This is a genomic window from Phormidesmis sp. 146-20, assembly GCF_052939475.1.
The window spans coordinates 170967-228637 of the sequence record NZ_JBJPHT010000001.1; the positions used below are offsets into that span (position 1 = coordinate 170967).

Sequence of the window (57671 nt, forward strand, 5' to 3'; positions counted from 1 at the left end):
ATCATCCAGTTTCAAGAAGTGACGCAGCAAGCTGTTCAGCAAGCAGTGGGTTGAGGCGCGACCCCTTGCGGGTAACTCGAAGCGACCCCTTGCGGGTAACTCGAAGAGATCGGGGTTCAAGAAACGACCTGGCAAATCGGGTAGCTTTCAAAAGACCTTAAGCGTTAAACATCCCTGCAAAGGAAACTCCCCCGTTTCACCCTAAATTTAAAGTTTAGAGGCGACCACGAGGGAATTGTTCTATCGCATGTTGCACATTTGGTAGCGCTTGAAAAAACTACGATCGCGTCCCTCCAACCAGACCCGATAGGTTTTTCTTGTTGCTGACGACAAAAAACTCGACGTGGATGTGGCTCAGAGACACCAGATCGCCATCTTGAAGCGTGCGCCGCTCTAATGTAGGGAGGCGATGACGGTTAATAAACGTGCCATTGCTGCTGCCTACATCCATCACATAAAACCCTTCTAGAGGACTGTGACCAATGACGGCGTGACACCGAGAAATAGAGGGATTGGGAACAGCGATCGCACAGTTTCGACTGCGACCAATCAGCCAGGTTGAAGCAATTTCTGTCACCCGTGCTTCTTCGAGGTCAAACAGGTTGGTGGTTAAAAAGGCCGTTCTCCCAGTGGTCGCTGCTTGAATGTAGTAAGACGCAGGACAGCGTTTGGAAGCTTGAACGATCGGCCCCACAAAGGTCGAAACTTGATCAAAATCGTGGTCGCAATCTGCAAGGAGCGATCGAGAGATGTCCGGGTTTTCTTTGAGAAAGTCCAGAGCGTAGTGATCTACATTACCGGACTGTTGCAGGTTTACCATAGTATGCGCTTAAGAAGTAACTGCGATGCGACAACAAATCAAATTAGAGTCGCCAGACCCTCAAACCCTGACAAAACCTGACAAACGGCACATGCAAATGGGCTGGAATCTCAAATGTTGGCTGACTAAGGAGGGGATTGTCAATTCACCCATGTGGGTGATTTCGCTTCACTACTGTTGCATAAAACACTAGACGCAGGAGGCTTGACAACCGTAACAGAATGTTTCTTCGCGAAAGCTTCACATGGGACTCAAGAAGGGCAAAGTTTCTTAAATTCTTGAGAAATTTTCAGGGTGGTGGGGAACCGTCGATTTGAACAGAACTTCGCAGCTTTGAGGCGGGTTGATCTACGAATCGTCAGCGCTTTCTCTCAAATAAGTAGACGCGATCGCGCTGGTATTTCAGCCGAAATTGTGAATTACTTTGAGTCAACTGTAAGACTTGATTTGCCAGTTCTAAACTGCTCGCCCATCCGGGATGCTGCAAGTTGAGCAACACATAGTCAAAGGAATCTACCTGAGCAGGCGGAGCAATCAGTTTGGTGTACTCCAACAAAGGGCGATGGGTCAGGTGAGGAGCGATGTAGCTTGTGGTCAAAACAGCCCCTTTGGTCGTGACTTGCGCGATCGCGGCTCTAGTAGCCTGCCAGGTATCGAGCCGATCGAGGTACTTTCCGGCAAAAAACCCGTACTTCGCCAAGGCCAAAAAAGCGACCAGTGACCAGAGAACGATCGCCCGTAGAGGTTTGATCCAGAACTTGTTGGCGGCCATTGCCGAGATCACAGACAGCATCAAAACCGGCAGCACTGGCAGTGAGTATTGGTGCAGTAAATCGCGCTGAAGTTCTAACTCTGACAAAATGTTGATAACCAAGGTAGGCAAAGCTGCAACCAGAGGCGCAAGATGGCGAAGTGACAGCCCCCAGGCGATCGGGATCAGTAGCAAAAATAAATAGAACAGCGTGTCGATCGAGAAAATCTTGCCCAAAATCAACCAGGGCTTGAGAAACAAATTCTGGATCACTTCTGGTAGAGACGCTCCCAGGTAGCCATATCGCGCTACAGATTCAACGCCCCCTGGACGAAAGGAAGGAATCACCACCTGAGTCACCAAAACGAACCAAATGGAGCCTAGCAGCAGGGCGATCGCGCCACATTTGCGTTTCTTCTCAAAGACAAGTAGCCAAAAGCCCATCGCTGCAACGGTTAGTGACAAGGCATCTCGACAGCCGAGACTCAAAATGATGCAGACCGTAAACCAGCCTACTCGATCGCTCCTGGCTGCCCAAACCGAGGTTAATATCAACGGCAGCGCTATCACTTCGGGGTGAAAGTCAAACAGGTTAAGGTTAAACAGCAAGGGATAGAGCAGATAAGTCAGCGCGATCGTCTGTGCTTGAGAGCGAGTTAGCCCCGCTTGTCGCGCCAGATGCCACACGGGTAGCGCCCCCATGCTCAGAGAAATCGCCTGAATCGCAAACAGCCAGTACACACTGGGGTAAATTTTGTAGAATCCTGCGACTAGGTAGAGAATCCAATCGGCATGACCGCCCATAAAGTGATAGCCCCAAAAGGAGACGATCGGCGTGATCCCCTGGCTGATCAGATAAACAGCTTGATCAAAATAGCCCAAATCCAGCGCAGTTGATTGAAACAGCAGATGACGCACACTACTGCATCCAAAGAAAATCAGGCTATTGAGGACAATGATGGCGACGATCGGGCGGGGGACGATCGCGTCCAGATCCAGCCGATTTAGATACTTTTGCCAGCCTTGTTGAATCTGCATGGGGAAAGACGCTCAGTGACCTTCATCAATCTACCTGAAAGGCTATGACGGATTTTGGCGATCGTGGGTTCGTTGGCAAAACGTGCGATTCCTCCAAGTCTCGTGCTGTTCTCAATCCCTCGTTTTATCCTGGCTGCTATGGTCAAATTAAAGTCCGCAGGGTTTTTTGTCTCTGTGTCAGAATGGTCAATTAGTACGCCGAGAGTCCAAGCCTGTGATTGAGGTAGAAGTCCATCAGCAACTACGCGCTTTTTTGCGAGAGCAAGGCGAACCCTATTGGTCGCACCATTTGACGATGGCTCGATTAGTGGCGCGGGCCCTACGGATCGATCGCAGTGCGCTGATTCAAACCGGGGCACCTTCTGGGTATCATGGGCGCTATCGTTTGAGCTATCTGGTGCCGATTTTGATGTGGCCAGGGTCAGTTGTGGTTGTTGCTCCCGAAACGGTACAGCAGCGATTGCTGAGGGTCGAGATTCCGCGTTTGAAACAGTGGATCGATACGCCGAAACCAATCCAAACAGGCGATCGCTGGATTTCAGACTTTGCAGGCATTCTTTTGACCACTCCAGAAGCCTGGATTAGCGATCGCCTCAATCATGAGGGCAGATTTCCCCCTGGCATTCCGACCATTTTGGATGGGGTCGATGATTTAGAACTGTGGACGCGCCAGCAGCTCACGACTTGTCTCAATTCTGCTGATTGGGATGCTTTGATGCTGGCCTGCCCTGACCAGATCGAAGCCATCCGAGATGCACGGGTGCAGTTGACTAAAGCAATTTTTCACCACCCCGCTAATCCTTATGAATGCTATCTGATCGAGGAACCCGATCGCGAAATTCTGGATGTTCTGCACACAACGCTGCATCAGTCAGCCAGCGCCCCACCCGCCTGGAATCGGTTTTTTGAACAAACTCAAACCGACGATCAGCTAATCTGGGCAACGATCGTGCGGTCTCTAGGACAATTTTCTCTGCACTGCACGCCTACGGAGATTGCTTCAGCGCTCAAAGGAGTCTGGTCACAACAGCCAACCGTACTAATCGGAGGCGCTTTGGATTTGGATGCAGACGCGACCAGCTATCGTCAACGAATGGGCTTAGAGGACGACCTCACCTGTCTGAAGTTTGCCCTCGATCGCCAGGACGACCTGATTCAGCTTTACCAGCCCGAAGGCATTCCTATGCCCAACACGCCTCAGTTTCAGAGTGCTTTGTTGAGGGAGTTGCGATCGCTCCTCAGTGCCAGCACCGCCGCTCAGGGACTCACGGTTATTTTGGTCGGAGACACGCCGCTCAAAGCACAGGTTGGCTCAATTTTGGCCTCAGAATTTGGGTCTAGAGTCCAGGTTGAGCGCACCTGTCTAGATGAAAACGGCATTTTGGTCACAGGTTGGGAGTTTTGGCGACAGCATCAGAGCGTGTTTCCGGCTCCCTACTTATTGGCGATCGCCACGCTGCCCATCCCTTCTCTCGAACATCCCCTGGTAGCTGGGCGCGTTGCCTACTACAAACAACTGCGTCAAGATTGGTTTCGCCTCTATTTGCTACCCGAAGCCTTGAGTGAATTGCAGCGAGCGATCGCTCCAGTCCGAGATTGTCAAGGCGTTGTCGCTCTATTAGATAGTCGCGTGATTCATCGCAGCTATGGCAGTCAAGTCCTATCTGCCCTCAGCCCCCTCGCCCGGATCAATTATCTTGATCCCAGCTTGTTTGTCCAGTCGCCAGAGGATTGGCAAGAAGAATTTTAGGCAGTGCCTTCCACAAAACTTAGGAACTTTGAATTTTTTTCTAAAGAGAAGTTACAAAAAGGTTTCAGCATCGGAGCGGGTTGCCAACAACTTCCCAAGCCCGTCTCAACGCAAAACTCAACATTCCAGCATCAAAACTCCGCAAACAGGGCGCTATTATCAGTACAAACCCTATCTAATTTAAGAAAATGGGAGACGCAAAACGCCGTAAAGAAACGTTGGGAGAAAACTATGGCAAAGAGCCAAAAATTGCTCCCTGGGTGCCTTTCACCAAAACGCAAGCTCAACAGTTTGTAAACTGGAGTTCTACGGGCGCATGGGTTGGCATTGGGTTGCTTGTGGTCGCGTGGATTACGATTCGCTTTGTTGGGCCATTGTTTGGCTGGTGGCAGGTCAATTAGAGCGCCTATCCGGAATCTCGGTCAATCGATTGAAGCTTTGAGTGGGGATGCGGTTTAAGTCGTGTCCCTACGGCTTTTTTAACTTCTTTTATCAGCTTGAGGAACTTTGAAACCTTGATTGCGTCAATCAGTTTATTGACTTTCTTAAAAGAATTCTTATAAGAAAGTGAAGAATCTTCAGATTTGCCAAACTTGTTGTGGTCGATACTTTGTTTCAGTGATCCTTTGGCTAGGATAGTCAAGCTGGACTACAGTGTCCTTTTTAACATCCCTCGAATTTTATTTATAAAGAGGGCACCACGTTACCAGAGGACGGAACGTTAAAATCTTAAGAAAAGGTTTAGAATTGGTGTGGTGAATGGAGGGCGATCGTGTTTCTAAGACTTGCAGAGCAACATAGACAGTTTGTACAAGACCTCGTGATGAATCTTCAGGCATTGGCCACCGTCCTGGAAAACCGAGGGTATCTGGCTTCGTGCTACACCTGTGGCGGTCAGATGAATAGCGCTTCCTTTATGGTCAGCCTGGGCAACAATCACCTGATTCGGTTTTTGGTGTCTGATTATGGCATCACCTGGACTGAGATGCGCGACGATCGAGAACTCATGAAGCTCGAAGGGGCCGAAGCCATTAGTCAACTTCAAGAACTCGCTAACCTGGTCAAATACCAAGTCAAGCCTTCTGAGTATCGTCCAACGCTCCCTGCCGAAAGCTACCACTAGACGATCGCGTCAGCAAAGCTTTCGCTAGAGTGCTCTATTTATCACATCCCTGTTTTCCCCTCGTCCAGAATGCTAACTTCTGGTGATAATCTGGATAGCGGGGTTTACAGATTTAAGCAGCCCATACCCCTCAAGGCGCAACTGGCGTGACTGACGGCTGCTCTCTTAATACTTATGACCGTTCCCGATTCTGAGTGGCAACATCACTTCATTGAAGCCAATCGCATTCGTCTACACTATGTGACTCAGGGAGAAGGCGATCTCGTTCTGTTGCTGCATGGGTTTCCTGAGTTTTGGTATTCTTGGCGCTATCAGATCCCGGCGTTGGCTCGTCACTTTAAGGTTGTCGTGCCCGATTTGCGAGGCTACAACGATTCTGAAAAGCCCGCAGGCGGCTATGATCTCGATACGTTAAGCACCGACGTTCGCAGTCTGATTGAAAACTTAGGCTACGATCGCGCTCACATTGTGGGTCATGACTACGGCGGTGTCATCGCCTGGAATCTGGCTCAAAAATTTCCTCAGTCGCTCGATCGACTAGCCTTGCTTAGTGCGCCTCATCCTCAAAGGTTTGTGCGCGAGATGCTCAGTAATTTGGATCAATTTCGTCGCAGTTGGTATTTGCTGGCGTTTCAAGTGCCAGGGCTGCCAGAGTGGTTAATTCAACAAAACTTGAACAATTTCGTCAAAAATATGTTTCAGGAGCAGGCGATCCGTAAAGGAGCCTTCACTGAGGAAAATGCCCAGAAGTACAAGGCGGCGTTAAATAAGCCCGGTGCCCTTTCTGCGGCGATCAACTATTACCGTCACTTGTTTACTTCGCTGCATTGGGTGCAAGATTTTTGGCGATCGCCCACTCCGATCTCTGCCCCGACTCTCGTGTTGTGGGGTGAAGAAGATTCTCTTTTGAGCCACAAGTTAGCAGAAGGACTCGATCGCTTTGTGGCGGCTCCCTGCAAAATCAAACTGCTGCCTCACTGTGGCCATTGGATTCAACAAGAAGCGCCCGAAACGGTGAATCGAGAACTGCTGTCCTTTTTGCGAGAAGTGGCCATTGCCTGATGGCTCTTATGTCCTTCAAGCTCTGAACCTACGGTAGAAAGATATGCGATCGCCATGTTCACATAAGCCCTTGATTTGCCGAATACGATCGCGCCAAAAAAATAGGACGCAAGAAATTTATCACTTCCTACGCCCTTTGCCGATCCTCTAGAGAGGAGAACACTAAAGGAACTATAAGCTTGTTGAGAAATCTTGTCAACACTAATGAGAACTTTTAGCAACAAGTTTCTCAGATTTTTCTTTTCAAAAAGCGCAAAACTTGACAATACTGACTGGGTTTTCTACATAAATATTAGGAGAATTGCCTGAAACAACGGCACGAAGAGAGTATGATGTTTCAGACTTGTGAAGTACCCCCCGTTCCCTTATGACACTTCAACTGCGCGTCTACGTTCCTCCCCATCCCCTCATCAAGCACTGGTTGGGTGTAGCCCGCGACTCTGGAACGCCGTCTGCCCTGTTTCGCAGCGCCATGACCGAGTTGGGCAGATGGCTGACTTACGAAGCAATTCGAGAATGGATGCCGACGATCGAGACGACGATCGACACCCCGCTTTCTCCCTGTTCCGCTACTTTTATCAATCCCGAAGTTCCGATCGTCGTGGTGCCCATTCTCAGAGCAGGTCTGGCTCTGTTAGAAGGCGCACAGAAGCTCCTGCCGTTGGCATCGATCTATCATCTGGGACTGGTGCGAAATGAGGAGACTCTAGAAGCAAGCTGCTATCTCAACAAGCTCCCCGCCCAGTTTGATCCCCAAACCCACGTTTTGATTACCGATCCCATGCTGGCTACCGGGGGCACGACGATCGCCGCAATGGAAGAACTGATAAGTCGAGGCGTAAATCCTGCCCTGGTTCGCATTGTCGCAGTGGTGGCCGCTCCTCCTGCTTTGCAAAAACTCAGCGTGGCTTACCCCAGTCTCAATATCTACACTGCCGCGATCGATGAAGGGCTGAATGAACGCGGCTTTATCGTTCCAGGGTTGGGCGATGCGGGCGATCGCTCGTTTGGCACCTGATCGCAGAGAGTCAGAACTTGTACGAAGGTGATTTTTTGCGATTCCTTTTTCCTTGGCTCCTTTTTCCTTTAAGCTTAAGGGACTTGGACATCTCAAAAAAAGACCAATCCTGGTGAGTGATGAGTCAACAAGATAATTTTTCGGGTGGGTTTTTGTTGGGCGCGATCGTCGGTGGCGTTGTCGGTGGCGTTTTGGGCGCACTGCTAACTTCTCGGCGGCTAGAAGAAACCTTAGAAGAGACTCTTTTGAAGAAGGCAGATGCCCCAGAGATAAAGGCTAAAGGCAAAAAACGCCCTCTGCGCGGCTCGACTGAGCAGAATATCGAACTGGCACGGCGCAGTCTCGAAGATAAAATTGCTCAATTGAATGACGCGATCGACGATGTGCGGCAGCAGTTGAGTAATGTTAATGGGCAGGCGATCGAGGTCAATCGCGAAGGGTCGCTGACTGATGAGCCATAGCGCTAGAATGCTACGTGAGAGTAGTCACAAATTGCCTGCGATCGCTTAAACTATCAGCAAATCTGAAAACCCCTAGACCTCAAAAGGAAACTGTCAGTCTATGAACCCTCTAGAGCTACTGATCATTACGATTAGCCGATTTGTCAGCATTTATTTGGTGCTGTTGTTCATTCGGATTTTGTTGACGTGGTTTCCCCAGGTTGACTTTTACAATCCTCCGTTCTCGATTTTGGCGCAACTGACTGACCCTTATTTAAATATTTTTCGTCGAATTATTCCCCCGCTGGGTGGGCTAGATATTTCTGCAATTTTGGCGATCTTGGCGCTACAGGTCGTTCAATCTACGGTGTTGCCGCTAGTTGCTCAATCGGTTGCAGCCCTACAAACTTCGCTAATTGGCTAACTGCGTAAGACGTTGGTGGGGGTTAATTTTTATCGAAGTGGGGGGCGATCGTTGTGATCGTCCTCTATTTTTTTGGGAACATCTTCTTGAAGAAACGTTACGATCGGGAGGAAGCGAGCAAACGATAAGGTCAGTTTTACGGTGGAGAAAATTTTAGTTTGGTATCGCAATGATCTGCGACTGCACGATCACGAGCCTTTGTATAAAGCACTTCAAATCGGAGCGCAGGTGATTCCGCTTTATTGTTTTGATGAGCGACAGTTTGGCACTACGTCCTATGGATTTCCTAAAACGGGGGCATTTCGGACGCAGTTTTTGCTAGAAAGCGTCGCTGATTTACGACGGGGACTGAGGGCGATCGGCAGCGATTTGATTTTAAGAAAAGGCTTGCCCGAAGTCGTGATTCCTGAACTAGTTAGAGAACTGGGCGTGACGGCGATTTATTTCTATCGCGAAACGACTTCAGAAGAGGTGGCGGTTGAAAAAGCGTTGGAAACAGCGCTCAAGGCAGATAAAATTTCTACAACTTCTTTTTGGGGACATACGCTTTACCATCCAGATGACTTACCTTTTGAGCTGGCAAACCTACCGGAATTGTTTACCAGCTTTCGCAAACAGGTCGAGAAGTCTTCCACCATCTATTCAGCATTTCCGTCGCCGACGAGTTTGCCAGCATTGCCTGAGATCGCAGTGGGAGAAGTGCCGACGATCGCTGATTTTGGCTTGGAGGCTCCGGTTGCAGATCTGCGGGGCGTGATTCCTTTTAGGGGTGGCGAAACGGCGGGTCTGGCGCGATTAGATCACTATTTTTGGCAGCAGGATCACCTCAAGGTTTACAAAGAAACTCGCAACGGCATGTTGGGCGGAGACTATTCATCAAAGTTTTCGGCGTGGTTGGCGCATGGCTGCTTGTCGCCTCGTGAAATCTATTGGCAGGTGCAGGCGTATGAAAGCCAGCGAGTGAAGAACGATTCAACCTACTGGCTGATTTTTGAATTGCTGTGGAGAGACTACTTTCGCTTTATTTGTGCCAAACATGGGACGCGGATTTTTCGGCGATCGGGTCTGCGGGGCATTTCCATTCCCTGGAAGGAAGATTGGCCGCGATTTGATCTGTGGCGCGCAGGTAAAACGGGCTTTCCGCTGGTGGATGCCAACATGCGAGAGATTGCGGCGACGGGCTTTATGTCTAATCGAGGACGGCAAAATGTGGCAAGTTTCTTGACCAAAAATCTGGGAATCAACTGGCAAATGGGAGCCGAATGGTTTGAGTCGCTGCTGGTCGATTACGATGTGTCAAGCAATTGGGGTAATTGGAATTACACCGCAGGCGTGGGAAATGATGCCCGTGGATTTCGCTTTTTTAACATCACCAAGCAGGCAAAAGACTATGACCCGCAAGGTGATTATGTAAAACATTGGCTGCCAGAGTTGGCAAATGTTCCTGCTGCAAAAGTGCATGAACCCTGGAAGCTACTTCCTGTGGAGCAACAGCGATTTGGGATGAGGTTGGGTGTGGATTATCCTCATGCGATCGTTGATCTGTTTAAGTCAGCCGCCGCTAATGAGAAGATTTACAATGCGGCAGTTGTTTAGAAACAATAGTCAGTTCGACGAAGTTTTTTCGCTTCCTTCGTTGCCAAGCATCTGCCCCCCAAGCTGCCAATTCTGGAAGACTTTCAGACAAGAGTTTTGATGCGAAGTCCCAACTTCAGAGGGTTTAAGAAGCTTTCGCGATCTTCAACCGAAGCGAAAAAACTTCATCAAATTCCGGGCATTTTTAGGACTTGCCAGCCAGCAGCACAGTTTTAACTGGGACAGGTCGAACCTGTTGCTCTGTGGCCCGATAGCCCCACTGTCGCCGACCATTAGAGACTACAGTGAGCCAGGTTGGTGGAGCAGTCGGGGTTGCACTCCTTCGCACCACAATAAACCGCAGTGACTCTGGGACGATCGCCGGATTTTGCCGCACGATATCTTGAACAATTCCCTGCACCACGTCAGACGGTAAAGCAGCGCGACGATCTAAGATTACTGTTTTTGCATCGTCAGAAACGCGATATGTCCAACGAGCCGGACTGTTTTGTAGGGACACTTCCCAGCCGCTCACTGGCTGATAAATCGCCGGACAAATTTGCCCAAAACTAAATTCACAAGTGTTGCCCCAGGTTGTTTTGCGCGTATCGACTACCTGGAGGTTAGCAGCATCTGTCTGTGACCAAGTGGCAGCATCCTTCAAAACGGCATCGCGAATCGCCTCAGACAGGTCAGCCCTAACCGCAATTTTGGGGTCGAGAATGAGCAGAGATCCCGATCGACTCCCATGATAAGTCCAGTCCTGATCACGCACTTTCACCACCACTTTCCATCCTGGAACAGGGTCAAACTCTGTGGTGCAAATTTCACTAAAATTAAACTGACACCAATTGCCAAAAGTGAATCGAGTGGATCGCACCACTTCTAAACGTTGAATCGGCGTTTCTAACCGTTGAGAAACATCTTTTAGAATGGCAGCCCGAATCGCAGATGGTACGCTTCTCGGCTGTGATTGAGCCATCAAAACAGGGCGTTGTTGACGTGGAAGTACATGAGATATTGATGAAAGCGGCATCGATACCGAACTTGCCTGAGAATCCATTCCATCCGGCGAAAAACCTAGCGTTGTGAATGCTAACGTTGCAATTGCTCCAATGCAGACGCGAGCTTTTCGATTAAGACGAACGTGTATCTGTGTCATAAGTCAAATTCACCTCAATGAGATCATCACCAACAAACCTTTGATCAAAATGTAGATAAACCCAGGAATTCTAAAAGCGTTGCAGATCATAGAGAGTAAGATTCTTGACAAACGCCCATAAGTTTTAGAGAAACGTTGTCAAACAGTCTATGTAGCCTTTATCTGTGATGATTCCAGCCCATGCCCAGATCGTTTAGTCGCAGGTGAATGCCGCACACCCCCTCGATCGCGCTAGTGTTGACAATCAGGTTTTGCAGACGTTGCAGGTTACTTTCGGGCTGTCCAAATTCCATGCCGATGAAAGCATGATTTCGCCCAGATTGTAGAAATCTAAGTTGCTCTAGCGAGTTAAATGGCAGAATTGAGACGATGAAATGGGCGCGCTGGTGCAGTTGACGTGATCGTACGGCCGCCATCCATTGCTCCATTGCCTCTAGATTGAGCAGCGATCGTACCTGAATAAACTGCGCTCCGCTGTCAATTTTGGCCGTCAATCGCGCCATGCTTTCGGCTATATCTGGCATCAGACAAGGCACTTCTACCGCACCAACATAAAAGGTTGCCTCTGAGCGAAATCGGGCGATCGCCGCAATCGTCCTCACGGCTCGATCGCTCCCCTGATAATCAGGAAACCCATCCGACACCAAAACATTGCGAATCTGAGCGTTGGCAAGCCAGAATAGCTGATCGTATAAGTCAGATTTCTGAAGGCTCAGTTCGACGATCGAGTCTAGCCCCAACTGTTGAATATATTGAGTCGCCACCGAGCTAGATAGGCGGGGTTGAGGAAGCAAGCGATCGCTCATTTGGACAATGTTGACATGCTGTGCAGCGCGATTTGCCGCTTTCATTAATGAGGCCGCATGGGGGTGCAACAGCATTAATTCAGCAGAAAACACGAAACGATTGGTCGTCAGCAGCGTCTCTAAAGAGAAGTCATCAGAAACGTCTGAAGATGGGCAGGGGGAGAATGGAAACATGTGCATTCTATCTAGACTCTCAACGGTAGGTTAGAATCCCTTTGACCAATTATTTAACCCCAAATATATTTGGTTGTCAATCTGTTTGAGCAAAGAAGTTTTACCAAAAATATTTAGTATAGTAGGGTCATCGTGAGTGTCCATGATGGAAATGTTCATGTCAAAACAGACGGAGCGAACGAGAATCTCAGAGTTGCGCGATCGGGCCAACCTGACGCAGCGTGCCTTAGCCATTCATCTCGGCGTAACCGAAAACACCATTCAAAACTGGGAAAAAGGCAAAGCCGGGTTTGAGCAGATTGTCAGAGTGATCAAGCTGTGTCAAGCCCTTGACTGTGACTGGCGAAACTGGTCAGATGCTCCACTCGACATCGCCGGATTGCGCGATCGAGCCAACCTGACGCAGCGTGCCCTGGCCCTGCATTTGGGTGTGACCGAAAACACGATTCAAAATTGGGAAAAAGGCAAAGCTGGATCAGAACAAATTGTCAGGGTGATTAAACTGTGTCAAGCGCTCAATTGTGATCTCAAAGACCTGATTGATTGGAGTTCGCTTCAAGACGTACAGCAGCCCAAAGGCATGTCGCTCGACGAGATTCGAGAACGGCTGGGAACGGGCAAATCACGATCGACCGCCGCCAACGAAACGCAGAACAACGACTCGATCGAGTTCAACCCACAGAATTACTAGCAATGCTTCAGGTTTCTGTTCAAGCTGATTTTTTGCTGTTGGGGTTTCTCAAGACTGAGCAAAATCACACGCGGGATCAGATCAAAATTGCCAGCGCTTTATGGGAGCAAATTCGTTCGGCGCGAATTCAAGCTTTTGTTACGCCTCGCTGCTTCGATCGAGTGTGCAGTGCGCTGTCGGGCCACCCCAATGCCAAAGAGGTGATTGCTTCGATTCGATCTGTTTTAGAAGTGCTGCCCCATGACCCGATTATTGATGAGATTGCTGCCGCTTCTGAGTCGCCCTATGATTATGCGGTAGAAGTTGCTTATGCGAGAGAGTATGGGCTGGATGGAATTATTGCTGACAGTCGGCAGGGGTTTTGTGAGTCTGATGAGTTGACGGTCTTCTTGCCGGGGGCGCTGCTTCTTGAAGTTCAACAATTTGATGCGTTTAATCCGATCGCTTGGAAACAGATCAGCGATCGCTACCGAGAAGAGTTTTTGAATGCAGCCAATCATGCAGAAGAGTCAGATCAAAACAAGTTAGAAGAGGTTCCTCAAAATCGCAGTGATAACGCTGGAGAGACGGCTTATACAAAAGGAACCTATCAGCCAGGTTATAGCCCCGACGAAACAGAAACCACGCTAGAAGAAAAAGTTTTGAGCGCTGCCGCCTATACAACGTTTCGTTCTGCAAACAGTCATCAAGCTGCCGTCCGGGTTGAGATGGGTTTGGCCAATCAATCGCTGACCTTTGAGCAAGCCTTTTCAACCAACGCCGCCCTGGTTTGGATTCGCTATACCTCTGCGGCTGATAAGCCTATCCACGCTGCACAGAATTCTGAATCTTCCTGGCTTACCTCGCTGCTTCCTTTTAAGCAAGACTTGCTTGACCTGACTGAGCCGCCCTTGCCCGCAAACGCTCGATTCGATCGCAACCAACCCGATCGAGGCATGATAGTCACTGTTTTGAGCGCCAATGCTCAAGAGTTTACGAGACAAAATTTCTTTGAGTTCAGTCAGATTTTGGTCGATCGCTCTCCTCGCCCTGAGCCGACTTCTGTTGAGCCTCAGCCGATTCTCGTTCCTAGCAGTGAGTTGGTCAATTCTGTTAGAGCCGTTGTGCAGGCGAATCGTGCCCCTCAATCTGAGCCGCTGCCTGATTCTAAAAAGCCGATCGCTGAATGGCAAATTGCCCCCGTCGAGGAGCCAACCCTTCACCCGACGCACTCCCAAAATTTAGAACTCTCGATCGAGTACCTTCCCCTTCCCTCCGCTCCCACGATTCCGACCTCGACCTCCACTTTGCTTCTGACTCCTCCGCCAATTCAGGCTCCTATTACGCCTTCAACTATGGTTGGTACGCCGATGCCAAGAGAGGGTGAAATTTCTGTGCCGACTCCTGCGCTAGAGAATGCCCCACAGGGAGATGAAAAATTGGATGCATCGACAGTGCAGCTTGCGCTAAAAGATTCTGAAACTGGTCAGGAAGTGTCTTTACAAATAGAGATTCACCTCAGCAAAGATGACTCGGCCAGCGTCACAGTTGTCTTTCAGAAGAGTGAAAAATTTGGCTTGATTGGCGGAGTAAGCTATGACGACGCAACGACGGAAAAAACTGCTTCTGAATCTAAGCCAGACAGCCGATCGATTAAGCTTTCTCTACAACCCAACTTACTCAATCAAGCGACACTTCTGGAAGTCAGCCGTCAAACCCTGAGCCAAGAATTTGAGGTGAGGCGATCGCAGCTTCCTCAATCCCCCGACTATACCCAAACTCCTAACTACAACAGTTCTACAGCCTGGACTGTTGGTGAAGCGCATACAAGTCTGGGTGAAATTAAGCTTGAGGTTACCTTTTCTCGTTTAGCAGGGCAGCCTCTCACAATACATACGGGGTGATCTTAACCAGCTTTTGATGATAACTTCTACCTGCAAAAGTGCCTGAATCCCGGAAATTGCAGCCTGTGGAGCAACCTGTCAAAAGCTAAATCGATTCTGCGATCGCGAAAAGAACAAAGAGTTTTCGTGACAAAATCTACTAGCCCAAAGGGACAAGATTCATAGCTACATCCATAACTACAGTATGTAGAAATTAATACATAGGAGCAACACATAAAAGTTAGTCAATGACAACTAAACTCTGAACGTAAAAATACTCTACCAGTGAGGGTTTGCGCTCTTAAATATTTAATTAGACAAGAAATTAATCAGGTCTATCTTTAGAGGCGTTAAGTCCTAAAGTAAACTCGCTACCTTTGCAATAGATGGTTTTGGAGCCAGTCATCCACTAGCGTTTACTACAGGAAAACCAACATGAACAGCGAGAATCAATCTTTTGTCAATCAAGGTGTAGATCAAGGTCAAAATCAACCCCATTCCATGTCTACAACCCGAACAGAAAGATATCCTGCATCAGGCAGTGTAGAAGCGAAAATGCCGACTTCTAGTGAATATCGCCCAGAAGTAAAATCAGACAAATCTAGCTCTAATCCAGCACTATCGAGAGCGTTGGTTGGTGGATTGATTGGAGCGACAGTAGGACTCTTGGCAGGTCGGAAAGTGTCTGAAGGCTTTAGTCGGGCATCTAAGGGTGTTGGCAGAGCTTTTGGAACCATTGGACAAGGGTTAGGCATGACTGCAAAAGGAGTCGGTGAGGCCGCAAAGAGTATTGGCGATGGTGTGGGCTATGCGGTTGTCGGAGCAACCTCAGAAGCTGCTCAAAACCTTGCGGGTGGAGTTCAACAAGTTGCATCTGGAACTAGCAAAGCAATTCAACAAACCGGGGAAACCGTCAGTCAAGGGATTCAACAAACGGCATCCACGGCAAGCAATGCAATTCAGCAAACAGGGGATACCATCGGTCAGACGATCGACCATGCTGCAAGTCAATCTTCTAGCGCAGGACAGTCTGTGATCGAGAGAGGTGACTATACAAAACCGATGGCAATGGATGCTGACGAACTCGAACCCTTGAGCTTTCAAGATGACCCTGTAGCACAGCCATACACATCTTCTACCTCAACGAATGAAGGTAGCAGCGATCCAGTGATGGAATTTTATGAAGCTATTGACCGTCAAGAATAACAGGTACCGAGGACAGAGATAATGACTTAGGAGTTAACGATCGTGACGAATGGCAATCAGCTTTTAACAACAGAAGCCAATCAGGGCGAGTCTTCTGGCCGCTCCTCGGTAGGCAGTAATCCGATGATATCTAACCAAAATGGATTTACTAAAATCGCGCTTGGTGCATTGATCGGGGCAACGTTAGGGGGTCTTGCAGCAGCACTCACCAACCAGGACACGACTGAGCGCATCAATCAAGCGATTCGAGGATTGGGAAGGACAGCTAAAGCAACGGCTGAATCTTTGAGTGATTCTGTTCAACGAGTCGGTAATGCGGTTAACAGTGTTGCCGAAAACCTGAATGATACGACTAGAGATGTCAATGATGCAGTCAACAGCGTTGCAACTAATGTTAGCGGCACTGTGAAAAATACGGTTAGTACGGTCAAAGGAACGGCTGAGGGGGTAAACGAAACCGTGAAGACGGCAGTCAATGCAGTTAACACAGTTAAAGAAAGTGCCAGCGGCGTTCAAGAGGCTGTAGAGCAAACGGTGGATGTGTCGAGTGATGCAACTACCAATGTCTCTGATGGTGAGACTCTCTACAAGTTAATTCCGGTCAATCAAACTGCAACAGCGAAGTAATTTGCGAAAGTAAATTAACCAGAGAGAACACGGTAACTGATCGCGAGTTCGATGAAGTTTCTTCGCTTCGTTGTCAAGCTTCTGCCCCCCTAAACTCTCAATTCTGAGGGACTTTCAGACTATGGTTCTGATTTAAAGTCCACCATTAATGGGAGATTTAGGGGCGTTCTCGAATAGACAACCGCAGTGAAAAATTTCGTCGAATTCACCTTAACTGAGTCGAGAATTTCAACCCTGTCTCAGTTATGTCTTCAGTTATATCTGCCTTCTGCCCGAATTGAACACTACCTGCATTGAACACTATCCAGGAAAAGGTGATGAACTGGTTATTGAGAGTTTTTAGTCAAGGAAAAGTGAAAAGTTCTCAGCCGATCGCGGACGAGAAAAAACAAGATCTCATGAATGTGTTGCACGTCGTTGTTGAAGAAACGATTATGGCGGGGGCACAGGGGTTGATTGGATTGATTAAGCGAATGCTGGACGATCGAGTCAGAGCGTCTGAGCAAAAAACTTCTGAGCAAAAAACTTCTGAGCAAGTTGTTGACCCTCCTCTCAATGACTCCTTGACGACGGTTGAGGAATTAACATCAAAGGTCACCGTCTTGATCGAGCAGCTTTATCAGTGGTCTTCATCAACGCTGGAATCACAACCCTTTAATTCTGTACAATCGGTGTCTCAAGAAGGGCAAAAGGTAGAGGCAGACGATCGCTCTATTAGTGCTCAAGAGATGTCCCAAAAGATCGATTCTCTAACCCAACAGCTTCTACAAGCGACTCAGAAAGTTAACACCTTAGAAGATCGCATTAGCCATTTAGAGAAGTTATTGGCGAAATATAGTGCAATTCCTAAATATGTAGAACAACATCATCGTGCGATCGCAAGTTTGCAAATCCAAATCAATAATCTAGAAACGCATCTTCAGGCAGACGATCACTCAGATGTTCAGACAAACAATCACCAGCCCGTCCTTCAATTTAGCAGCGTAGACAATTGAAACTATCCAAAACAGGAGAATAAACTATGACAAGCGGCTATACCAATCAGCATATGGGGTGTTTTTGACCAGCTTTTGGTTGTAGTCAGGTGCGCCATCTGTCCACCAGACCTCGCCTCGCTCACCGAGAGCAATTTTGGCAGTGTTGACTTCGTGCCTTGCGGTTTGGAGGGCAGCTTCATCTTCTTGACGTAAGGCCTGCTTGACGGCTCGACGCGCATTCATGAGTTCTTGAACTAGACGCGATCGCTCCTCTTCCGTCAACTCTGGATTAGAGCAGCGCCACAATCTGCCTTTGACCACAAAATAGCGGCGATCGGGTGTGACAGGATATTGCATTGCTTTAACCTCAGACTGTGAGGAAATTCTTTCAGGTTTTTCCGGATGATGACTCTGCTTGGGGGAATAGAGAGTTGGTAGATGCACCCTGATTATTCACCTCGGCTTCGGTCGGGGTTTTTTATTGAAATTTTTTGAGTTGAGAAGCGCGATCGATTATTAGCAACACGCGATGGGCAACTTTTTCTTAGCCTCCTTTTCAAGGGGGTTTGGGGGATCACACCGTCGGAGGCACAGCCCAGAGATCCTCAATCCCCTTTAAAGAGCTACCGTGTACACACAAGTTGGTCGATCTGTGGTTGGCGAGGGGCTTCGCCCCCTAAATCCCCCATTCTGGGGGACTTTGAGAAAGAAAGGCTTCTAGAAGGCAGAGAGACTTCTCAAGATTTCAAAGTCCCTCACTCGTGGGGGATTTAGAGGGCAGAAGCTGGCTCAAACGGAGACAATTAATGACTTGTGTGTACACCGCAGCTTTAAAGACGTTGATCAGAAAGTTGCACATCGCGTTAGCAACCTCTCCGGATAGCGACTCTTCTTTAGGAATAGAGGGATGGTAGATGCACCCTGATTATTCACCTCGGCTTCGGTCGGGGTTTTTTATTGGTTGATTCCTCCTCACTCCTCACGTTTACCTCATCGCTCCCATCGTATTTTTCCACGCCAATTCTTTACACAAAACAATCAGCGCCCGCTCTTCGGCTCCTTTAAAGAGGTTGAAGTCAATGAGTTCTTGTAAAACCTGAAACGTGAGTTGCATTGAGAACGTACCGCCACAGCGTAACAAATGACTGTAATAGCAGAATTGCGATCGCCGCTCTAAATTGAGATGAAAGTGATAAATCTCTTCTTGCGTCATCGTTGAAACAGGCGTATTGACCGGGACGACGACACGAGGAATGCCCTGGATTCCAAAGGGACTGCCATTGTTAGGCTCCAAACTGCCTACTAAAACCGTCCAAAGCAATGTGCGAGTTTCATTGATCAAGTCGGGCGTGAAGAGCGGATCAGGTTCACTCGAAAGTCTGGGGCCCGTATTCATAAACATCGGATTGAGCAATTGAGAGTTGTAGACGATGCCGATCGCCCAGTGTCGATCTTCGGTTTCCAATTTCACAAACGTCCCAAACCCATAATCGTCTGCATTGGGCGCGTCACTAAAATCCATTGAGTCATCCACCTGCACCACATAATCGCAGTGTGAATTAGATTTAACGACTTTTCCTAATCGCATCGTGCCTTCTCCTTTGCTCACACGCATTGTACAGGTGTACTGCGAAAACGGGGAAGAAAAAGAGGGGAGGAGGGAGGAGTGAGGAGTGAGGAAAGCTTGACTTGGCGGATGGGTTCGCGTATTTGCGATAAAATTGGAGACCGATCGTATACAGAACTACAAAACCGTCATGAGCAAAGGGACGCTGTTTGACAAAGTTTGGGATGCACACACCGTTGGGATTCTGCCTTCTGGACAAACTCAGCTTTTTATTGGGCTGCATCTAATTCACGAAGTCACGAGTCCCCAAGCGTTTGCGATGCTGCGGGAACGAGGTTTGCGGGTGGCTTTTCCAGAACGGACGATCGCGACCGTTGATCATATCGTCCCGACCGAAAATCAGGCGCGGCCGTTTGCTGATTCTCTTGCTGAGGAGATGATTCAGGCGCTCGAACAAAACTGTCAAGAACACAAAATTCGCTTCTACAACGTGGGGTCTGGCAGTCAGGGAATTGTGCATGTAATCGCACCAGAGCAAGGACTGACTCAACCAGGAATGACGATCGCCTGTGGAGATAGTCACACCTCAACGCATGGGGCTTTTGGAGCGATCGCGTTTGGGATTGGCACCAGTCAGGTGAGGGATGTTCTCGCGTCTCAAACGCTGGCGCTGGCAAAGCTCAAAGTTCGCAAAATTGAGGTGAATGGAGCGCTGAAACCGGGTGTCTATGCCAAAGATGTAATTCTGCATGTGATTCGCACGTTGGGCGTAAAGGGTGGAGTTGGCTACGCTTACGAATTTGCGGGCACGACCTTTGAGCAGATGAACATGGAAGAGCGAATGACCGTTTGCAACATGGCGATCGAAGGCGGTGCTCGATGTGGCTATGTGAATCCAGACCAGGTGACTTACGAGTATCTTCAGGGTCGTGATTTTGCACCTCAAGGTGATGATTGGGAGAAAGCGATCGCGTGGTGGAACAATATTCGTAGCGATGTCGATGCTGTTTACGATGACGTGATCGTTTTTGATGCGGCTGACATTGCTCCGACTGTGACCTGGGGTATTACGCCCGGACAGGGGATTGCGATTAACGAAGTGATTCCTGCGCCCGATAGCATTGTGGAAGATGAGCGAGCGATCGCTGAAGAAGCCTATCGCTACATGGATCTGCAACCGGGCAAACTGCTTCAGGGCACCAAGGTCGATGTCTGTTTTGTCGGAAGCTGCACCAATGGTCGCATCACTGATTTGCGAGAAGCAGCAAAATTCGCCAAAGGTCGCCACGTCGCCAACGGTGTGAAGGCCTTTATCGTCCCAGGTTCTGAGCGGGTAAAACAGCAAGCCGAAGCCGAAGGGCTGCACAGTATCTTTTTAGAAGCGGGGTTTGAGTGGCGAGAAGCAGGCTGCTCAATGTGTCTGGCGATGAATCCCGATAAGCTGGAGGGTCGTCAGTTGAGTGCATCGTCATCTAACCGAAATTTCAAAGGTCGTCAGGGGTCTTCGTCGGGGCGAACGTTGTTGATGAGTCCGGCGATGGTGGTGGCGGCGGCGGTAACGGGACAGGTGACAGATGTGCGCGAGTTGATTTAGCGTCAATTCGATTAGTTCTCTCGCTACGGTTGCCAATTTGGTCAGCCCCCCAAATCCCCCAGGTGCTTGTCATTGCCAACATTTTTTAACGTGAATTCGATGGAATTTTCTCGCTTCGTTATTCAGCACTTCTGCCCCCCAACCCCCCAATTTTGGGGGACTTTGAGACAATATTTCTCGTTCAAAGTCCCTCACTTGTGGGGGATTTAGGGGGCTGAAGCCGATTGAAACGAAGCGAGTCACTCTCATCGAACTGACGTTTTTTTAGACATCGGGGCAGTTCTTAAGCTAAGGGATCTGCAATTAAAGAAATAGACCTGTCTCTCATCCCTTCCTTTCTAGGCGAATCACCGTCACCTCTGGCGGACAAAACAATCGCCCTGGGAAATAGGTGCCCAAGCCGCGATTGATGTAGAGAATACTGTCCCCGACTTGATATTGCCCTTTTGACCAGTCCCAATTTCTGACAACCCGATGGCACGATCGCAGCACCGGAATCCGATTTCTCGTTTTTTTAGGCAGACGACGATACAGTTTGGCGGCGATCGCTGACACATTGCCAACTCCAGGAAAGACGATCTGACCGCCGTGGGTATGCCCAGACAGTTGTAAATCGACTCGCCACTGTTGCAGCGGAGTAGCACTATCGGGATTGTGCGCCAAAACGATGCGGGGAACCGACTGAGGCACCTGATCGAGAACTTTGGAAGTTTTGAAGTCAGGCGACCACAAATCAGGCAGTCCCACGATCGCCAGTTCTTCTCCAAGCGGATACACGACCTGATTCCACAACACTTGAATTCCTACACTGGTCAGGGCCTCGACGATCGTGGCTTTCCCTTTTCGATAGTACAAATCATGGTTGCCCAAGACGGCATAGATGCCAGCGCGACTTTCTAAATGTTTGAGGTGTCGCACTAATGTATGAATCGGAGCCGGATCATCTGTGACAAAATCCCCAGTGAGGACGATTAGATCGGGTTCTGCTTGATTGGTTGCGTCGATCGCCTGAGCTAACAAATCATCTGACAGCCTTATGCCGTCGTAGTGTAGGTCGGACAATTGCACGATCGTCGTTCCTTCTAACTGCGGAGAAAGTCCAGTGATCGGAATGGTTAAGCGATCGACTTTCAAAGCTCCTGTCAGAATTCTGTGCATACATCGTCCACTCATGGTAAATCCAGCTTAACAAAGCAGACTAGGGGAAGGGATGAGGGACGAGGGATGAAGGATGAAGAGTGTGTAGGGGTTTGCTGGATTCTTCTGTAAAGTGTTTCTACTCGTTATTTGCGTGCGACAGGGATAGAAACATGAAACGTTTGATACGGACTTTGAAGTTGGGAGTGGCGATCGTCAGCTTGATTCTGATTATGGGCGCGATCGGCTTGAATCGTTTGCCAAGTCATGCCCAGCCAACCGGAACTCAGCTACTTTGGTACGGACAGTCTGCCTTCAAGATCACAACACCTTCAGGAAAAGTGCTTTTGGTTGATCCCTGGTTGACAAATCCGGGTAATTCCAATGGTAAAAATGATTTGGCGAAGCTCGATCGCGCCGATCTGATTTTGGTGACGCACGGACATTTTGATCACGTCGGAGACGCAGCGGCGATCGCTCAAAAAACTCAAGCCAAACTGGTCAGCACGTTCGATTTGGGTCAGGCATTGGTCAATTTTGGCAGCTATCCCAAAAATCTGGTAGGACTGGAAACCCAGGGAAATTTTGGCGGTGAGCTATCTTTACTCAACGATGAGGTGAAAATTGCGTTCATTCCAGCGATTCACAGTTCTACAGTTGCGTCGGATGGCAGTCCTGCTCAATATGCAGGCAATCCGGGTGGCTTCTTGATCAGCATCAAAAATGGAGCCGTCATCTATCACACAGGCGACACTGACCTGTTTCAAGACATGAGTTTGGTTCCGCAGTTTCACAAAGTGAGCGTGATGCTGGCCTGCATTGGTGACAAGTTTACAATGGGCCCCAAACGGGCTGCCGAAGCGGTCAAATTGGTCAATCCGACGACGGTGATCCCCATGCACTACGGAATCTTTAACCTACCTGGCACGCCTGATGCTTTCTCTCAAGCGCTCAAACAAAACGGAGCTAAGAGTCAGTTGAGACTAATGAAGGTTGGAGAAACGTTGAAGGTGTGAGGCGTAGATTGCTGAAGTTTCGATTCTCAACTCAAATCGAGAGTTCATCACGCTTGTTACGGTACAATGGATCGTTTGTGCGGCACAGTTGACAATTAGGAAAGATTATGGCGAAGCGTATTCAGTTAGTCCTCAGTGAGGATGTGAGCAAGTTGGGACGATCGGGCGATCTCGTCGAAGTCGCTCCCGGCTATGCGAGAAATTATTTGATCCCCCAAGGGAAAGCGGTCAACGTGACCCGCGGCATTCTCAAGCAGGTTGAGCGACGCAGAGAAATCGAACGTCAACGCCTCGCCGAACTGAAAGAAGTCGCGCTCACTCAAAAAGCGGCTCTCGAAAAAGTGGGTGCCATCTCGATCGCTAAACAAGCAGGCGAAAAAGAAGCCATCTTTGGAACGGTTACCAACCAGGATGTGGCGGATGCGCTCAAAGCAGCGACAGGCCAAGAGATCGATCGTCGTGGCATTACCCTTCCCGAAGTTCACAGTTTGGGCGAGTACAAGGCCGAAATCAAGCTACACCCCGAAGTCTCGGCAACGATTACGATTCAAGTCGTCGCTCAGTAGTTTGGCATTTGCGTTTGAAGTTTTGGGTTTTGGGGTCGTCAAGCAGTCAGCGCTCAAAACTCAAAACTAATACAAACTTACTATTTTCTGCTAAGATACCAGCAAGCTATATAGTGAGAGGGTCGAGTGGAGCGATGCGGCGGTGGCTCACCCCTCGGATTTGCCCTATCCTCCTTACAGCCGATCATGGTTCAAGAACTTAACTTCCAACCGTTTCACGATCGCATTCCTCCTCAAAACATTGATGCAGAAGAGGCGATTTTGGGAGGCATTTTGCTTGACCCAGAAGCCATTAGCCGAGTTCTCGATATTCTGCGTCCCGAAGCTTTTTATCTCAGCGCCCATCAAGAGCTTTATCGAGCCGCCCTGACGTTACAAAACCAGGGAAGTCCGACCGATCTGATGAGTATGGCGACCTGGCTACAGGATCACGGCTTGTTAGAGAAAGTTGGTGGACAAAGCAAGCTAGTAGAACTGGTCGATCGCACCGTCAGCGCTGTGAATATCGATCGCTACGCTCAGTTAGTGGTAGACAAATATCTGCGCCGCAAGCTGATCGGAGTCGGGCAACAAATTTCTCAATTGGGTCACGAAACCGCCAAAGACCTGGAAAACGTCCTTGATGACGCAGAGCAAAAGGTTTTCAGCATTACGCAGGTTCGCCCAAACCAGGGACTCGTCTCGACCGCAGACATTCTCACCAAAACATTCTCAGAAATTGAGCAGCGATCGATTGGCATGGCCGTTCCCGGACTTGCCTGCGGATTCTATGACCTGGACGCAATGACTCAAGGCTTTCAGCGATCGGACTTGGTGATCGTGGCGGGTAGGCCGTCAATGGGAAAAACCGCCTTCTCGCTTGGTCTGGCCAGCAATATTGCAATTCAGCACAAGCTGCCTGTGGCGATCTTTAGTTTGGAAATGTCTAAGGAACAAATCATTCAGCGCTTGCTCTCTAAAGAGTCTCGGATTGAGTCTAATCGACTGCGATCGGGGCGCATCAGCCACAAAGAATGGGAACCCCTGGGTCACGCAATCAGCCGTCTCTCTGAAATTCAAGTCTTTGTAGACGACACGCCCAATATTAGTTTGAATGAAATGCGATCGCGATCGCGACGACTCCAGGCAGAACAGGGTGGCGTATTGGGGCTGATTCTCATCGACTATCTACAGCTAATGGAAGGCAGCGGCAGCGAAAACCGAGTTCAAGAACTGGCGCGAATTACGCGATCGCTCAAAGCCCTGGCGCGAGAATTAAACGTTCCGATCATTGCTTTATCTCAGTTGAGCCGCAGCGTCGAAGCCAGGGCCGATAAGCGTCCGATGATGTCTGACCTGCGTGAAAGTGGGTCGATCGAGCAAGATGCCGATCTGATCATGATGCTGTACCGCGACGATTATTACAATCCAGACTCGCCCGATCGCGGCATCGCCGAAGTCAATATTGTCAAACATCGCAACGGGCCAACCGGATGCGTCAAACTCTTGTTTGAACCACAATTTACAGAGTTTCGCAATCTTGCATCGTCCAATCGGACGTAATCAAAGCGGACATCTAGAACACGATCGCCAACCATAGAGTTTCGTCTACCCATGTAAATGAGAACAAATCTCAGCAATTCCGTTGACTTTGATTCCCAAGAAGCCGTACGATTTTCCTAACCTGATCGCTAAAGATTTGCAGCGATAAAAGACACCATTCATTCACCGTAGGAATTCGTCATGGCTTTGAGCAAAAAGTTGATATTTGGCGCAAGTGCTGTATTACTTGGGTTATCTGGTCTCACAGTCGCTAGCAGCACGGTCTCTCAGACGGTTACAAAAGTAGCCGCTCCGTTGCAGACTCTCATTGCTCAAAACAGCCCAAATCGTTTGAGAATTGTTTTTCCGAGTCGGGCAGGCGCAACTGACCTACAGCGCAAAGCCAACGCCGTCGCTCAATTTCTCTCCAACGAATTGAAGATGCCAGTTGAGGCGATCGTAGCCGACGATACTGCGGCAGTAGAGGCCTTACGCTCAAATCGGGCTGAAGTGGCATTTTTGAGTAGCCGTCCTGCGATGAAAGCCCAGCAGTTAGCCAATGCGAGACTTTACCTTGCCGAAGTTCGTCCTGACTATTCTGGACGCTACACCTACCGCTCCATCTTTGTTGTACGCAATGACAGTGCGCTTAGAAGCAAAGGCAATAACAAACAAAATCTAGAGCAGCTTAGAGGTCGAAAGATTGCGTTTACCTCTCCCACATCAGGATCTGGTTTTATCGTTCCGGTAGGTGAGCTTGTCAAACAGGGACTCGTACCTAACCGCGATCGCCTGAGCAACTTTTTTGGGCAAGTCAGCTACGGTGGCAACTACAGTGCCGCTTTGCAGGCTGTTTTGAGAGGGCAAGCTGATGTTGCTGCCGTTTCGGAGTATACGCTCAAGCCTCCGTACGTCACCGCAGAAGAAGGAAAACGCTTGAGAGTGTTCCATGCAATTTCAGGGGTTCCTGCTCACGGTGTGTCAATCGACGATCGCGTTCCTGCACCGATGCGTGAAAGACTGATTACTGCACTGCAAAAACTCAATCAGCCTGCTAACAACGGCTTGCTGTCTGGGCTGTACAATTCTACCCAACTGGTGCGGGTTGACCATAATCGTCATCTGGCACCCATGAGAGATGCGTTGCAGCGAGCCGGAATTGAGCCGTAGGAATGAGGGGTTCGCCGCGCGAGAGGGACGAGGGATGAAATGAACAGAAATCAGGTAGCTCAAAATATTCAACCTTCAACCTCTGCGGCGATCGCTTGCTCAAACCTGCATTCTCCGTTTTTGGCAGCGTTGAAGCGTCCGGCGCTGGATGGAGTCAACTGTGTGATTCGATCGGGCGAGTTTGTCACGCTGCTGGGGCTAAATGGGGCAGGCAAATCGACGCTGCTGCGATCGCTGGTGGGGTTGGTGCCCATTCAAAAAGGCAACATTCACATCAACGGGGTGGCGGTTAATTCCAAAGCGCTGCGGCAGCGTCGAGACGTGAGCATTTTGTTTCAGGGGGGCGGCTTGGTGCCTCAACTGACTGCGCTAGAAAACGTTTTATGTGGCTGTCTGGGGCAGCGATCGACCTGGCAAACTCTCACGGGGTTTCGACGCAGCGATCGCCTGCGTGCCCTTCAGCTTCTACAAGAGTTGGGATTAGACGCTCAGATTGACCAAAAAACCAGCCAACTTAGCGGAGGACAACGCCAACGAGTCGCGATCGCCCGTGTGTTGATCCAGTCGCCCAAGATTCTTCTGGTAGACGAGCCAATTACAGGATTGGACGTTCTGGCGGCCAAACAAGTTATGGATATTTTTTCTCACCTGCATCAGCAAGGAATGACCATTGTTTCGGTTTTGCATGACTTGACGATCGCCGCCCATTACGCCCAACGAGCGATCGTGCTGAATGCAGGGCGTGTGGTTTATGATGGCGCTTGCGAAAACTTGCCTGATCATCTTTCTCTAGGCAACCCATGAAACTTTCTGCGTCTCGGTTCAAACCCTGGTTAAAGGGGCTGCTGATCATAGTCGGGCTGGTTTTTGTCTATGGTTGGGCGCTTCGAGGACTCAAACTCAACCTGGAAATGCTCAACGAGAGCATACCTTACACGATCGATTTTGTCTCTCGACTATTGCCCCCCGATTGGGCAGTCACCGATGTCGCTATCAAGGCTTTGATCGAAACCATTCAGATGTCCCTGTGGGGAACGACGATCGGCGCCGTGCTTTCCATTCCGATCGCGCTGCTGTCTGCTCACAACTTGACACCTAGGTGGATTCGCTGGCTTGCCAATTTGATTCAAAATGCGGTGCGATCGGTGCCCTCCATTGTTCTGGGGTTGTTCTTCGTCTCAGCAACTGGATTGGGCGCACCCGCAGGAACTTTGGCACTAGGAATTTATACGATCGGCTACCTGGCAAAATTTTATCAAGAAGCGATCGAAGCCGTTGACCCCAGGTCGATCGAATCGCTGCAAGTCAGTGGGGCTTCGTGGATGCAAATCGCTCAGTATGGGATATTTCCCCAGGTGCTACCGCTCGGATTGGGCTACACTCTTTATATGTTTGAGTACAATATTCGCTCTGCCTCGGTTTTGGGAGTCGTCGGAGCCGGAGGAATTGGCTTTGAATTGGTCAACTATATTCGGGGCTTCGAGTACAATAAAGCTACGACCATGATGATTGTTTTACTGATCGTCGTCACCGTAATTGATATGATCAGTAGTCAGTTGCGCCAGCGCTTAGATTCGCTGTAATCTAACGATAGAGATTGAATTAAGATTGAATGTAGCTCACCGTCATTCGGCGCTAAGATATTCTACTGACTAAGCACAGCCAATATGAATACACATGGTTGAGTCTAAACTGATCCCTGGTCAGCTTACGGCGCTACCTGACTACAAAATCCGGGAAAGCCTGAAGGCAAAACACGTCAGCCTGAGAATGTCAGTTCAGGGTGGTCTAGAAGTGATTATCCCTAAAGGATTTGACCAGAGCCGTATTCCTGAAATCTTGCAGCACAAACAGAGTTGGATCGAGAAAACGATCGGACGACTCGAAGAGCAGCGACAACAATTGGCGCTAGAAGTTTCTCATGCGCTGCCAGATGAGTTAAATCTCAGGGCAACCGCCCAACTCTGGCAAGTGGACTACGTTCCGACCAGCGCTTCTCGAATTACGCTGACAGAAAAAAGCAAGTCGCGTCTCATTCTCAAAGGCTGCACCCAAAACGAGGAGGCTTGTAAGTCGCTCTTACAGCAGTGGCTCTCCCACAAGGCTTATCAGCGATTAGTGCCGTGGCTGTGGTCAGTCAGCCAAGAATTACAGCTTCCGTTTAACAAAGCGTCGGTAAGAGGTCAGAAGACGCTGTGGGCGAGTTGTTCTTATCAAAAAAATATTAGCCTCAACTACAAGCTGCTGTTTTTGCCGCCTCATCTGGTGCGCTATGTCTTGATTCACGAACTTTGCCACACGATTCATCTCAATCATTCTGTCCAGTTTTGGGATCTGGTGCTGGCAAAAGAAGCCAATTATGAAGCGCTCGATCGTGAACTTCGCAAATGTAGCCATTATGTTCCCGGTTGGTTAGAGCCATCGATGATCGCAAACCGCGAGTAACCTATCTTCACCATTCGACTGAACTTCTTAGTTTTACAGTCTGCCCTCAATCTGGCAATGGGGACTTTTAGAACGAAATCCACATCAGATTCACATTCCTTTAGGGCGATCTGAGGTAGAAAAGTAAAACTTATCAAGATATGGAAAAACCCCACCCAGGTTTCTCAACTTGAATGGGGAATTTGACATAGCTCCAGACTGATTAAGCCTGATCAACGAAATAATTTTTGCGTGGAGTGACTTTTGACAACAAACTTCAAATCATGAAGATATAAAGCCTGCTGAAAGCTATAAAGCCTGCTGACTGAATCGCCCGACCGCTTAACTATCTCGCGTTCACCCAACCTTGCTTTGCCCTTTGGTAGCCCCACAACCAGTTCATCTACAGATACAGTCTCGACAGACGATGATTGTGGGACGTGACCAGTCCAGGCTATTGATTGCGAACAGAGGCTACTACAGGTTCCGACTCTTCGTCCGAAGGTTTCAGACTGGGGAATAGGAAATGGTTTTCTTCGACATATTGCGCGCCAAAAAGCCCCTTCTCTGCCCAGAAATACCGATCGGTGGTATGCTCATTTCTCTTGACTAGCAATAGCGCCGGGGGAAGAATGCCCTCAGAGTGAATAAACTTCCGGGCAGCAGTGACGGGCTTGTCTTCACCACACTCAATGCTGTACTGAGGCACGTTCTCCAAAATTCTGCGCCCTTCTTGACGCCGACGACTCTTCCGCTTACGTCTCCTTGCCAAACCCCTTACCTCCTTTCCTAACTGTCAAGTTGTAATGATCGTTACAAAAGCCGTCGCAAGTATATCGGCTGTGATTCCAGAATTCAACTTCTCTTAACGCAACTTTACAATTTCTTAAGGTTTTAGTATTGAGAGTTGGGACACAAAGTGGATGATCCAGCATTGCACTTGCTAACCTAAGACTCAAGGAACTGTAACAGTGCGTAAAGGCTTTCTAAGGACTCTGGACAGTTGACTTGAGACTATGAAAGTCTGGTTGTTCACCCAGCAGTCGCCGGGGCGGTCTCAACCAACCAATCTAGCGGGGCAATCGTCTAGAGGTCTGAAGTCCACCGTCTGAAAGTCGAAGCGGGAAGTTCAGCCGTATCTCTCTAAATTACTGGTTACAAATACCTAAAGTCAATGGCAATTTTTTGGTTGCACTCTCGAAGAGGCCCTTTGGCAGCATGTTAATGCCCACCAGTTCTGAATTTGTGGCACTTTGTCGATCGCAAATTTCCCTGTTGAGTCAGACCTTGGGAGCCTCGCTGAGTGTGGTTTATCTGACAGAGGAATTGGTCGAAGGAGCAGAGACGACGCTAATTGCGATCGCTGCCTACCCTGAATCCTCCAGTCCTCTCGAAAAGTCGGGTCAGTTGGCCTTGCCTCCGGCAGATATGCCTCAGTTGCCTGCCAAAAACGCCTCAGTCGCGCTGCCCGATGCCGTCACTCAAGAAGTTCTATCCCCTGCCAATTCTCTGGCGGAGCAGCGTCAGGTTGTTTTACCGTTGGTGCATGAGGGGATGGTGTTGGGGCTGTTGGTCACCGAGCGGGACGATCGCCCCTGGACAAATTGGGAACGCAGCCAGATTGAGAAAATCGCTGATACGTTAGCGCTGGCTTGCATCATGGATCAACGGGCCCAATGGCTGGATCACACTCACCGTCAGCAGCGCCTTTCGCAAACTCAACAGCATGACGTTTTGGACAATCTGCTGCATCAGTTTCGCAATCCGCTGACCGCCCTGCGAACGTTTGGTAAATTATTATTAAGACGCTTGCAGGCGGAGGATGCTAACCGAGAAGTGGCAACTAGCATTGTGCGAGAAAGCGATCGCCTTCAGGAGTTGTTGTTGCAGTTTGATCAAGCGATCGAGTTAGGCGAAGTGGATTTGATTTCGCCGAATGAGCCTGATTTCACTGACCCCGCCAAATCCGCAATTCCACTACTCCCAGCCGGGGTGTTGAGTGCTTCAAGTCTGACTTTAGAACTCTGTGCGATCGCTGAGATCTTGCAACCGTTGTTGGTGTCGGCAAGGGCGATGGCTCAAGAGAAAAAACTGACGATTCGTACCGCGATTCCAGAGGTTTTGCCGCTGGTGGTGGCTAATTCTGGAGCGCTGCGAGAAGTGTTGAGCAATCTGATCGACAATGCTTTGAAGTACACGCCCGCCGGAGAGCAAGTTCATATTCGAGTCGATGGGGGCGATCGGGTGGCGATTCGAGTCAGTGACACTGGATGCGGCATTCCATCTCAAGATTTGCCTCGACTGTTTGAGCGACACTATCGAGGCGTGCAGGCTGAAACCAATATTCCAGGAACCGGGTTGGGGCTGGCGATCGCGCGTCGTCTCGTCGAACAGATGCAGGGAGAAATCGAAGTGTTTAGCCCCATAAAAACGGACGGCTGGATTTCTGAAAACTCAGACCAACCGCCAGTGAGTAAAGGAACGACCTTTGTAGTTTGGCTCCGAAGGGAGAAAATTGAAGGTTTCTTCTAACCCCTTGTCTTGAGAGCCGTTAAATTAGCGCGAATTCGATGAAGTTTTTTTGCTGCGTTGTTCCGCGCTTCTGCCTCCCAATCCCCCAATTTTGGGGGACTTTCAGACAAGATTTTGGGTTCAAAGCCCCTCACTCGTGGGGGATTTAGGGGACTGCCTGGATTGACAACCACAGCGAAAGATTTCATCGAATTCACGTTAAATTAGCGCGAATTGAAGATTTTCGCTCTGCTCTCTTCGAGATTGCCACATGCTTAGGACTGCTGTATCAGATCAGGAATGAGAATTGAATAATACCGAATTTTGTAGGGTGTGTTGAGCGATAGAGAAACGCATCTAACGGTTGCAATCGGCGCGTCTCGCGTGACTCAACACAGCCTACGCAAGGGTCGGTTTTAAATTCACAATCCTTAGTCCAACTCAAAACTCTAGGGACGAGGCAGTACCAGTTCAGAATTGAGTTTTAGGCTCAGGTCAGTGTTGGGACGGATTGAGATTAGCTCAATGCGATCGCCGCCAAAGATCAACCCCGCCAAAGCCCCTGCTCCTGTGCCAATCAGCACTTCGGTTGCCTTAATGTTGCGATCGCCCGTGACCGCCGAAATTCCCGCAGCGGCCGCAGATCCCAGGGCTGCATCTTTAAGAATGGTGCCTGTGTTTGCGCCTTTACGAACGGTTTCGGTCTGGGTAATGGCATCAGAGGTGGCATCGATCGCGATTTTTTGACCATTAGCTAACGTCAATTCGCTGGCTCTAAACTGCGCTCCGCCTTGAGCAACGACCAGTTGACCTGTCACTTGACTACCCGAAGGAATCAACACCGTTCCATCAGAGGTAACAATGTTTTGGGCAACGGTCAGCGTGATCGGGGTGGGATTGGGTTCATTTTTGGCTAACAAAATCTTGTCTGCCTTGTCGTAGCGCAGGGGAATTGCGGTACCCGCAGGAATGCGAATCGCTTGAGGCTGAGGTGTCGGCGCTTGACCGACAATGTAAGGAGACTGAACGCCCGCGACTTGCCCTGTGCTGACCAACGCTTGATAGATAAAGGCTGCAACTTCGGCACGAGTGGCCGCCCGATTGGGGTTAAGCAACTGTACATCGGGATAGTTGACGACAATGCGACGCTCGGTAGCGGCGGCGATACTACCACGAGCATATCCAGGAATGTCAGTGGCATCAGTGAATAGTTGCAGCGTCGTTTCGGCAGGGGTCGTGCTGGCATAAGTCAGACCGTTGGCAAGAGAAACCAGAACTTGAGCACGAGGAATATTTTCATTGGGGCGGAAAACATTCCCTGGATAGCCTGCCAAAAACCCAGTTGTATACGCTGTTTGAATTGCCTGAAAGCCCCAATAATTACTCGGAACGTCTACAAAATTAACGGTGCTTCTGGTGGTTTGAGCATTGAATGCTTTGCTGATCATCGCCGCAAATTGGGCACGAGTCACGGGGTCGTTAGGGCGAAAAGTTCCGTCGGGAAATCCTTTAATCACATCCCGCGATGCGAGTTCTTGAATAAAGCTACTGGCCCAGTAGTTTGAAGAGACATCTGAGAACGTAGTTTGGGCGAAAGCAGGGGCAGAAACGACGATCGGAGCCATTGCTCCCGCGCCAATTCCTAGCGTAAGTAACAGAGCCGTTCCAGATTTAAATGCACTTGACATAGTAGGCGTTCCCAAAAATTCACGATTGTTTTGCTGTATATAAGTAGACACTGAATTGGTTAGAAAGTTCCAACATCCTTCTTCAGAAAGAGTTTAGTTCTTCTAAAGAAATCTTCTATAATTTCTAAATTCTCAACTCAAGTTTTCTCTACTTCCTGTTTACAAAGAGCGAAAGGTTCCTGATTAAGTTTCCGAGTTTAGGACACTTTAACAACTGGTCATTTTAGAGATGTTTGGCAATAGTTTTCTCTAGTTTTAGAGCGCTCAAATCAGTGAATGAATCACGGTTAAAATTCCGGAATTTGGACTGAGAAACTGTAGCTTCTATCCTATGTCTGTGAGGAGCGATCGTCTTGCCTTTTTTCTGAGCCTTGTCCTGTGACTCAAATCACTGCAAAATAAGAATAATTCTTTTCTCAAGAGAAGTGAGTCTACTGGCGATTTGTTAGCACTCTGATGAGTCCTTTGCTCTAGCTCGTTATGTCCTCTGCTGCTTACCTTCAAGCGTTACGAGATTGCTGCCGAGACGATGCGGCTTTTACCCGTCTCAAGCAGTTGCTTGGCGAGATGCCCAGTCACCTCAGCGCTTTTCCACAATCAGAGTCCCTGCAAGCAAGTGAAATTCGCAACCGGGCGCTGTTGAATGTGATTCCTGATAGCCTGTTTCGGATTCGCAGAGACGGCACTTATTTAGATGTCAACGCTGGACAAGAGACCGAACTCGCCCTTTTGCCAGAGAATGTGCTGGGGAAGCGACTTCAAGATCTGCTGCCGCCTCATCTCGCGGATCAGCGCCTTCACTACATTGAGAGAGCACTGCAAACCCAAGAAATGCAATGTTATGAGTACCAGATTTGGGTGAAAGGATCGTTGCGCGATCGCGAGGCCCGAATCGTCGTCTGTGGTGAGGATGAAGTTCTAGCGATCATGCGCGATATTACGCATCGTAAACAAGCTGAGGCCGCCCTGCGAGAGTCCGAAGAAAAGTTTTCGACGGCCTTTCGCTGTAGCCCCAGTGCAATGGTGTTGGCAACCTTTCATGACGGACGCTTTTTTGAAGTCAACGACAGTTTTTGCCGCATGTTGGGCTATTCTCGCCAAGAAATCTTGGGGCAAACCACGCTTGACCTGGGTGTCTGGTCTAATTTAGAAGAACGGGCATTTACTCGCCAACATTTAGAGCAGAAAGGCTTTATTCGAGATGTAGAACTCAAGTTTCGGCGAAAATCAGGCGAGCACGGCAAGGTGCTGTTTTCTGCCGAAATGATTCAGGTGAGTGGCGAACCGTGCGCGTTGTGCGTCATGAATGACATTACTGAGAGCGCCAAACTCTATCAGCAGGTGCAGTCTCTCAACGCCAATCTCGAAATCCAAGTCGCCGATCGCACCGCAGAGTTGCGACAAAAAATGGCAGAGCTTCAGGAACTGAGTCAGCTAAAAGAGGACTTTCTTCATGCGGTATCTCACGATTTGCGAACGCCGATCGTCGGATTGAGTCTCGTGCTAAAAAACCTATTAAAGCGACGTACAGGAGAAGAGGCAATCGAGGTGGCGCGATCAATTTTGGAGCGCATGATGCAGAGTTGCGATCGTCAGCTTAAGTTGATCAATTCCCTGCTTGAGGCGCATTCGAGTGAGGTCAAGGGTGTTGTTTTGCGTCGCGAAGCCGTTTATCTAAATTCCTTAGTCCAGACCGTTTTGGCAGAGTTGGAGCCATTAGCTTTAGAAAATCGAGCGACGCTGGTGAGTGTTGTTTCCAACGAACTACCGCCTGCGATCGGCGATGTTGCCCAAATCCAGCGCGTGTTTGAAAACTTATTGACGAATGCGATCCAACACAATCCACCAGGGCTAACGGTGACAATTGAAATGACGATCGCTAACTCCCTGATTCGCTGTGAGATTTGCGATGACGGCGTGGGTATGCCCCCCCAAGAGTGTGATCAGTTGTTCGATCGCTATAGGCGAGGCAGACGAGAGCGGCGATCGGCGGGCATCGGGCTAGGGCTTTTTCTATGTCGGCAGATTATTACGGCTCACGGTGGGCAGATCGGCGTTGAGAGTATGCCAGGAAAAGGGGCGACATTCTGGTTTACGCTGCCTTCTGAGTAATTGATTGACGACTAGCTAACGATCGATTCTTAAAGCTCAAGTACGATAGCTAAGTATCTAGCAATTAGACGGATAATCTTGACAGCGTTGTTAGAAGCATTTGTGGTGTCTGATTTGCTGCCTCACTATAAAACAAAGCAAGTTCGCGAGGCGGGCAAGCAGTATTACGTCACGGAGGGCGGCGATCGTCTCCCCAGTGTCACCACCATTCTCAACGCCACCAAACCCTGGGAAGATCGACAAGCTCTCTTGAATTGGCAACAGCGGATTGGCACTCAAGAAGCGGCTCAGATTACTCAAACTGCCAGCCGCCGGGGGACGGGAACTCACAAACAAATTCAGCGCTACCTCCAGGGAGAAGCTGTTTCCTGTCCAGAGTCCATTCGCCCTTATTGGGAAAGTGTCGAACCCGTGCTGCGATCGCTCGAACAAATTCGGTTGATCGAAGGCACCGTATTTCATGACGAATTGGGCTATGCCGGGGTGGTCGATTGTGTCGCCAGCTATCAGGGCACGCCTTGCATTTGTGAATGGAAAACGTCAGACAAGCCCAAACAAACGGTCGATCGTCTCTACGATCATCCACTGCAAGTTGTCGCCTACTGTGGCGCAGTCAATCAGCTTTATCAGCAGTATGATCTCAATCTTTGCCATGCGCTGCTTGTAGTCGCCATTCCCGACAGACCCGCCGAGATCTTCTGGTTTGAACCCGACACAATGGCTGCTTACTGGGAAACTTGGGAAAATCGAGTACACCAATTTTGGCGACGATTGGGACGCTGAGGATATCGCTGCTCAATGCAAAATACGAGCCTGACACCGTAAGAAGGGTACTCTCCGTGTCCATTACTGGTGAACCGATCGCGCAAAATATCCAGAAACCTGCTTGCAGAATACGAGACGAGTCCATTCGCACTCACTGCTTTGCCCGATCGGATTGTCCCATCTTTCTCAGCCCCGCTTCCCGTAAAATGGTGGAGAGAATACCCTTCACAAACGCTCAAAATGGCTACCTATCAAGTCGAAATTCTGCATCATGGACAAACTCATGTGATCGAAGTGCCCGACGATCGCACCGTTTTAGATGTTGCCAACCACTTAGGATTAGATCTACCAAGCTCCTGTACAGCGGGGGTTTGCACCACTTGCGCCGCCCAGATTCTCTCCGGGACAGTCGATCAAACCGACGGAATGGGAGTCAGCCCAGAATTGCAGCAGCAGGGGTATGCACTGCTCTGTGTGTCCTTTCCCCGCTCTGACCTCAAAATTGAAACTGAAAAAGAAGAAATCGTTTATCAAAAGCAATTTGGACAACATCAACAACAGAAAAAGTAACGTCATGAAAACGCAATTTGTTACAGCAGAAATTGACCTTCAAGACTCCCCAATCGCCCTCCAAATTGCCATCGAAACCGAACTCAAAAAGTATGGCAATCCGCTCCGTTGGGCAGTCACTCAGGTCAATGTTGAAACCCAAAAAGCTCACGTCGAAGCGATCGTAACTCATGACTAAGCGTCCATATACAGCCGTTCTGATTGTGCCAACTGGAATTGGGGCGGCGATCGGTGGCTACGCAGGAGATGCAATGCCCGTCGCGAGAGCAATCGCTCAAGTAGTCGATCGCCTGATCACCCATCCCAATGTGCTCAACGGGGCCCAGCTTTACTGGAATCTGCGCAATGCTCTTTATGTGGAAGGGTACGGACTGGATCAATTTGCGGCTGGAAACTGGGGGCTGCGTCTTGTTCGTCAAAATCGCATCGGTATCATTTTTGACCAGAGCGTTGAATCCGACTTGCGATCGCGTCATCTTCAGGTAGCCGATGCTGCCAGAGCCACGTTGGGTCTTAGCCTGTCGGACTATATTGTCACCGACCAACCCTTAAAGGTTGAGCTAAAAACAGCTTCGTCTGGGGCAACTTGGGGCACGATCGATCATCCAGACAGTTTGCTTAGAGCAGCCGACAAGCTAATTCATCAAGCAGGAGCGGACGCGATCGCAGTAGTGGCTCGTTTCCCAGATGATGTCGGAAGTGAGGCGCTGCAAAACTATCGTCATGGTCAAGGAGTCGATCCGCTGGCAGGTGCAGAAGCCGTCATCAGCCATTTGATCGTGCGGACTTTTCAAATTCCCTGTGCCCATGCGCCCGCCCTTATGCCCTTACCGCTTGATCCAAATTTGTCGCCGCGATCGGCTGCCGAAGAATTAGGCTATACCTTTTTGCCCTGTGTCCTGGTCGGTCTCAGTCACGCTCCTCAGTTCATTTCTCACCGCACAAGTTCAAATCTTGCGAGTGATATTTGGGCGAATCAGATTGATGCCGTCATCATTCCCGCAACGGCTTGTGGAGGCAGTGCCCTTCTCAGTCTGGGACGATCACACACTCGCATCATTGCTGTCAACGACAATCACACAAAGATGCAGGTTTCTCCAGAAGTTTTAGGAATTTCAGCCGTTTCAGTGAGTTCTTATTTAGAAGCTTTGGGGGTGCTAGTGTGCGATCGCGCAGGTATTAATCAAAACTCATTGCAGGCTGCGATCTCGCCCCTAAAGTCTCTCGACACAAACTTAACAGACAAGAATCACTGGATATCAAGTCACGTATTCACATAGCCCCACTAGATTCCGTGTAGAACGTCTTTTTAACACTGGTGAGGCTGCGAAGTCTTCAGCTATACTGTGAGACTCATCCGGGAAATTCAAAATCTGGACGACAACGAAAACTTACCCTCATCATTCCTGTGGCACAGCAAGTTCCCGACACTCCAGAAATGGAACCCCTCACCCGCACTCAGGTACTCATCGCAATGGGAGTCACTGCCGTTGTTTTAATGCTGGTCGCCAAGGGTTGGATGCAGTTGGGTAACGTGACGCTGCTCCCAGTACGATTGACAGCAAAAGCAACCCTAGCAGGCATCGGGCTTGGGCTTGCCATAACTGCCGCCAGTTCGCTGGTCTATCGATTTTGGGGTGAGTATCGTCGAAGCGCAGACTACTACCTAGAACTCGTCCTCAAGCCGCTATTTTTTCTAGATTTGATCTGGCTAGGTTTGCTACCAGGGTTAAGCGAAGAACTGCTGTTCCGAGGTGTGATGATGCCTGAGTTTGGGCTAGATCTTGAAGGCGTTTTGATCTCCAGTGCTTGTTTTGGGGTGTTGCACTTGAGCAATCTAAAACAGTGGTCTTATGTGGTTTGGGCGACTTGCATCGGTGCACTTCTCGCTTACAGCGTCATCTGGACAGGAAACTTATTAGTTCCGATCGTCGCGCACATCTCCACAAACCTAATTTCTGCCTATACCTGGAAGTTAAACGCTCGATCGCAATCTGCTAAGTAGTTAATCCAAAACTGTAAAAAGTCACAAGCGCTATCCAATTATGGGCAGTGCTTTTTCTTATGTGAATTCGGCACCTGTTGAGCGTCAGAAAAAACCTTCTGCCTCCCATGTGACAGAGGAAATAAAGCGATGTCGTCTAGAAGCCGAAGCCCTAAAACTTGTTAAAGTGCGGAGTGCAAGGTTCTTTGCTAAGTTAGTCGCCAGAACCACCTGATTGGGGGCTTTTCACTTCGTTGCTTAGAGCTTCTGCCTGTTCTCGGATGATTTGCAATCCCTTGAGTGTATCTCGAAGTGATCGGAGCAAAAAGCTTCTTGGAATTTATGCAGAAGAACGATCGCTGCTCCCAAAACCATCTTTACCTCTACAAACCCTCAAACGCGAAAAGAGCCTTCCCTCCCAGGAAGACTCTCTTCAAACTAACCTAACTCAAGCACTAGACGGTCAAGACTAAGCGTTGATGGCTGGAGCAGACAGGGCGACAGGAGCCGCTTGCCCAGCAGCCAAGTCCAAGGGGAAGTTGTGAGCATTGCGCTCGTGCATCACTTCCATCCCTAGATTCGCCCGGTTGATCACGTCCGCCCAGGTGCCAATCACCCGACCCTGCGAGTCGATGATGCTCTGGTTGAAGTTGAACCCGTTCAGGTTGAATGCCATCGTGCTCACGCCCAGGGCGGTGAACCAGATGCCGACGACGGGCCAGGCACCCAGGAAGAAGTGCAAGGAACGCGAGTTGTTGAATGAGGCGTATTGGAAGATCAACCGCCCGAAGTAGCCGTGCGCTGCCACGATGTTGTAGGTCTCTTCTTCTTGCCCAAACTTGTACCCTGCGTTCGCGGATTCGTTCTCAGTTGTCTCTCTCACCAGTGAGGAGGTGACCAATGACCCGTGCATGGCGCTGAACAGGCTGCCGCCAAACACTCCGGCGACTCCCAGCATGTGGAAGGGGTGCATCAGGATATTGTGCTCGGCTTGAAATACCAACATGAAGTTGAAGGTGCCGGAGATTCCCAGGGGCATTCCGTCTGAGAAGCTGCCTTGTCCAATCGGGTAGATCAGGAAGACGGCGGTCGCGGCGGCCACAGGCGCGGAGTAGGCGACGCAGATCCAGGGGCGCATTCCTAGGCGGTAGGACAGTTCCCATTCGCGTCCCATGTAGCAGAAGATGCCGATCAGGAAGTGCAGGACGACCAGTTGGTACGGACCGCCGTTGTATAGCCATTCATCTAAGGATGCGGCTTCCCAGATCGGGTAGAAGTGCAAGCCGATCGCGTTTGAGGACGGAACTACGGCACCGGAGATGATGTTGTTGCCAAACATCAAGGAGCCAGCAACGGGTTCGCGGATGCCGTCGATGTCCACGGGCGGTGCGGCGATGAAGGCGATGATGTAGCAGATGGTTGCGGACAGGAGGGTGGGGATCATCAATACGCCGAACCAGCCTACGTACAGGCGGTTCTCGGTGCTGGTGACCCAGGAGCAGAACTGCTCCCACAGGTTGGCGCTTTCGCGTCTCTGTAGTGTTGTCGTCATGGTGAATAATTGCAATGCGTTTGTTTGATGTAGGGCGGTTTTCCGACCCATCCTTATAGATTAGAGCAATTATTTCCTTTTGTAAAGCGTCAAATTAAGATTGCTCTCATATTTGTAATTATCTTGTACCTGACGACTTCTGATTGTTGCTCGATTCCAACGCTATCTGTCCTCTCAGCCTTCTGAATACGAGAGTTATGAAGGTTCACCGAATTTAAGATTGCTAAGAGTTTGCTTAATATCGGTACTCAGAAATCGATCGACTGCCAAATAAATCCAGGAATAAGAGCGCTGATTGTCTTGACAAATGCGATCGAACCCCAGTAATCGTCTCATTTCTTCATAAATTGGATGAATCAAGAGCGAGTAGAGGTCGCAAAGTTCGGGAAAGTCAGATTGCATTCGTCTAAGCGTCACCTGAGTATCTTCTAGAAGCTTTTGGAGGGTGACGCTATTAATGAAGGGAGAATCGATCGCCCAAACCCGCAGAAAAACAGACGTGCAGCTTGTGTCCCCTGGCGGTGACATCTGAAACGGATCAATTGGGTTGTCAGTCGTAAGATAAAAACTTTTGCTGGGAGGCTGAAAGAAATTGAACTCTGACTCACTGCTAACTGGGTAGAGAATACACACCCCCACAATGTTGAGATTGTCTGAGCGACGCATCACACGCATTCCAGTAGGGTACTGCTTTGCCCATGTTCTCAAAGCTCTGGATATTTTAGCGATCGCCGCTCCGTCTCGTACCAGTTCTCCATAGCTGCGGGCAGTGAGATTAGCCACCGGAACGGCATCAGTGCGCGGGTTAAAGTCATCCATAAACAGATCTACAGGTTCTTCAACTTGCAGCATTGTCAACTCTGGCAGTGACCGCACTCTCAAACACAAGGTTTGTCCGTCATACTGCTTTTCTAATAGCCCCAAGGCTGCAAAGCGATCAATCATCATGCCCGCCGCGCGATCGCTTCCTCTCTCTTTGTTGCCGTAAAAGAGTTGAGACGCTTCTCGATGAGTGCAAACAATCAAGCCCTCTGGCGGGTCTAAATGAGTGAGGGGTTGAAGAATGCGTTCTCCTAGTTCTTCGCGTTGCTTGAGCAGTAGATAAGCCCAGAGTTTGACAAAATATTCGGCTCTACGTCGTGTCAGACCGCTGCGTTTTTGTAGAGTGGAACTGTAGATTTGCTGGCGGTCAACTGGGAATAGGTTGTCTAAAAATTCTGGATTCATGGAGCGGAACCACACAGGGACAAAGTGTTCAAAAAAGACCCGATCGGGTGACGCATTTTTGAGAACAATCCACTCAAAATGAAGATAATTCATTAGGAGCAGTCTCAAACTGATTGAGGTACATTCCAGGGAAGGAAGTCCAAGATGAGTCACAAAGACGAGTTAAGCGTTTTACCCTCACACCGTCCTTGTGGATTTATGGGTTTTGTAAGGTCGAAGATAAAAGCCAGGATGTCGAACGCTGAGTTTTGACATTGGTGTATCTAGCTTTGTCGCCTAGTGACTCAAGTAATTACGCAGAGCAAAGTTGCACTTCGGCAAGAAAATGAACCGATTTCTTGCTTGTAGCTCATTTACTCTCTACTGAGTGCCTATTTTATTCATTATTCAGCGCTTAAGTTTCGCTGGAGCAGATAAACCATTAAAACTTCACAACACTTCGGGTTACTTCACCTCCCTTCAGGTTCTTCTAGATTACTTCGGAACTCTGGAGTGCGCTACAGGTTACTCATTGCATCTTCGCGGTGACAAGTCGCAGAATATCCTCATGCTTTAGGATTCTGCTCTATGACAGCCCCCTTAGTTTTGATGTCGTCCAAAGTTCAGCCCGTGATGGGTGCCTGGTCGAGTTATCGTTCTCCAAGACGTAGTTCTGGTCATGCCTATGCTCGATCGGGCAAGCAAGCGAAAACAATTCCTTCAGAGAGTGGTTCGACGTTTGGTAGTCCTGGACTCAATGCCCTCTGGATTACGCTGATTGAGTCTATGCAAGATGGTGTCCTGGTAATTGCCCACAATCTGCTGCCCGTCTACACCAATATGAGAGCAAAGGAACTTTGTCAGCAAATGTTGATGCCTGATGAAGAGACAGAGGCAAGTCTCCCTGGGGTGATCACCGAGGCCTGTCATCGATTGCTCAAAGAGGGTTGTGTTACGGATGAAGCCCTAATGGTTGAGTATCAGGGGCATCAAGGACAAGTCATTCGCCTCCGGGTGCGTTGGTTAACGCTCAACTCCAGCAGAAATTCTTCTGAAGAGACTGAACCCTACATTTTGGTGCAGCTAGAAAACCGTCAAACGGAGCTTGAAGAAGACCTGCGAGTCGATCGTCAAAAGTATGATCTGACAGAGCGAGAAGCGGAGATTTGGATGCTGTTGCGGCAAGAACACACTTATCAAGAGATTGCTGAACTGTTGCAAATTAGTCTGAATACAGTGAAGACTCACGTTAAAAACGTTTACGCAAAGCGCAGAAGTTCTCTGGGGCAAAGAAGAGTCTGGTACTCCAGATAAATTAGTCGCCAAAAGTTGTCTGCTACCCGGTTTCGTGCAATGAGTGCTATGGATCAAAAAGACTCTGGACTTTGAACTTTGATCAGTTTCAGGTCTAGAGTTTTTTAATGTCTCTTAACCTGTATTGGATGAAACCTGCAATCTCTTCGAGTGACCTGCAAGGGGTTGTTCCTTCTCAAATGGTGACCTACAGCCCTGCTTACACGCTGGTTCCCACTTATGAGTGCTTTAATCGTTGTAGCTACTGTAATTTTCGCGCTGATCCGGGCACGAGTCCCTGGTTGTCTTTGACCAAAGCAGAAAAAATTCTCAAATCGCTGCAAAACGAGGTGATTGAGATTCTGGTTTTGAGTGGGGAAGTTCATCCGCAGAGTGCGCGGCGATCGAGTTGGTTTCAGCACATTTATGATCTTTGCGAACTGGCGCTTTCGCTGGGGTTTCTTCCTCACACGAATGTCGGCCCTTTGAGCTTTGAAGAAATGACCCGGCTGAAATCGGTCAATGTGTCGATGGGGTTGATGCTAGAACAACTGACTCCGACGTTGTTGAAAACGGTTCACCAGTCTGCGCCTAGCAAAGTACCAGAGGTACGATCGCAGCAATTAGTCTGGGCAGGAGAGTTACAAATTCCGTTTACGACGGGTTTGCTGTTGGGAATTGGCGAGACGGAGCGCGATCGCATTGAGAGCCTGGAAGCGATCGCCCAAATTCAACAGCGTTGGGGGCACATTCAAGAAGTGATTTTGCAGCCTTACAGTCCCGGACAGTTTGAAGCTTTTTCAAGTGAACCGTTTCAGCCCAACCAATTGCTGAAGTTGATTCAGACAGCCCGTCAGATTTTGCCTGAGTCCGTGGAGCTTCAGGTGCCGCCAAATCTAGTTCAAGATCCACAGATGCTGATTGCTTGCTTAGAGGCTGGGGCGCGGGATCTGGGCGGGATCAGTCCTTACGATGAGGTCAATCCAGATTATCCGCATCCCAAAGTTCAAGAACTGACAGATGTTCTCAAGCAAGCTGGCTGGGAGTTTGTTGCTCGGCTGCCTGTCTATGCCCAGTATGATGACTGGTTATCTGCCCGATTGCGAACGATCGTCACCCACTACCGCAGCAAAGGGCGGAGTGGCGTTTGAAGTGAGCGACCTCTTGCGGGTAACTCAAAGAGATTGTTTCCAAAAATTTGAAGCCACCTAAGCTGCAACCCCTACGCCCAAAAATTCCCGAACTTTCTGTAAATAAGTGGATGCATCTTCTAGCATGGGAAAATGAGCAGTGTTGGGAATCACAAAATATTCAATCTTGTCATTCTGAGCAGCAGCCTGACGACCCATTTCAGCGGGAATAATAATATCGTACTGTCCAGAAACAAGTAGCGTCGGCACCCTGATTTGAGCGAACTCTTGGGGCATCACCTCGGTTGCTTTTTTGCTGACAGAGGTGAAAATCGTTCCCAAAGCCGCATTGTAGTCCGCCATCAAGAAATCATCTAAAAAGGCGCGGCTGATTTCACCAGGGAGCGAACGATGCAAAAATCGCTGCATAAACAGCCGATCCACAAAGGGCAGTTTGTATAGCCATTTGGGACGAAACTTGACGACGTAGCCTCCAAACTTGTAGAAGGCGTTGAACGCTTTTTCGTCGTATTCAAAGGTGCCACTACAGGTCAGGATAGCCCGCTCTACTCGATCAGGGTACAGGTTCAAAAAGAAAGTGGCGATCGAAGCTCCCATTGAGTGAGCGTTTAGATAAACTCGCTTCAGCCCCAACGCATTGAGTAGTTCAGCTAAATCTTTGGCATAAGTTTCTAGCTCATAACTGAGTTCTGCTGCGGTTTCGGGGGGCGTGGCAAGGGGAGATTTTTCTTGCGAACGCGACCCCTCGCGGGTAACTCGAAGAGATCGCCCAAAGCCTCGCATATCGTAAAGCAAGCAATCAAACGTATCAGAAAGGGATTTTGCAGTACTTTCCCAGTAGCGAGACGAACCACCCCAGCCATGCACAAAAACCATCACAGGCTTGCCAGAAGGAATAGAGTCCTCTGACTGCGTAATCCATTCGTAGTAATGATTAAAACCGTTAACTAAAGCCTGTGCCATCGGAAAATCTTGAGTGATGAGTGTCGAGTGTTGAGCTTTCGTTAACTGACTCAGAATTCAACACCCATCCCTGATTTTAGGCTGATTCGGGCTTGGGAAGAGAGGAAGGATGCATTAATAGTTCTGCGGTCGATCGCTTCTCCACCATTTCGCGAGTGATCAAACAGCGCGTGACATCCTTGCGAGAGGGCAACTCATACATGACATCCAGCATCAGTTCTTCGACAATACTGCGAAGGGCGCGGGCACCTGTCTTGCGACGGTAGGCCTCTTGAGCGATCGCTCTCACAGCGTCTTGCTTGAACTCAAGCTGCACATTGTCCATTTTTAACAGTTTTTGGAACTGCTTCACCAAGGCGTTACGAGGTTCTGTAAGAATTTCAGTCAAAGCATCTTCATCCAGTGGATCGACAACTGCCATAACCGGAATCCGCCCAATGAATTCTGGAATCATGCCAAATTTCACGAGATCATCGGGTTCCAAATGTTTGAGGATGTCCGCTGCCCGTTTTTCTCTAGTGCTTTGATTTTCGGTGCCGCCCTGAACGAAACCCATCGATCGTTTGCCAATTCGCTGCTCAACGGCTTTATCTAATCCTACAAAGGCACCGCCGCAGATGAATAGAATGTTGCTGGTATCAATCTGAATGCAATCTTGGTAAGGATGCTTTCGCCCACCCTGCGGAGGGACATTTGCAACCGTTCCTTCTAGCATCTTCAATAAAGCTTGTTGAACACCTTCACCGGAGACATCGCGCGTGATCGAAGGGTTTTCACTCTTACGAGCAATTTTATCGATTTCATCAATGTAGATGATGCCACGTTGAGCCTCTTCGACATCCAGATCCGCAACTTGCAGAAGGCGCAGCAGAATGTTTTCGACATCTTCACCAACGTAACCCGCCTCTGTCAGCGTTGTAGCATCTGCAACCGCAAAGGGAACGTCTAGGATTTCTGCCAGAGTTTGGGCTAGTAGCGTTTTGCCGCAACCCGTTGGCCCAATTAATAAGATGTTAGATTTTTGCAGCTCAACTGTGTCATCAGAAGTCCCTTTACCGTTGCTCTTGGTTTGGGTAAAGCTGAGCCGCTTGTAGTGGTTGTAAACCGCCACTGACAAAACTTTTTTAGCTTCGTCTTGCCCGATCACATGTTCATCAAGATATTTCTTAATTTCCCGTGGCTTTGGAATCTGGCTCAGGGAGATATTAGCTGAACGAGTTCGACGCTTTTCGGGAGATTGCTCCTTACGCGGCACAGGCTGAGGAACTGAACTAGAGTCGAACAACTCCTCATCTAAAATTTCGTTGCACAAGTCTACACATTCATCACAAATGTAGACCCCCGGCCCAGCGATAAGCTTGCGGACTTGCTCTTGAGACTTGCCACAAAAGGAACATTTTAGATGGGAGTCGTATTTAGACATACCTGCCTCTTAACCTACGGGAACGGCGGACAAATCTGGTTTAGGGAGATTCTGCCGGGTGATCACTTGGTCGATCAATCTGTACTCTTTCGCTTCTTGAGCGGACATAAAAAAGTCACGCTCCGTGTCGGCTTCAATCCTTTCAAACGGCTGATCGGTGTGTTCAGCCAATAGTTCATTCAGCTTGCGCTTATGATAAAGGATTTCTTTTGCCTGGATCTCAATATCAACCGCTTGCCCTTGAGCACCGCCCAACGGTTGGTGAATCATGATCCGCGAACTGGGTAAGGACATCCGCTTACCTTTGGTGCCGCCAGAGAGCAGGAACGCGCCCATACTAGCAGCTAAACCAAAGCAAATGGTAACCACATCACAGCGAACCTGTTGCATCGTATCGTAGATAGCCATGCCTGCGGTCACAGAACCGCCAGGAGAGTTGATGTAAAGTTGAATGTCTTTTTCGGGGTCTTCAGCTTCGAGGAAAAGCAGTTGAGCGACGATCGAGTCTGCCACTGCGTCATCTACCGGGGTTCCAAGGAAAATGATGCGCTCTCTTAGAAGGCGAGAGTAAATGTCAAACGCCCGCTCTCCGCGCCCAGATTGTTCCACAACCATCGGGACGACGTTGCTGGGGGCTTGGGATACCACGTCCAAGAAGCTCAAGTTGGCAATGGAGTAATCGGGGATTTTTGAGTCAAACATAGAGTCAGGACGTTGCTTGAAAGCAATATGAATCAAGGGTTCTGGCGACAGTTCTTGGAGTTTTCACTTTGCGAACTGTGCTCAGGCTATGCACACATTATGCCTTAACTGATCTGAGACTGGGTTGTTCTGGCACAAAGACTTACTTTCGGTTGATCTAGCGAGGTTTGTGAAGGAATTTCAGCCCCAGACGGTAGTTTAACGCAAGATTAAGCGTCATTTTGATTCGGTTGGGGCTTCTTCGGTTTCGACGACTTCAGCTTCAACTTCTTCGGCTTCAACTTCAATCGCATCCGTTGCTGTGCCGATCGCGTCTTCGGCATCCTCATCGTCTTCAGCTTTCTTCAACGTTCCTTCGGGCACAAGCTCAACTGAATTATGCGCTTCTAGCCAGGTGAGAATCTTTTCCTTCAGCAAATCTTCAGCAACGGCCGTGCGGAGACGATCGGGATCAACATCGCGACCTTCGAGATCAGCCAAAACTTCTTTGACTCGCTCGTTAATTTCTGCCTCGGTCGTCTCGATCGCTTCTTGTTTCGCGACTTCGCCCATTGCTAGGGTGCGTTTGATGCGGTCGATCGCGTCGGGGCGAGATCGCTCCTTAAGCATCGGCAGCGTTTCTTGGTTCAACAATCGCTTGATGTCGATACCTTGTTGCTGAAGCTGCATGGCAGTTTGAGTCACCATAAACTCAACTTCTCGCTCGATCAGGGTTTCGGGTAAGTCAGCTTCAATCTGATTGAGCAGTTCGTCGAGAATGGCTTGTTCTTTATTCGATTTTGTTTTTTGCTCAACTTCTTCGCTAAAGCGTTTTTCCAGAGACTCGCGCAGGTCGGCGATCGTCTGATAGTCCCCGCCGCTAGCATCTTGAGCAAAATCATCATCTAATTCGGGCAGCTCCTTCTCCTTTAACTCTTTGAGGGTCATCGAGAAAATAGCTGGACGGCCCGCTAAGGTTTCCTGGGGGTAATCTTCGGGGAAGGTAACGGAGATTTCTTTATTTTCACCGGGGTTCATGCCAATGACACCCTCAATAAAGCCCTCGATAAACTGACCATCTTCGAGTTCTAGCTGAAAATCTTGCGCCTGACCGCCGGGAACGTCTTGCTCTCCAGCGTCTTCGCCTGCGGGAGTAAATTTCCCGTGGTAGTCAACAACCGCAGTGTCTCCCTTTTGAGCAGGGCGGCCTTCGACAGGCACCAGGGTCGCCATTTGTTTCTGATAATTGCCCAGCACTTGATCGACGCGATCGGGATCGGGCTTCACTTCTTCTGCCTGAACCGTCAGCCCCTGATATTGTTTGAGCGTCACTTCTGGCTGCACATCTACAGAGGCGGAGAACGTCAGCGGATTTCCTGGCTCATAATTGCCGATCAGATCATCAAAAGAAGATTTGAGTTGAAAGTTGCCGATCGCTTCAATCTTTTCCTGCTTGATCGCTTCTTTGAGCGCAGAATCGACGAGTTCTTCGATCGCCGCTGCCTTGATTCGAGCCGCCCCAAAGCGTTGGATTAGCACCTGACGAGGAACTTTACCTTTACGGAACCCAGGAATATTCATCGAGCGTGTGTAGTTTTGTAACACCTGCTCGTAAGCCTTTTTGGACATCTCCGACGGGATTTCGATCTCCAGACCAATTTGGCTGGCGGGGAGTTTTTCCTGGGTAACTTTCATTGGCGTATGAGTTGCAAACGATATATTTTTGATTCAGCAAGTTTGGCGGTGGTCAGACGATCGTAGCGAACTCTGTTTAGAATTGCTCTCGAATATTTCTGTCTGAGCAGCACCCTAATCTCAGGCGACAACTCCTCGTATCCCGAATTCTCCCAAACGATTGGGCATCGTTGACGCGACCGCAGTAAGCTATACTAACCGATCCTTGTGACACCTGAGTCGATCGTTTGGTTGAATCTTAAAATTCAGGTCATCTGCGATAATTTATGAAAACCATAGATAAGAACATTTAATTTCAACGATTGCTTCAAGTTCAACGATTGCTTCAAGCAAATTTACACAAATCTTGCTGCAAATTAATAGAGAACGCGATAGTCTCTAGGTGAATTTAGGTTTTATTGTTAAAGATCTTCTTCAGTCTATTCAAAACTTCTATTTCTGTGGGTTTGGAGGAAACTAATTTTGGGTCAATCCTATCGAGTTGCGATTTTAGGAGCGACTGGTGCCGTGGGTGCCGAGTTGTTAGAACTGTTAGAGAGCCGTGACTTTCCGGTTTCAGACTTAAAGCTGTTGGCCTCTGAGCGATCGGCAGGAAGTCCACTGCCCTTTCGCGGTGAGAAGCTGACGGTCGAGGCCGTGACAGCCAAATCCTTTCAAAATGTTGACCTTGTGCTTGCGTCGGCGGGGGCTTCGATCTCTAGAGCCTGGGTAGAAACGGCGATCGCGTCTGGTGCTGTGATGATCGACAATTCCAGCGCCTTCCGGATGGATGAAACTGTGCCGCTGATTGTGCCCGAAGTCAATCCCCAAGCGGCCGCAACCCATCAAGGCATCATTGCAAACCCCAATTGCACCACGATTTTGATGTCGGTGGCGATCTATCCTTTGCATCAGGTGCAGCCAATTCAGCGGATCGTAGCAGCTACTTATCAATCGGCGAGTGGCGCGGGGGCTAGAGCAATGGAGGAGGTCAAAACCCAGGCTCAGGCGATTCTGAATGGACAAGAACCAAAAGCTGAATTGTTTCCGTATCCCTTGGCGTTCAATTTATTTCCGCACAATTCTAAGCTTAACGAGCAAGGATACTGCGAAGAAGAAATGAAAATGGTGAATGAGACGCGCAAGATCCTTGGAGAAGACTCGCTGAGAATTACGGCAACTTGTGTACGGGTTCCCGTCTTACGTGCCCACTCTGAAGCGATTAACCTAGAGTTTGAGCGTCCATTTAGTGTCAGTCAGGCTAGAGAAATTTTGAGTCAGGCACCCGGAGTCAAACTGGTCGAAGATTGGCAGGCAAATTATTTCCCGATGCCGATCGATGCCAGCGGCCAAGATGACGTTCTGGTTGGTCGCATTCGCCAAGATCTCTCCAATCCTAACGGGTTAGAACTGTGGCTCTGTGGTGACCAAATTCGCAAAGGTGCGGCCCTCAATGCCATTCAGATTGCAGAGCTATTAATTGAGCGAAATCTGTTGAAACCTGCATTAGTCGCCAGAACTTAAGACAGAGGCGCAAACGGTGAGTCATAGAAGCTAATTTAGAACGTGATAAAAGGAGTGTTGAGAGCGTGTGGTGAATTTTGGACGTGTTCTAACCGCAATGATTACGCCATTCAGTGAGGATGGTGAACAGGTTAACTACGCTGTGGCAGAAAAGCTGGCGGTGCATTTGGCTGAGAATGGAACCGATACTCTAGTGGTCTGTGGAACGACTGGAGAGTCGCCAACCCTCACCTGGGACGAAGAATTTGAGCTATTCCAGGTGGTCAAAAAGGCCGTAGCTGGGAAAGCTAAAGTCATGGCGGGAACCGGATCAAATTCGACTAAAGAAGCGATCGCAGCCACCCAAAAAGCCGCTAAAATGAGGCTAGATGGGAGTTTGCAAGTTGTTCCTTACTACAATAAGCCACCCCAGTCAGGACTCTATCACCACTTTAGAGCGATCGCGCAAGCTTCACCCGATTTGCCGATTATGCTCTACAATGTTCCTGGACGTACAAGCCAAAATCTTTTGCCGGAGACAGTTGCGCGTCTTGCGGAGATTCCTAACATCGTCGCCGTTAAAGAAGCAAGCGGTAATTTGGATCAGGCAAGTCAAATTAGGCAGTTGACACCTTCTGAATTTGCGATTTACTCTGGAGACGACTCATTGACACTGCCATTAATGGCGATCGGGGGCAAAGGTGTTGTGAGTGTGGCAAGTCACTTAGTCGGCTCTCAACTTCAGCAAATGATCCAGGCATTTGAAAGCGGTCAAGTGCAAGCGGCAACTCAAATCCATCTCAAGCTTTTCCCTTTGTTCAAAGCACTTTTTCTGACAACAAATCCGATTCTCGTTAAGACAGCCCTAAAAATCCAAGGTTGGGATGTGGGTTCTCTACGCCTGCCGCTCTGCGATTCGGATGAAACGGCTCGGATAGCGCTCAAAAACGTTATGGATGAACTTGCTCTGCTGTGAGACAAGTATCCAACAGGTTTCTAGACAACTGAATACCTCAAGTAAATCCTTCGATCAACGTTCTGCGATCGTCTGTTTCTCCTAGTTTCTTCTATAAAGATGAATCTCTATGTACGGATAACAAACTTCCAATGCCTTTTGACTCTTAAGTGAGCCACACAGCCTTTCAACAAGTACAAATTACCCTTCAAACCATTGAAAACTGAACTTCCTAAACTATCCGATTCAAGGACGCAAATGACCCAAAGTAACGGTTCTGATACGCTTAAAATTATTCCGCTGGGTGGCCTACACGAAATTGGTAAGAACACCTGTGTCTTCGAGTATGGCGACGAGATTGTGTTGCTAGATGCAGGTCTGGCATTTCCCACCGATGGAATGCACGGTGTGAATATCGTGCTGCCTGACACGACTTATCTGCGCGACAATCGCCACAAAATCAAGGGCATGATTGTCACCCACGGACACGAAGACCATATTGGCGGCATTCCCTTTCACCTCAAGCAGTTTGACATTCCGGTGATGTACGGCCCGCGTCTGGCGATGGCCCTCCTTGAAGGCAAGCTGGAAGAAGCAGGGGTCGCCGATCGCACCGAGATCCGCACCGTTCGCCCCCGCGACATTGTGAGAATTGGCTCTTATTTCTTTGTTGAGTTTATTCGCAATACGCACTCGATCGCCGATAGTTTCACCGTTGCCATTCATACTCCGGTTGGGATTGTCATTCACACAGGCGACTTTAAGTTTGATCACACGCCAGTTGATGGTGAATACTTTGACTTTCAAAAGCTGGCAGAGTATGGCGAGAAAGGTGTTCACTGTCTGATCAGCGACTCGACCAATTCTGAAGTTCCGGGCTTTACGCCATCTGAGCGGGCGGTTTTCCCAAATCTCGATCGCATTTTTGGTCAGGCTCAAGGACGCTTGCTGGTGACCACTTTTGCCTCTTCCGTTCATCGAATCAATATGATTCTGGAATTGGCGAAAAAGCACAATCGCGTCGTGTCGGTGATTGGTCGATCAATGCTCAACTTGATTGCTCACGCTCGAAATTTGGGCTACATCAAATGTGAAGATGATTTGCTGCAACCGTTGCACATGACGCACAAGCTGCCCGACGAGAGCGTTCTGATTCTCACAACTGGATCGCAGGGTGAGCCGATGTCTGCGATGACACGCATTGCTAACGGTGAACATCGTCAAGTTAAGGTGCGGAAGGGCGACACCGTTGTGTTTTCTGCCAATCCGATTCCGGGCAATACGATCGCCGTTGTGAATACGATCGACAAGCTGATGATTCAGGGTGCCAAGGTGGTTTATGGCAAAGAACAAGGAATTCACGTTTCGGGTCATGGCGCTCAAGAAGACCAGAAGCTGATGTTGTCTCTGACTCGTCCTAAGTTCTTTTTGCCCGTTCACGGTGAGCATCGGATGTTGGTGAAGCACTCGCAGACGGCTCAGAGTATGGGCATCCCGGCTGAGAATATGGTGATCATCAACAACGGCGACGTGGTTGAACTAACCAAAGACTCGATCGGCATTGGTGGCAAAGTGCCTTCAGGGATTGAGCTAGTAGATACTTCTCGCTCTGGGATGGTCAACCAGAAGGTTCTCAAAGAGCGGCAGCATTTAGCAGGAGATGGCATCGTCACCGTTGCGTCTACTGTCACTTCAGAAGGTCGTTTGTTTACTAAGCCAGAAGTGCATTTAAGTGGAGTCGTGACGACGATCGAACGGTCTGTTTTGCAAGACAAAGTGGAAGGTGCGATTGAGGCGACTTTGCGCGATCGTTGGTCTGAGTTTGCTCGTGATCTAGACGGTCAGATTGAAGTGGACTGGACAGGTTTGCAGGTGCAGATTGAGCGTGAGATTCAGAGGTTGCTGAGACGAGAATTGCAGAGTAATCCGCTGTTGGTGTTCTTGATGCAGAGTCCTGAACCTGCGATCGTCAAGTCTGCACCCACTCGTCAAAGAGCCGCCACTAGAGTTGCTTCCTAGTCTGATAGTCTGATGTAAGGCTGGTTCGACTTGATTTAATGAAATTTATACTGCCCTAATCGTCGTTGTGACCTTGAGGGCAGTTTTTTGTGTGAACTCTAGCGTTTCTTGCCAAACTTCGATCGTAGATCGTCCAGCGTTGGTGCTTTGTTCTCAGACTGAGTTTGTTTCGGTTGAACTTCTGATTTTTGTTTGGGTTGAACTTCTGATTTACGAGGCTGAATTTCCGGTTTGCGTTCTGGTGGTCGTCCCTGTGGCCGTTCTTGTGTCTGCGTAGGTTGGCTATCTGTGCGATCGGGTGATTTCATCGATAGACTGATACGCTTCAGTTTTTCGTTAACTTCTAATACGCGCACTTTGACGACTTGACCGACTTTGACGATTTGTTTGGGGTCGCTGACGAAGCGATCGGACAATTGCGAGACGTGAATTAAGCCATCCTGGTGAACGCCCACATCGACAAAAGCACCAAAATTTGCAACATTGGTGACCACGCCTTCCAGTTCCATGCCGACTTGTAGATCGGAGATTTCTTTAATTCCTGCTTTGAAGGTGGCGTATTTGAATTCGGCGCGGGGGTCACGTCCCGGTTTTTCTAGTTCGCTAATGATGTCGCGTAGCGTGGGTTCTCCGATCGCCTCCGTCACGTATTTCTTTAAGTTCGTTTTGAGACGATCGGCAATCTCGCTGGTTTGAACTAAAGGAACTGAGAAATCTTTGGCGATCGCTTCAACCACACTGTAACTTTCGGGGTGGACGGCGGTATTGTCGAGCGGATTTTTACTATCGCGAATTCTCAGAAATCCTGCCGCTTGCTCAAAGGTTTTAGCACCCAGTTTGGGGACTTTGAGTAACGACTTGCGCTCGCGAAAAGCACCGTTCTCATTTCGATACGCGACAATGTTATTAGCAATGGTGGGACTAATACCAGAAACAAAGGTGAGTAATTCTTTAGACGCAGTATTGAGATCGACTCCGACATAGTTAACGCAACTCTCAACCGTCTCATCCAGCTTCTTTTTCAGCAGTTTTTGATCGACATCATGCTGGTATTGTCCAACGCCGATCGATTTGGGATCAATCTTTACCAATTCTGCCAGCGGATCTTGTAAACGTCGCCCAATACTAATCGCCCCTCTCACCGTCACATCCAGATCCGGAAATTCTGAAATCGCGACGTTGCTGGCTGAGTAAATTGACGCTCCCGATTCATTGACGATGACGGTAATTGGCTTCTTCTCTAGCGTTGCTAAAACTTCAGCGACGAATTCATCGGTTTCTCGACTGGCGGTGCCGTTTCCGATCGCAATCAGTTCGATCTGATGCTTGGTCAGCAGTTCTTTGAGCGTTTCGGCAGCTTGTCGGCGCTGTCCCTGCCCTGTGTGTGGAAAGATTGCCTGATATTGCAAAAACTTCCCAGTTTGATCTAAGACAGCGACTTTGCAACCTGTGCGAAATCCTGGATCGAGTGCCAATGTTGGCTTCATTCCCGCTGGGGCAGACAGCAATAATTCTCGCAAGTTTGACTCAAAGGTTTTGATCGACTCAATATCAGCCTCTGTCTTTTTCTCTGCTCGAACTTCACTTGTCAAAGACGTTTTCATCAATCGATTGAAAGCATCTTTGAGCATTGAGCGATAAAAATCTCGCACCGATTTCGCCTTTGTGCGGATCTCTTGAGATTCTAGATAGCTGAAGACTGCATCCTCATCAAAATCCAAATCAACATTGAGAATTCCTTCCGTTTCTCCCCGACAAAGTGCCAGCAGATTATGAGGCGCGATCGCTTTCACCTTCGCCTGAAAATTGCGATACATCTCAAACTTTGTCGAGCCTTCGGGATGATCGTCTTTGATGCGAGATCGAAACACTCCATCTAACAGCAATTCTCTCAGATAAGCCCGAAGCTCCGCCTTTTCAGACACTTCTTCTGCCAAAATATCAGCGGCACCTTTCAAAGCGTCTTCAGTCGTTTTAACGCCCTTTTCTTCGTCTAAATACTTTTCCGCTTCTGTCTCAAATGACCCTGACGCAACTGGTTGATTCAGCGATTTGATGAATTCTGCTAATCCACCTAACCCTTTTTCTTTGGCGATCGTTGCCCTCGTGCGGCGCTTCGGACGAAACGGTAAATACAGATCTTCTAGCTCATTTTTTTGCAAGCAATTCTCAATCTTTAGCTTTAACTCATTGGTGAGTTTGCCCTGAGTTTCAATCGAGTCAAGAATGCTCTTTTTGCGATCTTCTAGCTCAGTTAAATAGGTGAAGCGATCGCTCAAATCTCGTAGCTGCACCTCGTCCATTTCGCCCGTTCGCTCTTTGCGATATCGCGCAATAAACGGAACCGTTGCCCCTTCTGCAAACAATTCCAGTGCACTCTTAATCTGAACAGGACGCAGAGAAAGTTCTTCTGCCAAAAGTTGCGAAATATTCAACATGCGCGATCGAAAAAATGAACGAAGTGCAAACTAGCTCAAGCAAACTAGCTCAATCAATATAGCGCTGGAACTGGTTGATTGGTAGACGCAGGCGCAGTCGTTGAAGAGTCGGGCGCTGTGGTTGAAGGGGTAGGCGTTGTGGTTGAAGGGGTGGGCGTAATCGGGGCCGGAGACTCCGTAGAATTGGGAACAACAGGAGTTGGGACAGGTGAAGATGCACCCGGAATTTCAGCACCCGCCGGGATAAAGGTCGGCAACACATCAGAGGGACGATCGCTGGCATTGAGACAGGTATTGATCGCTTCTTTGCCTGCCACTTTAAGCTGACGATTTAGCCCCACGACACATTCGGCATAGCGCTCTGGCAGCAAACTCCGGCGACAGCTATCTAGCACATCCACGACGGCAGCATCCGAGGCTTGTTGACGAATTCTCACAACGCAGTTCCCGGCTTCGACGGGGCGACGCACCTGACGACAGACCGACAGTGCATCCGTTCCGGCAATCTTATTGTTGGCAATCCGCACGACACAAGTTCCGAGATCTCTGGGGCGCAACGCTTGAGCGCAAGCACTGGCTGCATCAGCCGTCGAAATTTTAGCCCCCGCCAAATCGCGCGAACAGACTAGATAGGGATTGGGCTGATTGCTAAAAATGCCTCCAAATATTTCGGCTTTGGCTGGCGCAATGGGAAGGGCGATCGCCAACAAGCTAACCGTGACCAGGGGTGCTACAGACCCGCGCATTTTTCTAGACCGCATCACATTCCAAATTTGCATCTGTTGAGTCCTCGATCGAGGGTTGAGAGAGAGCTTTTGAGGAAATTGTGGCATGGAAACGGACAAGATGGCGATGACTTTACGTTTTGGGGCAAATTGGAAGGCGCGATCGACCCAAGACTAGAAGTTCTGGTAAGGGCTAAAGTGTTGAGTCAGGCTTTAATCCCTATCCCCATTCTTTCTTGGCATTGCTGAATGCAAGTATGAATTGCCCTCCTCACGAAGCTATCCATTACGCAAAAATGTGTAGAAGGATTGCTGTGAAGGAGATGTGGGGTTTATTTGTGTCAGACTGAGAAAACTACTACTCAGAAGGCGCGCAACTGGCGACTCATGCCTAAGCCCTGTCTGCGTTCTACCGACTTCTGCCTAATGGATAGAGAATTGATGGGGGCGGTTTTGCGGTGATCTGTTGCAAATTCCCTGTGGCGGGATGCGTGAATTGGATCTGATGAGCATGGAGAAAATAGCCACAGTCGCCTGGGACAGAAGTCTGGTCGATCGCCTCGCCGCCCACTCCATACAAGGGATCGCCCCAAAGCGGATAGCCTGCCGTCGCCAGATGAATCCGAATCTGATGCGGCCGCCCTGTAGGAATCGTCACCGCCAACAAACTGGCTCCTGGAATGCGATCGCGCTGCAATACCTGACAGTGACTGATTGCCGATTTCCCGGTTGCCGTCGCTGCGTAGAGATAGCCGAGCGTGGGATGAGAAACTTTGCCGATCGGTTGGGTGATGGTGAAGCGATCGGGCATTTCGTTTCCTGTGGCCAGGGCGCGATAGAGTTTGTGAATCTTCCCGTTGCGAAAATCTCGTGATAGTTTAGATTTAGCCGCCTCCGTTTTTGCCAACAGCATTATGCCAGACGTGCCTCGTCCCAATCGATGCAGAGGACTGGGCGGATCAGCATAGTGACGCTTTAACCAACCCCAAAGCGTGTTTTCTAGAAAGCCACCTCCCGGCAATACAGGTAGTCCAGAAGGTTTGTGTAAAATCAGCAGTTCTGCATCTTCATAGAGAATGTCCAGATCCATTGGTACGTCAGGTTCTACCCAGGGTGGACGGTGGTAAGCCAGATGTTGCCCAGATTTGAGAAGCGTGTCACCTTCTGTAATCACATTTCCATTGACAGATACGAGTCCAGACTGAATACGATCCCTCCATTCTTGTCGTGAGGAATGTGTGTAATGCGTTACATAATAGTTCAGAATTGTAATGTTATTCGCATTCTGAGAAACCTGTTCTGAGTAGATCCAGCCTTGATTGATCGCCATTCTCAATAGTGTTCTAAGTCTCGATTAAAACAGTGACAGACGCGATCGCAACCAGCATTTCATCATTTTTGTCGTTAAATTCAGAAATCGCCCGTCCTTGCACCACCATTCCGCCTGCCTCCACGGTCAAAGTTTTGCGTCCAAACGGCAATACAGACAGCACTTCCGCCTCGCGCACCTGATCGGGATAAGGCACAGCAATTTGCACTTCGACAATCATCTCATCGGGGTGGCTCAAGCCCGCCACTTCCCACACGCCCGGTAGCGCATTGTGAGCAATTGCATTTCTCACCGCACGAGCCGCCGCGACCGTAGGTTCTTGACCATGTTGATCGACACCCATTCCCATCTCAATAATCAACCGTTTGCGAGTCATGCTTATCTACTTTCCATTGTTGGCGGTCAAAAATAGAGCCAGAAATGTCACTTCTAAAGATGGAAGCAGCTTTTATCGCATAGGTGGGAAATACAAAACCGGGTGCCAGCTTCGTCGCATAATTTCGCCTGCAAAACTGGGCGTAGACCATTCCAAAAGTTTGCCTAAATTGTCAGAAGAAAGCGCGATCGTACTCACATCTGATTCCTGAGCGACGGTCAAAACTTCCACGATCGGACTGCCTCTTCTCA

General features: G+C 49.1%; 55 protein-coding genes (2 of these 55 cut by a window edge). 35 read left to right on the forward strand and 20 right to left on the reverse strand.

Features of this window, described 5'->3' with window-relative positions:
* Positions 1-54 carry the 3' portion of a ribonuclease catalytic domain-containing protein gene (locus ACKFKH_RS00825; protein ID WP_446856317.1) on the forward strand. It extends 1971 nt beyond the left edge of the window, so only the last 54 of its 2025 coding nucleotides appear in the window; its start codon lies off the left edge, out of view; it ends in the stop codon at positions 52-54.
* A gap of 223 nt (positions 55-277) precedes the next feature.
* Here the strand turns inward: ACKFKH_RS00825 and ACKFKH_RS00830 are convergent, their stop codons facing one another.
* Both ACKFKH_RS00830 and ACKFKH_RS00835 read right to left on the reverse strand, forming a co-directional pair.
* Positions 278-820 carry an FHA domain-containing protein gene (locus tag ACKFKH_RS00830; RefSeq protein ID WP_446856318.1) on the reverse strand — a complete coding sequence of 181 codons (543 nt, stop codon included), beginning with the start codon at positions 818-820 and terminating at the stop codon, positions 278-280.
* Between the two features lie 358 nt (positions 821-1178).
* Positions 1179-2609, reverse strand: coding sequence for a DUF2079 domain-containing protein (locus tag ACKFKH_RS00835; protein ID WP_446856319.1), 1431 nt, complete (start codon positions 2607-2609; stop codon positions 1179-1181).
* 166 nt (positions 2610-2775) lie between these two features.
* Here ACKFKH_RS00835 and ACKFKH_RS00840 point away from each other — a divergent pair, with 166 nt between their 5' ends.
* From ACKFKH_RS00840 to ACKFKH_RS00875, 8 genes are all read left to right on the forward strand, one after another.
* Positions 2776-4359, forward strand: a complete 1584-nt coding sequence (locus ACKFKH_RS00840) for an ATP-dependent DNA helicase (RefSeq protein ID WP_446856320.1) — start codon at positions 2776-2778, stop codon at positions 4357-4359.
* A gap of 188 nt (positions 4360-4547) precedes the next feature.
* On the forward strand, positions 4548-4760 hold the full coding sequence (locus ACKFKH_RS00845; protein WP_446856321.1) for a DUF2839 domain-containing protein: 213 nt from the start codon (positions 4548-4550) through the stop codon (positions 4758-4760).
* A 371-nt stretch (positions 4761-5131) separates the two neighbouring features.
* The gene (locus ACKFKH_RS00850; protein ID WP_446856322.1) at positions 5132-5482 is read left to right on the forward strand and encodes a DUF1815 family protein; all 351 of its coding nucleotides are present in this window, start codon (positions 5132-5134) and stop codon (positions 5480-5482) included.
* Between the two features lie 174 nt (positions 5483-5656).
* A complete protein-coding gene (locus ACKFKH_RS00855; protein WP_446856323.1) occupies positions 5657-6544 on the forward strand; it encodes an alpha/beta fold hydrolase in 888 nt (295 codons plus the stop codon).
* A 367-nt stretch (positions 6545-6911) separates the two neighbouring features.
* Positions 6912-7562, forward strand: coding sequence for a uracil phosphoribosyltransferase (gene upp, locus ACKFKH_RS00860; protein ID WP_446856324.1), 651 nt, complete (start codon positions 6912-6914; stop codon positions 7560-7562).
* A gap of 119 nt (positions 7563-7681) precedes the next feature.
* Positions 7682-8023 (forward strand): hypothetical protein, encoded by a 342-nt coding sequence (locus tag ACKFKH_RS00865; RefSeq protein ID WP_446856325.1) that lies wholly within the window; start codon positions 7682-7684, stop codon positions 8021-8023.
* A gap of 100 nt (positions 8024-8123) precedes the next feature.
* Positions 8124-8426 (forward strand): YggT family protein, encoded by a 303-nt coding sequence (locus tag ACKFKH_RS00870; RefSeq protein ID WP_446856326.1) that lies wholly within the window; start codon positions 8124-8126, stop codon positions 8424-8426.
* Between the two features lie 141 nt (positions 8427-8567).
* Positions 8568-10022, forward strand: coding sequence for a DASH family cryptochrome (locus tag ACKFKH_RS00875; protein ID WP_446856327.1), 1455 nt, complete (start codon positions 8568-8570; stop codon positions 10020-10022).
* A gap of 184 nt (positions 10023-10206) precedes the next feature.
* On the opposite strand, the gene ACKFKH_RS00880 is transcribed toward ACKFKH_RS00875, so the two are convergent.
* A complete protein-coding gene (locus ACKFKH_RS00880) occupies positions 10207-11163 on the reverse strand; it encodes a hypothetical protein (RefSeq protein ID WP_446856328.1) in 957 nt (318 codons plus the stop codon).
* Between the two features lie 158 nt (positions 11164-11321).
* Positions 11322-12143 (reverse strand): methylenetetrahydrofolate reductase, encoded by an 822-nt coding sequence (locus ACKFKH_RS00885; protein WP_446856329.1) that lies wholly within the window; start codon positions 12141-12143, stop codon positions 11322-11324.
* Positions 12144-12300: 157 nt separating this feature from the next.
* On the opposite strand from ACKFKH_RS00885, the gene ACKFKH_RS00890 reads away from it, so the two are divergent.
* The 5 genes from ACKFKH_RS00890 to ACKFKH_RS00910 all read left to right on the forward strand — a co-directional run bounded on the left by ACKFKH_RS00890 (position 12301) and on the right by ACKFKH_RS00910 (position 17524).
* Positions 12301-12834, forward strand: a complete 534-nt coding sequence (locus ACKFKH_RS00890) for a helix-turn-helix transcriptional regulator (protein ID WP_446856330.1) — start codon at positions 12301-12303, stop codon at positions 12832-12834.
* A 2-nt stretch (positions 12835-12836) separates the two neighbouring features.
* Positions 12837-14717 carry a hypothetical protein gene (locus tag ACKFKH_RS00895; RefSeq protein WP_446856331.1) on the forward strand — a complete coding sequence of 627 codons (1881 nt, stop codon included), beginning with the start codon at positions 12837-12839 and terminating at the stop codon, positions 14715-14717.
* A gap of 414 nt (positions 14718-15131) precedes the next feature.
* Positions 15132-15902: a hypothetical protein gene (locus ACKFKH_RS00900; protein WP_446856332.1), complete on the forward strand. Its 771-nt coding sequence runs from the start codon at positions 15132-15134 to the stop codon at positions 15900-15902.
* Between the two features lie 42 nt (positions 15903-15944).
* The gene (locus ACKFKH_RS00905) at positions 15945-16529 is read left to right on the forward strand and encodes a hypothetical protein (protein WP_446856333.1); all 585 of its coding nucleotides are present in this window, start codon (positions 15945-15947) and stop codon (positions 16527-16529) included.
* Positions 16530-16846: 317 nt separating this feature from the next.
* Positions 16847-17524, forward strand: coding sequence for a hypothetical protein (locus ACKFKH_RS00910; protein ID WP_446856334.1), 678 nt, complete (start codon positions 16847-16849; stop codon positions 17522-17524).
* A 24-nt stretch (positions 17525-17548) separates the two neighbouring features.
* Here the strand turns inward: ACKFKH_RS00910 and ACKFKH_RS00915 are convergent, their stop codons facing one another.
* Together ACKFKH_RS00915 and ACKFKH_RS00920 are read right to left on the reverse strand one after the other, a co-directional pair.
* On the reverse strand, positions 17549-17863 hold the full coding sequence (locus ACKFKH_RS00915) for a hypothetical protein (RefSeq protein ID WP_446856335.1): 315 nt from the start codon (positions 17861-17863) through the stop codon (positions 17549-17551).
* Between the two features lie 628 nt (positions 17864-18491).
* Positions 18492-19094, reverse strand: a complete 603-nt coding sequence (locus tag ACKFKH_RS00920; RefSeq protein ID WP_446856336.1) for a hypothetical protein — start codon at positions 19092-19094, stop codon at positions 18492-18494.
* Between the two features lie 169 nt (positions 19095-19263).
* Here ACKFKH_RS00920 and leuC point away from each other — a divergent pair, with 169 nt between their 5' ends.
* The gene (gene leuC, locus ACKFKH_RS00925; protein ID WP_446856337.1) at positions 19264-20667 is read left to right on the forward strand and encodes a 3-isopropylmalate dehydratase large subunit; all 1404 of its coding nucleotides are present in this window, start codon (positions 19264-19266) and stop codon (positions 20665-20667) included.
* 324 nt (positions 20668-20991) lie between these two features.
* Here the strand turns inward: leuC and ACKFKH_RS00930 are convergent, their stop codons facing one another.
* On the reverse strand, positions 20992-21825 hold the full coding sequence (locus ACKFKH_RS00930) for a metallophosphoesterase (protein WP_446856338.1): 834 nt from the start codon (positions 21823-21825) through the stop codon (positions 20992-20994).
* 152 nt (positions 21826-21977) lie between these two features.
* Between ACKFKH_RS00930 and ACKFKH_RS00935 the strand changes: the two genes are divergently transcribed.
* The 7 genes from ACKFKH_RS00935 (at position 21978) to ACKFKH_RS00965 (ending at position 28522) form a co-directional block, all read left to right on the forward strand.
* Positions 21978-22820, forward strand: a complete 843-nt coding sequence (locus ACKFKH_RS00935) for a metal-dependent hydrolase (protein ID WP_446856339.1) — start codon at positions 21978-21980, stop codon at positions 22818-22820.
* Positions 22821-22927: 107 nt separating this feature from the next.
* A complete protein-coding gene (rplI, locus tag ACKFKH_RS00940; protein WP_446856340.1) occupies positions 22928-23386 on the forward strand; it encodes a 50S ribosomal protein L9 in 459 nt (152 codons plus the stop codon).
* Between the two features lie 186 nt (positions 23387-23572).
* Positions 23573-24928 (forward strand): replicative DNA helicase, encoded by a 1356-nt coding sequence (gene dnaB, locus ACKFKH_RS00945; protein WP_446856341.1) that lies wholly within the window; start codon positions 23573-23575, stop codon positions 24926-24928.
* Between the two features lie 180 nt (positions 24929-25108).
* Positions 25109-26077 carry a phosphate/phosphite/phosphonate ABC transporter substrate-binding protein gene (locus tag ACKFKH_RS00950; RefSeq protein ID WP_446856342.1) on the forward strand — a complete coding sequence of 323 codons (969 nt, stop codon included), beginning with the start codon at positions 25109-25111 and terminating at the stop codon, positions 26075-26077.
* A gap of 39 nt (positions 26078-26116) precedes the next feature.
* Positions 26117-26881 carry a phosphonate ABC transporter ATP-binding protein gene (locus ACKFKH_RS00955; RefSeq protein ID WP_446856343.1) on the forward strand — a complete coding sequence of 255 codons (765 nt, stop codon included), beginning with the start codon at positions 26117-26119 and terminating at the stop codon, positions 26879-26881.
* The gene (gene phnE, locus ACKFKH_RS00960; protein WP_446856344.1) at positions 26878-27660 is read left to right on the forward strand and encodes a phosphonate ABC transporter, permease protein PhnE; all 783 of its coding nucleotides are present in this window, start codon (positions 26878-26880) and stop codon (positions 27658-27660) included. Before ACKFKH_RS00955 ends, phnE begins: the two co-directional genes overlap by 4 nt.
* 94 nt (positions 27661-27754) lie before the next feature.
* Positions 27755-28522 carry a M48 family metallopeptidase gene (locus tag ACKFKH_RS00965; RefSeq protein WP_446856345.1) on the forward strand — a complete coding sequence of 256 codons (768 nt, stop codon included), beginning with the start codon at positions 27755-27757 and terminating at the stop codon, positions 28520-28522.
* Between the two features lie 433 nt (positions 28523-28955).
* Here ACKFKH_RS00965 and ACKFKH_RS00970 read toward each other — a convergent pair whose 3' ends face one another.
* On the reverse strand, positions 28956-29273 hold the full coding sequence (locus ACKFKH_RS00970; RefSeq protein ID WP_446856346.1) for a DUF3155 domain-containing protein: 318 nt from the start codon (positions 29271-29273) through the stop codon (positions 28956-28958).
* A gap of 452 nt (positions 29274-29725) precedes the next feature.
* Between ACKFKH_RS00970 and ACKFKH_RS00975 the strand changes: the two genes are divergently transcribed.
* Positions 29726-31033: a GAF domain-containing sensor histidine kinase gene (locus tag ACKFKH_RS00975; RefSeq protein ID WP_446856347.1), complete on the forward strand. Its 1308-nt coding sequence runs from the start codon at positions 29726-29728 to the stop codon at positions 31031-31033.
* Positions 31034-31461: 428 nt separating this feature from the next.
* Here ACKFKH_RS00975 and ACKFKH_RS00980 read toward each other — a convergent pair whose 3' ends face one another.
* On the reverse strand, positions 31462-32700 hold the full coding sequence (locus tag ACKFKH_RS00980; RefSeq protein WP_446856348.1) for an S-layer homology domain-containing protein: 1239 nt from the start codon (positions 32698-32700) through the stop codon (positions 31462-31464).
* A gap of 480 nt (positions 32701-33180) precedes the next feature.
* Here ACKFKH_RS00980 and ACKFKH_RS00985 point away from each other — a divergent pair, with 480 nt between their 5' ends.
* The 6 genes from ACKFKH_RS00985 to ACKFKH_RS01010 all read left to right on the forward strand — a co-directional run bounded on the left by ACKFKH_RS00985 (position 33181) and on the right by ACKFKH_RS01010 (position 38152).
* On the forward strand, positions 33181-34812 hold the full coding sequence (locus ACKFKH_RS00985) for a PAS domain-containing sensor histidine kinase (protein ID WP_446856349.1): 1632 nt from the start codon (positions 33181-33183) through the stop codon (positions 34810-34812).
* Positions 34813-34890: 78 nt separating this feature from the next.
* Positions 34891-35595 carry a PD-(D/E)XK nuclease family protein gene (locus ACKFKH_RS00990; protein WP_446856350.1) on the forward strand — a complete coding sequence of 235 codons (705 nt, stop codon included), beginning with the start codon at positions 34891-34893 and terminating at the stop codon, positions 35593-35595.
* 222 nt (positions 35596-35817) lie between these two features.
* Complete coding sequence (locus tag ACKFKH_RS00995; protein ID WP_446856351.1) at positions 35818-36147, forward strand: 2Fe-2S iron-sulfur cluster-binding protein; 330 nt, start codon at positions 35818-35820, stop codon at positions 36145-36147.
* Positions 36148-36151: 4 nt separating this feature from the next.
* A complete protein-coding gene (locus tag ACKFKH_RS01000) occupies positions 36152-36325 on the forward strand; it encodes a hypothetical protein (protein ID WP_446856352.1) in 174 nt (57 codons plus the stop codon).
* Positions 36318-37427, forward strand: coding sequence for a DUF3326 domain-containing protein (locus ACKFKH_RS01005; protein WP_446856353.1), 1110 nt, complete (start codon positions 36318-36320; stop codon positions 37425-37427). The genes ACKFKH_RS01000 and ACKFKH_RS01005 overlap by 8 nt, the downstream gene beginning before the upstream one ends.
* A gap of 128 nt (positions 37428-37555) precedes the next feature.
* On the forward strand, positions 37556-38152 hold the full coding sequence (locus ACKFKH_RS01010; RefSeq protein WP_446856354.1) for a CPBP family intramembrane glutamic endopeptidase: 597 nt from the start codon (positions 37556-37558) through the stop codon (positions 38150-38152).
* Positions 38153-38600: 448 nt separating this feature from the next.
* Here the strand turns inward: ACKFKH_RS01010 and psbA are convergent, their stop codons facing one another.
* Positions 38601-39683 (reverse strand): photosystem II q(b) protein, encoded by a 1083-nt coding sequence (gene psbA / locus ACKFKH_RS01015; RefSeq protein WP_446856430.1) that lies wholly within the window; start codon positions 39681-39683, stop codon positions 38601-38603.
* A gap of 195 nt (positions 39684-39878) precedes the next feature.
* Positions 39879-41003: a hypothetical protein gene (locus tag ACKFKH_RS01020; protein ID WP_446856355.1), complete on the reverse strand. Its 1125-nt coding sequence runs from the start codon at positions 41001-41003 to the stop codon at positions 39879-39881.
* A gap of 474 nt (positions 41004-41477) precedes the next feature.
* Here ACKFKH_RS01020 and ACKFKH_RS01025 point away from each other — a divergent pair, with 474 nt between their 5' ends.
* Both ACKFKH_RS01025 and cofG read left to right on the forward strand, forming a co-directional pair.
* Positions 41478-42203 (forward strand): helix-turn-helix transcriptional regulator, encoded by a 726-nt coding sequence (locus ACKFKH_RS01025; protein WP_446856356.1) that lies wholly within the window; start codon positions 41478-41480, stop codon positions 42201-42203.
* Between the two features lie 107 nt (positions 42204-42310).
* Positions 42311-43333 (forward strand): 7,8-didemethyl-8-hydroxy-5-deazariboflavin synthase subunit CofG, encoded by a 1023-nt coding sequence (gene cofG / locus ACKFKH_RS01030; protein WP_446856357.1) that lies wholly within the window; start codon positions 42311-42313, stop codon positions 43331-43333.
* Positions 43334-43390: 57 nt separating this feature from the next.
* Here the strand turns inward: cofG and ACKFKH_RS01035 are convergent, their stop codons facing one another.
* From ACKFKH_RS01035 to tig, 4 genes are all read right to left on the reverse strand, one after another.
* The gene (locus tag ACKFKH_RS01035; protein WP_446856359.1) at positions 43391-44296 is read right to left on the reverse strand and encodes an alpha/beta fold hydrolase; all 906 of its coding nucleotides are present in this window, start codon (positions 44294-44296) and stop codon (positions 43391-43393) included.
* 76 nt (positions 44297-44372) lie between these two features.
* Complete coding sequence (clpX, locus tag ACKFKH_RS01040) at positions 44373-45719, reverse strand: ATP-dependent protease ATP-binding subunit ClpX (protein WP_446856360.1); 1347 nt, start codon at positions 45717-45719, stop codon at positions 44373-44375.
* 9 nt (positions 45720-45728) lie between these two features.
* Complete coding sequence (gene clpP / locus ACKFKH_RS01045; protein ID WP_446856361.1) at positions 45729-46421, reverse strand: ATP-dependent Clp endopeptidase proteolytic subunit ClpP; 693 nt, start codon at positions 46419-46421, stop codon at positions 45729-45731.
* A gap of 216 nt (positions 46422-46637) precedes the next feature.
* Positions 46638-48095: a trigger factor gene (gene tig / locus ACKFKH_RS01050; protein ID WP_446856362.1), complete on the reverse strand. Its 1458-nt coding sequence runs from the start codon at positions 48093-48095 to the stop codon at positions 46638-46640.
* Between the two features lie 462 nt (positions 48096-48557).
* Between tig and ACKFKH_RS01055 the strand changes: the two genes are divergently transcribed.
* From ACKFKH_RS01055 to ACKFKH_RS01065, 3 genes are all read left to right on the forward strand, one after another.
* Complete coding sequence (locus tag ACKFKH_RS01055; protein WP_446856363.1) at positions 48558-49598, forward strand: aspartate-semialdehyde dehydrogenase; 1041 nt, start codon at positions 48558-48560, stop codon at positions 49596-49598.
* 70 nt (positions 49599-49668) lie between these two features.
* On the forward strand, positions 49669-50553 hold the full coding sequence (gene dapA / locus ACKFKH_RS01060) for a 4-hydroxy-tetrahydrodipicolinate synthase (protein WP_446856364.1): 885 nt from the start codon (positions 49669-49671) through the stop codon (positions 50551-50553).
* A gap of 237 nt (positions 50554-50790) precedes the next feature.
* Positions 50791-52551: a ribonuclease J gene (locus ACKFKH_RS01065; protein WP_446856365.1), complete on the forward strand. Its 1761-nt coding sequence runs from the start codon at positions 50791-50793 to the stop codon at positions 52549-52551.
* Between the two features lie 98 nt (positions 52552-52649).
* On the opposite strand, the gene ACKFKH_RS01070 is transcribed toward ACKFKH_RS01065, so the two are convergent.
* Both ACKFKH_RS01070 and ACKFKH_RS01075 read right to left on the reverse strand, forming a co-directional pair.
* Positions 52650-54989, reverse strand: a complete 2340-nt coding sequence (locus ACKFKH_RS01070) for a Tex family protein (protein WP_446856366.1) — start codon at positions 54987-54989, stop codon at positions 52650-52652.
* 53 nt (positions 54990-55042) lie between these two features.
* Positions 55043-55768 carry a hypothetical protein gene (locus ACKFKH_RS01075; RefSeq protein WP_446856367.1) on the reverse strand — a complete coding sequence of 242 codons (726 nt, stop codon included), beginning with the start codon at positions 55766-55768 and terminating at the stop codon, positions 55043-55045.
* Positions 55769-55804: 36 nt separating this feature from the next.
* On the opposite strand from ACKFKH_RS01075, the gene ACKFKH_RS01080 reads away from it, so the two are divergent.
* The gene (locus ACKFKH_RS01080; RefSeq protein ID WP_446856368.1) at positions 55805-55963 is read left to right on the forward strand and encodes a hypothetical protein; all 159 of its coding nucleotides are present in this window, start codon (positions 55805-55807) and stop codon (positions 55961-55963) included.
* A gap of 160 nt (positions 55964-56123) precedes the next feature.
* On the opposite strand, the gene ACKFKH_RS01085 is transcribed toward ACKFKH_RS01080, so the two are convergent.
* The 3 genes from ACKFKH_RS01085 to ACKFKH_RS01095 all read right to left on the reverse strand — a co-directional run.
* Positions 56124-57044, reverse strand: a complete 921-nt coding sequence (locus ACKFKH_RS01085) for an RluA family pseudouridine synthase (protein ID WP_446856369.1) — start codon at positions 57042-57044, stop codon at positions 56124-56126.
* Between the two features lie 13 nt (positions 57045-57057).
* A complete protein-coding gene (locus ACKFKH_RS01090; RefSeq protein ID WP_446856370.1) occupies positions 57058-57420 on the reverse strand; it encodes a Lin0512 family protein in 363 nt (120 codons plus the stop codon).
* A gap of 72 nt (positions 57421-57492) precedes the next feature.
* A protein-coding gene (locus tag ACKFKH_RS01095; RefSeq protein ID WP_446856371.1) for a universal stress protein crosses the window boundary here: on the reverse strand, positions 57493-57671 show its end. The gene runs 721 nt beyond the window's last position; the window shows 179 of its 900 coding nt (coding positions 722-900); its start codon lies beyond the right edge, outside the window — the gene reads right to left on this strand; its stop codon occupies positions 57493-57495.

Excerpts from the sequence above, each read along its gene's own strand:
- upp (WP_446856324.1), top strand. The coding sequence starts at position 6,912 with ATGACACTTCAACTGCGCGTCTACGTTCCTCCCCATCCCCTCATCAAG.
- ACKFKH_RS00920 (WP_446856336.1), bottom strand. The coding sequence starts at position 19,094 with ATGCGATTAGGAAAAGTCGTTAAATCTAATTCACACTGCGATTATGTG.
- ACKFKH_RS00880 (WP_446856328.1), bottom strand. The coding sequence starts at position 11,163 with ATGACACAGATACACGTTCGTCTTAATCGAAAAGCTCGCGTCTGCATT.
- ACKFKH_RS01070 (WP_446856366.1), bottom strand. The coding sequence starts at position 54,989 with ATGTTGAATATTTCGCAACTTTTGGCAGAAGAACTTTCTCTGCGTCCT.
- ACKFKH_RS01020 (WP_446856355.1), bottom strand. The coding sequence starts at position 41,003 with ATGAATTATCTTCATTTTGAGTGGATTGTTCTCAAAAATGCGTCACCC.
- ACKFKH_RS00980 (WP_446856348.1), bottom strand. The coding sequence starts at position 32,700 with ATGTCAAGTGCATTTAAATCTGGAACGGCTCTGTTACTTACGCTAGGA.
- ACKFKH_RS00975 (WP_446856347.1), top strand. The coding sequence starts at position 29,726 with ATGCCCACCAGTTCTGAATTTGTGGCACTTTGTCGATCGCAAATTTCC.
- cofG (WP_446856357.1), top strand. The coding sequence starts at position 42,311 with ATGTCTCTTAACCTGTATTGGATGAAACCTGCAATCTCTTCGAGTGAC.
- ACKFKH_RS00885 (WP_446856329.1), bottom strand. The coding sequence starts at position 12,143 with ATGTTTCCATTCTCCCCCTGCCCATCTTCAGACGTTTCTGATGACTTC.
- ACKFKH_RS00955 (WP_446856343.1), top strand. The coding sequence starts at position 26,117 with ATGAACAGAAATCAGGTAGCTCAAAATATTCAACCTTCAACCTCTGCG.
- ACKFKH_RS00935 (WP_446856339.1), top strand. The coding sequence starts at position 21,978 with ATGAAACGTTTGATACGGACTTTGAAGTTGGGAGTGGCGATCGTCAGC.
- ACKFKH_RS00835 (WP_446856319.1), bottom strand. The coding sequence starts at position 2,609 with ATGCAGATTCAACAAGGCTGGCAAAAGTATCTAAATCGGCTGGATCTG.
- leuC (WP_446856337.1), top strand. The coding sequence starts at position 19,264 with ATGAGCAAAGGGACGCTGTTTGACAAAGTTTGGGATGCACACACCGTT.
- ACKFKH_RS00930 (WP_446856338.1), bottom strand. The coding sequence starts at position 21,825 with ATGCACAGAATTCTGACAGGAGCTTTGAAAGTCGATCGCTTAACCATT.
- ACKFKH_RS01085 (WP_446856369.1), bottom strand. The coding sequence starts at position 57,044 with ATGGCGATCAATCAAGGCTGGATCTACTCAGAACAGGTTTCTCAGAAT.
- ACKFKH_RS00995 (WP_446856351.1), top strand. The coding sequence starts at position 35,818 with ATGGCTACCTATCAAGTCGAAATTCTGCATCATGGACAAACTCATGTG.
- ACKFKH_RS01075 (WP_446856367.1), bottom strand. The coding sequence starts at position 55,768 with ATGCAAATTTGGAATGTGATGCGGTCTAGAAAAATGCGCGGGTCTGTA.
- dnaB (WP_446856341.1), top strand. The coding sequence starts at position 23,573 with ATGGTTCAAGAACTTAACTTCCAACCGTTTCACGATCGCATTCCTCCT.
- ACKFKH_RS00985 (WP_446856349.1), top strand. The coding sequence starts at position 33,181 with ATGTCCTCTGCTGCTTACCTTCAAGCGTTACGAGATTGCTGCCGAGAC.
- clpP (WP_446856361.1), bottom strand. The coding sequence starts at position 46,421 with ATGTTTGACTCAAAAATCCCCGATTACTCCATTGCCAACTTGAGCTTC.
- ACKFKH_RS01090 (WP_446856370.1), bottom strand. The coding sequence starts at position 57,420 with ATGACTCGCAAACGGTTGATTATTGAGATGGGAATGGGTGTCGATCAA.
- tig (WP_446856362.1), bottom strand. The coding sequence starts at position 48,095 with ATGAAAGTTACCCAGGAAAAACTCCCCGCCAGCCAAATTGGTCTGGAG.
- ACKFKH_RS01025 (WP_446856356.1), top strand. The coding sequence starts at position 41,478 with ATGACAGCCCCCTTAGTTTTGATGTCGTCCAAAGTTCAGCCCGTGATG.
- rplI (WP_446856340.1), top strand. The coding sequence starts at position 22,928 with ATGGCGAAGCGTATTCAGTTAGTCCTCAGTGAGGATGTGAGCAAGTTG.
- clpX (WP_446856360.1), bottom strand. The coding sequence starts at position 45,719 with ATGTCTAAATACGACTCCCATCTAAAATGTTCCTTTTGTGGCAAGTCT.
- ACKFKH_RS01000 (WP_446856352.1), top strand. The coding sequence starts at position 36,152 with ATGAAAACGCAATTTGTTACAGCAGAAATTGACCTTCAAGACTCCCCA.
- ACKFKH_RS00830 (WP_446856318.1), bottom strand. The coding sequence starts at position 820 with ATGGTAAACCTGCAACAGTCCGGTAATGTAGATCACTACGCTCTGGAC.
- ACKFKH_RS00915 (WP_446856335.1), bottom strand. The coding sequence starts at position 17,863 with ATGCAATATCCTGTCACACCCGATCGCCGCTATTTTGTGGTCAAAGGC.
- ACKFKH_RS01035 (WP_446856359.1), bottom strand. The coding sequence starts at position 44,296 with ATGGCACAGGCTTTAGTTAACGGTTTTAATCATTACTACGAATGGATT.
- ACKFKH_RS00910 (WP_446856334.1), top strand. The coding sequence starts at position 16,847 with ATGAACTGGTTATTGAGAGTTTTTAGTCAAGGAAAAGTGAAAAGTTCT.
- ACKFKH_RS00895 (WP_446856331.1), top strand. The coding sequence starts at position 12,837 with ATGCTTCAGGTTTCTGTTCAAGCTGATTTTTTGCTGTTGGGGTTTCTC.
- ACKFKH_RS00845 (WP_446856321.1), top strand. The coding sequence starts at position 4,548 with ATGGGAGACGCAAAACGCCGTAAAGAAACGTTGGGAGAAAACTATGGC.
- ACKFKH_RS00965 (WP_446856345.1), top strand. The coding sequence starts at position 27,755 with ATGGTTGAGTCTAAACTGATCCCTGGTCAGCTTACGGCGCTACCTGAC.
- ACKFKH_RS00855 (WP_446856323.1), top strand. The coding sequence starts at position 5,657 with ATGACCGTTCCCGATTCTGAGTGGCAACATCACTTCATTGAAGCCAAT.
- ACKFKH_RS01065 (WP_446856365.1), top strand. The coding sequence starts at position 50,791 with ATGACCCAAAGTAACGGTTCTGATACGCTTAAAATTATTCCGCTGGGT.
- ACKFKH_RS00870 (WP_446856326.1), top strand. The coding sequence starts at position 8,124 with ATGAACCCTCTAGAGCTACTGATCATTACGATTAGCCGATTTGTCAGC.
- ACKFKH_RS00865 (WP_446856325.1), top strand. The coding sequence starts at position 7,682 with ATGAGTCAACAAGATAATTTTTCGGGTGGGTTTTTGTTGGGCGCGATC.
- ACKFKH_RS00900 (WP_446856332.1), top strand. The coding sequence starts at position 15,132 with ATGAACAGCGAGAATCAATCTTTTGTCAATCAAGGTGTAGATCAAGGT.
- ACKFKH_RS00950 (WP_446856342.1), top strand. The coding sequence starts at position 25,109 with ATGGCTTTGAGCAAAAAGTTGATATTTGGCGCAAGTGCTGTATTACTT.
- psbA (WP_446856430.1), bottom strand. The coding sequence starts at position 39,683 with ATGACGACAACACTACAGAGACGCGAAAGCGCCAACCTGTGGGAGCAG.
- ACKFKH_RS00890 (WP_446856330.1), top strand. The coding sequence starts at position 12,301 with ATGTCAAAACAGACGGAGCGAACGAGAATCTCAGAGTTGCGCGATCGG.
- phnE (WP_446856344.1), top strand. The coding sequence starts at position 26,878 with ATGAAACTTTCTGCGTCTCGGTTCAAACCCTGGTTAAAGGGGCTGCTG.
- ACKFKH_RS01005 (WP_446856353.1), top strand. The coding sequence starts at position 36,318 with ATGACTAAGCGTCCATATACAGCCGTTCTGATTGTGCCAACTGGAATT.